The sequence below is a fragment of the Paraconexibacter sp. AEG42_29 genome (genome assembly GCF_040581415.1).
Classification (GTDB): Bacteria; Actinomycetota; Thermoleophilia; order Solirubrobacterales; family Solirubrobacteraceae; genus Paraconexibacter.
Window position 1 is genome coordinate 1617104 of the sequence record NZ_CP114014.1, and the last position, 56137, is coordinate 1673240.

Sequence of the window (56137 nt, forward strand, 5' to 3'; positions counted from 1 at the left end):
TGCGCGTCCGCCCGGACGCCGAGCAGCTCGAGGTCGGGCGGTCGTTGCGGTCGCTCGGCGTCGGGGCGACCCGGCGGGCGTTCCTGGACACGCTGCGCGCGGTCGTCGGCCCGGACGGCCAGCGGGTCTTCGCCGGGGACCGCCTGTACCTGGCGGCCGAGATGCCGACGCTGATCGTCTGGGGGGACAGCGACCCGGTCATCCCGCTCGGTCACGGGCGGCGCGGGCACGACGCGATGCCGGGCAGCGAGCTCGTCGTCCTCAAGGACGTGGGGCACTTCCCGCCGCTGCAGGCGGCGGCGCAGCTCGTCGGCGCGATCGTGGAGTTCCTCGATCGGGTGCCGCCGTCCGACCCCTCGCCCGAGCGCTGGCGCCGGCTGCTGCGCGCCGGGCCGGCGTCGGCGTCGACCTGATGCCCGCGCGGGCCGCGCCGGCGCCGACGCGGCGGGGCGGCTGATGGGTGGCGCCCTCGACGCGGTCCTGGGCCCGGTGCGTGCCGGCGGACTGCTGCCGGACGGCGGACCGGTCGTCGTCCTGCTCAGCGGCGGGCAGGACTCCGTGTGCCTGCTCGACGTCGCGGTCACGCTCGCCGGCCGGGACGTCGTCCGTGCGCTGCACGTCAACTACGCGCTGCGGGACGACGCCGACGCCGACCAGGCCCACTGCGCCGCGCTGTGCGACCGGCTCGAGGTGCCGCTGGACGTCGAGCGCACACGGCGGCCGGACGGCGCGCCGGGCAACCTGCAGGCGTGGGCGCGCGACGTCCGCTACGCCGCCGGCGCGAAGGCGGCGGCGACCAGCGGCGGCGTGCTGGCGGCCGGCCACACCGCGACCGACCAGGTCGAGACCGTGCTCTATCGCCTGGCGACCTCGCCGGGCCGCCGGGCGCTGCTGGGCATGCCGCCACGGAGCGGCCGGCTCGTCCGCCCGCTGCTGCCCGTCACCCGCGAGCAGACCGCCGCCTACTGCGCCGCCCGCGGGCTGGCCTGGCGGACGGACGCCACCAACGCGACGGACGCGTACGCGCGCGGCCGGGTCCGGCACGGGCTGGTCCCGGCGCTGACCGCCGTCGACGAGCGGGCGCAGGAGAACGTCCTGCGCACCGCCGAGCTGCTGCGCGACGAGGCCGAGGTGCTGCAGGCCGTCGTCGAGACCGCGCTCGCCGGACGCGACCACATCGCCGTCGACCAACTGCGTCAGCTGCCGGTCGCGCTCGCCCGGCTCGTCGTGCGCGAGCTCGCCGAGCAGGCGATCGGCGGCCGCCCCTGTCCGCGGGCCGCGGCACGGCTGGCCGAGATCCTCGAGCTCGGGGACGGCGCGCTCGACGTGGGGGACGGTGCGCGGGCGCTCGTCGCCGGGGGCGTCCTGCGGTTCGGGCGCACCCCGCCACGCTGACCGCGGCCGCTACGGTCCGGCCCGTGAGCGACACGCCCGACTTCGACGCGCAGCAGCGGACCGAGACCGCGATCCGCGAGGCGGTCGCTGCGACCGTCGGCGTCACGCTGCACCCGCGGCCGCTCGTGCTGCCCGGCGGTGCGACGGCCGACCTGGACGGGGTCGACGCCGGGCCGACCGTGCTCGTGGAGGTCTTCGCGCGTCGCGGGCGGCTGAAGGGACCGCAGCTGGACAAGGTCGCGCGCGACGCGCTCAAGCTCGCGACGCTCGGCCGCGCCCACCCGTCCGCCCGCCTCGTCATCGCGTTCGCCGACGCGGACGCCGCCCGCAGCGTCACGGGCGGCAGCTGGCTGGCGGAGGCCCTGCGGACCTGGAACATCGAGGTCCTCGTGGTCGACGTCCCGAGCTAGCGGCGCGGCAGCGTCAGATGTCGGAAAACGACACCTGACGCTGCCACACCCATGGGTCACAGCAGCGCGAGCGCTGCGTCCGCCAGGTCCTGCGGGGTCCGGCAGAGCGACGCCGCGCCCGCGTCGGTCAGCTCGTCCGCGTCCCCGATGCCCCACAGCACCCCGACGCACGCCAGGCCGTGGACCCGTGCCCCGTCCACGTCGTGGTGGCGATCGCCGACCATGACCGCGCGGGCCGGTCCCCCGACCGCCTCCAGCGCGTGCCCGACGGTCGTCGCCTTGTCGTCCCGCGCGGGCGGGACCGGTCCGCAGACCGCGGTCAGCCGCCTGCCCAGCCCCAGCCCCTCGACCAGGCGCTGCGCCAGCGGCCGCGCCTTGGAGGTCGCGACGACCAGGACGCAGCCGGCGTCCACGAGCTTGTCCAGCGCCTCGGGGACGCCGTCGAAGACCGGCGTGTGGTCGAGCATCAGGTCGCCGTAACGCCGGCGGTAGTCGGCGACGATCGCGTCGAGCTCGGTGTCGTCGGGGTGCCGGCCGAGCAGCGTGGCGAACGTGGTGTGCAGCGGCGGGCCGATGAACGGGTGCAGCGACTCCGCGGGCCGCTCGGCGGCCCCGAGGGCGGCCAGCGTCTGGTTCACCCCGGCCACGATCGCCGCGCGCGAGTCCACCAGCGTGCCGTCCAGGTCCAGCAGGACCGCCGGCGCGAGGGTGCGTCCCGGCATCACTCGGTCCCGAAGATGCGGTCGCCGGCGTCACCGAGGCCCGGCCGGATGTAGCCGCGCGCGTCGAGCCCGCGGTCCAGGGCGCCGATCGTGATCGGGACCTCGGGGAACGCCTCCTGCACGGCGGCGACGCCCTCCGGCGCGGCCACGAGGCACACGAAGCGCAGGTCGTTCGCGCCCGCCCGGCGCATGCGGTCCAGGGCGGCGACCGAGCTGCCGCCGGTGGCGAGCATCGGGTCGACGACGAAGACGGTCGACGCCCCGACCCCGGCAGGGAGCGACTCGTAGTAGTCCTCGGGCTGCAGCGTCTCCTCGTTGCGGCGCATGCCGAGGTGCCCCACCGATGCGTCGGGGACCAGGCGCAGGAACCCGTCCACCATCCCGAGACCGGCGCGCAGGACGGCGATCACCATGACCGGCCGGGTCAGGGCCGCGCCGGTCGTCTCCTCGAGGGGCGTCTGCACCGTGATCGTGGCGACAGGGATGTCGCGCAGCGCCTCGTACGCCAGGATCCCGGCCGCCTCGGCGAGCGCGGCGCGGAACTGCTCGCGGCCCGTCCCGGTGGACCGCAGCACCGCGATGTGCCGCGCGAGCAGCGGGTGGTCGACGACGTTCAAGGCGCTCATCCCCGCGGAAGCGTAGTCGCGCCGCGCTACGGTGCGAGCGATGCCGCCCGCACGCAACGTCGAGCTGAAGGCGCACGACCCCGACCCGGAGGCCACGCACCGGGCCGCCATCGCCTTCGGCGCCGCCGATGCGGGGACGCTGACCCAGCGCGACACGTACTTCCCGGTCCCCCGTGGCCGCCTCAAGCTGCGCGAGCAGGACGGCACCACCGCGCAGCTGATCGCCTACCACCGCGCGGACGCCGCCACCGCCCGCACCAGCAGCTACGACCGGATCGACGTCCCCGACCCGGACACCCTGATCGGCGCGCTGCGGGCCACCCACGGGCCGGGCCCCGTGGTCCGCAAGGAGCGCCGCCTGCTGCTGTGGGAGAACGTCCGGATCCACCTCGACGACGTCGCCGGCCTCGGTCGCTTCGTCGAGCTCGAGGCCGTCGCGGCGGATGACGCCGGCGACCTGGACGCCGAGCACCGCAAGGTCGCCGACCTGCGCGCCGCGCTGGGCATCGCCGACGACCGCATCGTCGCCGAGGGCTACGCGCAGCTGCTGACCCGCGTGGCGGCACCCGACGACCTGATCGACGGCGCCCGCGTCGCGATGGGCCGCGCGTACGTCCCGTACTCGCACTTCCGCGTCGGCGCCGCGCTGCGGTCGGTCGGGGACGCCGCCACCGTCCACCTCGGCGCCAACGTCGAGAACGCCGCCTACCCGCAGACGCAGTGCGCGGAGGCGTCCGCCATCGGCGCGCTGATCGCAGCCGGCGGGACGCGGATCGCCGAGGTCGCCGTGATGGCCGACACCCCGCTGATCACCCCGTGCGGCGGCTGTCGCCAGCGGCTGGCGGAGCTCGCGGGGCCTGACACGCCGGTCCACCTGTGCGGGCCTGAGGGCGTCCGGCAGACCGTGACGCTCGCCCAGTTGCTGCCCTACGCGTTCGACGCCGCCGCCATGGAGTCAGGCGCGTGACCGACGCCGCCCGCCTGCTGCTGGACCGCCACGGGGACGCCGTGCGTGCCGACGTCGCGCTGATCCTGGGCTCCGGGCTCGGTGCGCTGGCCGACGCCGTCGAGGACGCTGTCGCCACGCCGTTCGCCGACCTGCCCGGGTTCCCCGTCTCCACGGTCACCGGGCACGCCGGACGGCTCGTCGTCGGGACGCTCGCCGGCCGCCGGGTCGCTGTCCTCCAGGGTCGCGCGCACGTCTATGAAGGCATCACCGGCGCGCCGCTGACCGCCGGTGTCCGGACCGTCGCCGCCCTCGGCGTGCGGACGCTGCTCGCCACGAACGCCGCCGGGTCGCTGCGGCCCGAGGTCCCGCCCGGCCGCCTGATGCTGCTGACCGACCACATCAACATGATGGGGATCAACCCGCTGACCGGCCCGAACGACGACGCTCTGGGGCCGCGCTTCGTCGGCCTGGGGGACGCGTACGACGCGGAGCTGCGCACGCACCTGCAGGCCACCGCGACGGCCGCCGGGGTCCCGCTGGCCGAGGGCGTCTACCTCGCCGTGAGCGGCCCGTCGTTCGAGACGCCGGCCGAGATCCGCGCCTTCCGGACGCTGGGCGCCGACGCGGTCGGCATGTCCACCGTCCCGGAGGTCATCGTCGCCCGTCACGCCGGTCTGCGCGTCGGCGCGATCTCCGCCATCACGAACCTGGCCGAGGGCATGTCCGACACCGCCCTCTCCCACGAGCAGACGCTCGCCAGCGCCGTCGACGGTGCCCGCGCGCTGCAGACCCTGCTCACCGCCGCCCTGCCCGACCTTCCCTGAGGACGCACCCGTGCCCGATCCGATCTCCCTCGTCGACCTCACCAGCCTGAACGACGACGACACCGCCGCGGTCGTCGACGCGCTCTGCGTGAAGGCGATCACGCCGGCAGGCCCCGTCGCGGCCGTTTGCGTGATGCCGCAGTTCGTCGCCACGGCGGCCGAGGCGCTGGACAACACCGGCGTGCGCGTCGCCACCGTCGTGAACTTCCCGGCCGGGGACGACGACCCGGACGGTGCGGCCCGCGACACGGCCGCCCTGATGGACGAGGGCGCCGACGAGGTCGACGTCGTCGCGCCCTGGCGCGCACACCTCGCCGGCGACCACGAGGCCGTGGGCAGATTGGTCGCCGCCTGCGCCGCCGAGTGCCCCGGCCACCTGAAGGTGATCCTGGAGACCGGCTCGCACGAGGATGCGGTGGCGACCCGGGCCATGGCCGACGCGGCGCTGCGCAGCGGGGCCACGTTCCTGAAGACGTCCACCGGCAAGCACGGGCCCGGCGCCGACCTCGCGAGCGCGCGGATCCTGCTGGAGGCCGTCGCCGCCCACGACGGGCCCGCGGGCGTGAAGATCTCCGGCGGGGTCCGGACGCGCGCCGACGCCGAGGCCTATCTGCAGCTCGCCGAGGAGATCATGGGCATCGCCTGGGCGTCGCCCTTCACCTTCCGCTTCGGCGCCAGCTCGCTGCTCGACGACCTGCTGGCCACGCGCGGATGACGGCCACGCTGCCCGCCGAGCTGATCCGCCGCAAGCGCGACGGCGGGGAGCTCACGCGCACGGAGCTGCACGGGATCGGCGCCGCGATCGCCGACGGCGGGTTCTCGGACGCGCAGACCGGGGCCTTCGCGATGGCCGTCTTCCTGAAGGGCTTCAGCGACCCCGAGCGCGTCGCGTTCACCGAAGGGCTGCGGGACAGCGGCAGCGTCCTGACGTGGGAGCACCTCGACGTGCCGGTCGTCGACAAGCACTCGACCGGCGGGGTGGGGGACAAGGTCAGCCTGCTGCTCGCGCCGATGCTCGCCGCCTGCGGGACCGCGGTCCCGATGATCAGCGGGCGCGGCCTGGGCCACACCGGCGGGACGCTGGACAAGCTCGACGCGATCCCCGGCTACGCGAGCCAGCCCGGCCTGGACCTGCTGCGCGCCGCGATCGACGCCGCCGGCTGCGCGGTCGTGGGCCAGACCGACGACCTCGCCCCGGCCGACCGCCGCCTGTACGGCATCCGCGACGCCTCGGGCAGCGTGGAGACGCGCGACCTGATCGTCCCGTCGATCCTGTCCAAGAAGCTCGCCGCCGGCCTGCACGCGCTGGTGCTCGACGTCAAGCACGGCTCGGGCGCCTTCATGGCGTCGGTCGACGACGCCCGCGAGCTCGCGCAGACGCTCGTCGCGGTCGCGACCGGGGCCGGTCTGCCCACCGTCGCGCTGCTCACCGACATGGACCGCGTGCTCGGCACGACCGCCGGCAACGCGCTCGAGGTCGCGGAGTCGATCGCCGCGCTGACCGACCCGGCCGCCGCCGACCCGCGGCTGATCGACGTCACGGTCGCGCTGGCCGAGCGCGTCCTGTCCGTCGCCGGCGTCACCGGCGCGGACCCGCGCGCCGCCCTCACGAGCGGGGCGGCGGCCGATCGCTTCGCCCGGATGGTCGTCGCCCTCGGCGGGCCGGCCGACCTGCTCGAGCGGCCGGACGACCACCTCGCCGCCGCGCCCGTCGTGCGGCCCGTCCATCCGGACACCGCCGGCGTCGTGGCGCGCCACGCCACCCGCGACCTCGGCCTCGCCGTCATCGGCCTCGGCGGGGGGAGGCGGACGGACAAGGATGCGATCGACCACCGCGTCGGCCTGTCCGCCGTCGCCGGCCCGGGCACGCCGGTCGGCCCCGGAGCCGACGACCGCCCGCTGTGCGTGGTCCACGCCCGCACCGAGGCGGAGGCCGACGCGGCTGCGGCCGCCGTCCGTGCGGCGATCGTCGTGGCCGGCGAGGACCCCCCGGCCGCCCCCGCCCCGGTCCCCGTGATCACCGAGGAGGTCGCGTAGCCCCATGCCCGCCGACCTGACCGACTACGTCGTCCCGGACGTCCCGAAGGCCGAGCTGCACGTCCACCTCGAGGGCACCGCCCGCCCGGACCTCATCCGCCGGCTGGCCGCGCGCAACAAGGTCGCGATCCCCGACGGGACCTTCGAGGACGAGGACACCTTCCGCTGGCGCGACTTCCTGGACTTCCTCAACACCTACGACCTCGCGGCGAGCGTCATCCGGACCGCCGCCGACTACCGCGACGTCGTCTACGAGTACCTCGTGGCGTGCGCGGCCGAGGGCACGCGCTACGTCGAGCTGATCTCCAGCCCCGACCACGCCCGGGCCGTCGGCCTGACCGAGGCCGAGCACCGCGCCGGGATCTTCCAGGGCATCGACGACGCCCGGGCGCAGACCGGGATCGAGGGCCGGATCCTCGTCTCGATCGTGCGCAACTTCGGCGTCGAGGCGGCCGAGCGGACGGCGCAGGAGGCCGCCGACAACCCCCACGAGTACGTCGTCGGCTTCAACATGGCCGGCGACGAGGCCGGCTTCCCGCCGCCGGACTTCACGCGCGCGTTCGCCATCGCCCACGACGCCGGCCTCGGGTGCACCTGCCACGCCGGTGAGCACGCCGGCCCGGAGTCCGTCCGGGCGGCGCTGCAGCTGCCCGGGGTCGTCCGCCTCAGCCACGGGGTGCGCGCGATCGAGGACCCGGACCTCGTCCGCGAGCTCGCCGAGCGCCAGATCGTGCTCGAGGTCTGTCCGACCTCCAACGTCGCGCTCGGCGTCTACGCCACCTACGCGGACCATCCGCTGCCGGCGCTGATGGCCGCCGGTGTCCCGGTCACGCTCGCGTCCGATGATCCTCCGTACTTCGGTGCGACGATCGGCGGGGAGTACGGGGTCGCCCGCGCCCACTTCGGGCTCGACGACGAGCAGCTCGTCGCGATCACCGCCACCGCCCTGGGCGCGGCGTTCGTGGACGACCAGACCCGCGCGGCGCTCCTAAATGGTCTGCACAACAGACCGCTCGGGCTATAGGATCCGCCGGGCGGCGAGAAGGGTCACTCACCGTCCGCTGTCCCCACCCACAGCTGACGAAAGAGGAGCGAAGTTGCAACGTATGCGCATGCGGTCACTGGCCGCCGTAGGACTCGCCGGACTGTCGTTGATGGCCGCAGGCTGCGGCTCGGATGACGACGACAGCACGAGCACCCCGGCCGCCAGCACGCCGGCCGCCAGCACGAGCACCGCCGCCGAGCCCGCCGGCAAGGAGATCAAGGTCGGCCTCGTCACGGACATCGGCGGCCTGAACGACCGCTCGTTCAACTCGCTGGCGAACAAGGGCCTCGAGGACGCCAAGAGCAAGCTCGGCGCCACCGGGCGCGTGCTGACCTCCAAGTCGAACGCGGACTACGTCCCCAACCTGAGCACCCTCGCCCAGCAGAAGTACGACCTCGTCGTCGGCGTCGGCTTCCTGATGGCGGACGCGATGGGCGTCGTCGCCAAGAAGTTCCCGGACACGAACTTCGCGATCATCGACGTCGACCAGGCCTCGCTGAAGGGCAAGCCCGCGAACGTCGAGGGCCTGCTGTTCAAGGAGCAGGAAGGCGGTTATCTGTCGGGGTACCTCGCCGCGCTCTACGCCAAGGACAACAAGATCACGACGATCTCCTCGGTCGGCGGCCAGAAGATCCCGCCGGTGGACCACTACATCGCGGGCTACCAGGCCGGCGCCAAGGCGGCCTTCCCGACGATCAAGACGCTCAACGGCTACTCGCAGGACTTCGTCGACCAGTCGAAGTGCAAGGAGATCGCGCTCGACCAGATCGGCCAGGGCTCCGGCGTCGTCTTCCAGGTGGCGGGCCAGTGCGGCCTCGGCGCCCTGGATGCGGCCAAGGAGAAGAGCAAGCTCGGCGTCGGCGTCGACGCCGACCAGGGCTATCTCGGCGCGCACATCCTGACCTCGGCGACGAAGAAGGTCGACGTCGCGGTCTACAACACGATCGAGGCCGTCCAGAAGGGCACGTTCAAGCCGGGCGTCAACACCGTCTTCGACCTGAAGACGGACGGCGTCGGCATCGGCAAGCTCAGCGCGGCGGGGACCAAGTACCAGGCGCAGATCGACAAGGTCGCCGCGGACATCAAGGCCGGGACGGTCACCGTCCCCGACACGATCGGGAAGTAGCGACGGACGAAGACTGCGTCGACGACCCGGATGACCCCTCCCGCCCTCCAGCTGCAGGCGATCACCAAGCGCTTCGGCGCCGTGACCGCCAACGACGGCGTGGACTTCGAGCTGCGCCGCGGCGAGATCCACGCCCTGCTGGGGGAGAACGGAGCCGGGAAGTCGACGCTGATGAACATGGTGTACGGGATGCTGACCCCCGACAGCGGCGAGATCCGCGTCGGGGGCCAGGCCGTGAAGATCGGGTCGCCCAAGCAGGCGATGCAGCACGGCATCGGCATGGTCTTCCAGCACTTCATGCTGATCGACGTCATGACGGTGGCCGAGAACGTCGTCCTCGGCGACGAGCCCCGCCGCCGCGGGATGCTCGACGAGAAGGCGGCCGTGCAGCGCGTGCAGGAGCTCTCCGAGCGCCACGGGCTCGGCGTCGACCCGCACGCGCTCGTGCAGGACATCACTGTCGGCCAGCAGCAGCGCGTCGAGATCCTCCGCGCCCTCGACCGCGGCGCGGACATCCTCGTGCTCGACGAGCCCACCGCCGTCCTGACCGCGCAGGAGACCGCCGAGCTCATCACCGTGCTCCGGGGGCTGCGCGACCGCGGCACCTCGATCGTCTTCATCTCCCACAAGCTCGGCGAGGTCCGCGAGATCGCCGACCGCGTGACGGTCCTGCGCCGCGGCAAGACGGTCGGCACCGTCGACGTCGCCGGGCCGAACCCGCCGGACGAGGCCGCGCTGGCCCGCCTGATGGTCGGCCGCGACGTCCTGCTGCGCGTGCAGAAGGCCGACTGCGCCCCCGCCGCGCCGCTGCTGGACGTCAAGGACCTGCACGTCACCGACGACCGCGGGCTGCCGTCGGTCGACGGCGTCTCCCTCACCGTGCACGGCGGCGAGATCGTCGCCGTCGCGGGCGTCGACGGCAACGGCCAGCGCGAGCTCGTCGAGGCGATCTGCGGGCTGCGGACCCCGGACTCGGGCACGATCACGCTGGACGGGAAGGACGTGACGGGCAGCGACGCGCGTGCGGTCCGCGACGCCGGCCTGGGCCACATCGCCGAGGACCGGCAGCGGTCCGGCCTGGTGCTCGACTTCACGCTCAGCGAGAACATCGCGCTGCGCGACTACGACCGCCACACGCGCTTCGGGCTGCTGAACCTGCGCCGGATGCTCGAGCGGGCGACCGGGCTGCTGGGCGAGTACGACGTCCGCGGCGGCACGCCCCGGACGCCGGCGCGATCGCTCTCGGGCGGCAACCAGCAGAAGGTCGTCATCGCGCGCGAGATCTCCTCCGAGCCGCAGGTCCTGGTCGCCGCGCAGCCGACGCGCGGGCTGGACGTCGGCGCGATCGAGTTCGTCCACCGGCGCCTGGTGGCCGAGCGCGACGCTGGCCGCGCGGTCCTGCTGTTGTCGCTCGAGCTCGACGAGGTCCGCAACCTCGCCGACCGCATCCTCGTGATCTTCAAGGGCCGCATCGTCGGCGAGCTGCCGCCGACGGCGACCGAGGAGCAGCTCGGCCTGCTGATGCTCGGCGGCGGCAGCGCGGACGGGAAGAAGTCCCTTGCCTGAGACGGTGGAGACCCCGCAGGCCCCGGAGGCCCCGAAGGCCGGCGCCGCGTCGCGGCTGACCAGCCACCTGTCGATCGGCGGGATCGTCGCCCCGCTCATCACGCTGGTCTTCGCCTTCTTCGTGGCGGGGCTCGTCGTCCTGGCCAGCGGGGCGGACCCGTTCGAGATCTACAAGGCCATCTTCAACGGTGCCGGCCTGAACTGGCTGCTGCCGTGGCTCAGCGAGGACGACCGGCCGCTCGCCGCCGCCAACCTGCAGCAGACGCTGATCAACACCGGGCCGCTGATCCTGTGCGGGCTCGCGGTGGCCTACGCGTTCCGCGCGGGGCTGTTCAACATCGGCGCGCAGGGCCAATACACGGTCGGGTCGATCATCGCGGTCTACGTCGCGTCCTCCTGGGCCGGGCTGCCGGGCTGGCTCCACGTCGTCGTCGCGATGGCGCTGGCCGCGCTGGCCGGGGCCGCGTGGGGTGCGATCGCGGGCGGGCTGCGCGCCGCCACGGGCGCCAACGAGGTGATCACGACGATCATGCTCAACTACACGGCGCTGTGGATCGGCGTCTACCTGTTCGGGCTCGGCGGCCCGCTGCAGAGCGACACGCAGACGTCCGTCCCGATCTCCAACGACGTCCTCACCGACGCCCGGCTCCCAGTCTTCTGGGGGGACAAGGACCTGCAGGGACTGCACGTGGGCATCTTCGTCGCGGTGCTGGCCGCCGGGGTCTTCTGGGTGCTGCTGAACCGCTCGCGGCTCGGGTTCGAGGCCCGCGCCGTCGGCTTCAGCCCCCCGGCGGCGCGCTCGTCCGGGATCGGCGTCGGCCGGACCTACGTCATGACGATGGGCCTCTGCGGCCTGTTCGCCGGGCTCGCCGGCTCGCTCGACGTCCTCGGCTGGCAGTTCCACCTGGCCACGAACGACGTGCAGACCTCGCAGGTCGGCTTCCTGGGCATCGCGGTCGCGCTCCTGGGCCGCAACACCGCCATCGGGACCTGCCTGGCGGCGCTGCTGTTCGGCGCGCTGCTGCAGGGGACCAACGTGCGCAACTTCGAGGCCGGGACCTTCGACCCCAACCTGGCGCCGAACCTCACCACCGTGATCCAGGGGCTCGTCGTGCTGCTCGTCAGCGCCGACGTCCTGCTCGCGTCCGTCTGGCGCCGGCGGCGCGCACGCCGCGGGGCCCCGCCGGACGCCGTCCCCGCCCCGACCACCCTCGGCCAGGTCCCGACCGCATGACGCCGTCCGTCGCCACCGCCACCGCTCCGGCTCCGCCCTCGTCGTCGCCGGGCCCGGCCGACCGGATCCGGGCGGCCGTGGCCGCCCGCCCCGCCGCCACGATCGCCTGGCTCGGGATCGTCGCCGGTGCGCTCGCGCTGTTCGTCGCCGTCCCGCCGCTGACGGTTCGCGCCGCGGCGGTCCCGCTGCTGCTGGGCGCGGTGGGCCTGGTGCTCGGCGTGCTGGCGACCGCCCGCGGGGAGCGCAAGCTCGGGATCATCGCGATCCTCGTCGCGCTGCTCGGCGCGGGCCTCGGCTACGGCGCGTCCAAGACCGCGGTCGGGGGCCTGGAGGCCGCCGTCTCGTGGGGGACGCTCGGCGCCGCCACCCTGCGCTTCGCCTGTCCGCTGATCTTTCGCCGCGCTGGGCGGCCTCGTCTCCGAGCGCGCGGGGGTCGTCAACATCGCGCTCGAGGGCATGATGCTCATGGGTGCCTTCTTCGCGGCGCTGGGCGCCGACAAGACCGGCTCGTGGGTGCTGGGCCTGCTGATCGGCATCGCCGCGGGCGCCGCCCTCGCGGCGATCCACGCGGTCTTCGCGATCCACGTCGGTGCCGACCAGATCGTGTCGGGCACCGCGCTGAACTTCGTCGCGCTCGGCGTCACCGGGTACCTGTACGTCAGCACCTACGGCACCAACGGCACCCCGAACGACCTGCCCGAGGTGCCGGAGGTCACGCTCCCGACCGAGTCGCTCGGCTTCATCGGGGAGGCCGTCCACCAGCTCAACCTGATGGTCTGGCTGAGCCTGATCATGTGCGTCCTCGTGTGGCTGCTCGTGTTCCGGACGGCGGGCGGGCTGCGGCTGCGGTCGGTGGGGGAGAACCCCAAGGCCGCGGAGACGGTGGGGATCAGCGTCTACCGGACCCGCTACCTGGCGGTCATCACGTCGGGCGCGCTGGCAGCCATGGGCGGCGCGTTCCTCTCGATCGGCTTCGTCCACTCGTTCACGCAGAACATGACGGCAGGCAAGGGCTTCATCGCGCTCGCGGCGCTGATCTTCGGGCGCTGGCGGCCGTTCGGGCTGCTCATGGCGACGCTGCTGTTCGGCTTCTCGAGCGCGCTCGCGCAGCGCCTCCCGCAGCTCACGGACGGCGCCGAGAACGTTGCGACGCTGCTGCAGGCGCTGCCGTACGTCCTGACGCTGATCGCGGTGGCCGGCGTGATCGGCCGTTCGATCCCGCCGGCGGCGGACGGGGTCCCGTACAAGCGCGAGGGGTGACCCGTCCCCAGCCACCCCAGCCGCTACGGTTCGCGCCACATGCGCGAGCCGGTCATCGAAGAGATCATGGTGCAGGCCGACGACCTCAAGCGTCGGGTGCGGGAACTGGGAGAGCAGATCTCCGAGGACTACGCCGGGAAGGACCTGCTGCTCGTCTGCGTCCTGAAGGGCGCGGTCTTCTTCCTGGCGGACCTCATGCGGCAGATCAGCTGCAACTGCGAGGTCGACTTCATGGCCGTCTCCTCCTACGGGTCGGCGACCGACTCCAGCGGCGTCGTCCGGATCCTCAAGGACCTCGACCGCCCGATCGAGGGACTCGACGTGCTGATCGTCGAGGACATCGTCGACTCGGGCCTGACCCTGCAGTACCTGCTGCGCAACCTCGGCGCCCGCAACCCGGGCTCGCTCGAGGTCTGCGCGCTGCTCACCAAGCCCGAGCGCCGGAAGGTCCAGCTCGAGCCGCGCTACGTCGGCTTCGAGATCAAGGACAAGTTCGCGATCGGCTACGGGCTCGACCACGCCGAGCGCTACCGCAACCTGCCGTACGTGGCCGCGCTCGCCACCTGAGAATGCTCCGTTTGGGCCGCAGACACGTAGGAACAGACGTGTCTGGCACTGCACTGTCAGCCCATAACCCCCTGCTACGCTTGGTCGTCTACTCATGAGCCGCTTCTTCAAGAGCGCAGCCTTCCCGATTCTGATCGTGGTCGTGCTCGCTTTCTTCGCCCAGAAGTTGATCAGCCCGAGTTCGGGCACCCCGAAAAAGACGTACGGGGAGTTCATCGCCCAGCTGGGTGATCGCGGGGTCAAGAAGGTGACCCTGAAGACGAAGAACAACATCGTCGCGGTGAAGCCGAAGCAGGGTGCGTCGTACGAGGTCGGGTTCACCGACCAGGGCGCGGCCCAGCTCGAGAACCGCCTCGCTCAGGCGAAGGCGTCCGGCGCGCTGACCGACTACGACGTGCAGGGCCGCAAGACCAACGGCTGGCTCTCGCTGCTCACGTACGTCCTGCCGTTCCTGATCTTCATCGGGTTCTGGATCTTCCTCATGAACCAGATGCAGGGCGGCGGCTCGAAGGTCATGCAGTTCGGCAAGTCCAAGGCCAAGCGCATGAGCGCGGATTCGCCGAAGATCACCTTCCGCGACGTCGCCGGCGCGGACGAGGCGGTGGAGGAGCTCCACGAGATCAAGGAGTTCCTGGAGAACCCAAAGAAGTTCCAGGCGCTCGGCGCCCGGATCCCCAAGGGTGTCCTGCTCTACGGCCCGCCCGGCACCGGCAAGACGCTGCTCGCCCGCGCGGTCGCCGGCGAGGCGGGCGTCCCGTTCTTCTCGATCGCCGGCTCGGACTTCGTGGAGATGTTCGTCGGCGTGGGTGCCTCGCGCGTGCGTGACCTCTTCGAGCAGGCGAAGCAGAACTCGCCCTGCATCATCTTCATGGACGAGATCGACGCCGTCGGCCGCCACCGCGGCGCCGGCATGGGCGGCGGTCACGACGAGCGCGAGCAGACGCTCAACCAGCTCCTCGTCGAGATGGACGGCTTCGAGGGCAAGGACAACATCATCATGATCGCGGCCACGAACCGGCCCGACATCCTCGACCCCGCCCTGCTGCGTCCTGGCCGCTTCGACCGGCAGATCGCCGTCGACCGCCCGGATCGCAAGGGCCGTCAGCGCATCCTCGACGTCCACACGCGCGGCAAGCCGCTCGCGAAGGACATCGACACGGACACCCTCGCCGGCCAGACGCCTGGCTTCACGGGCGCGGACCTCGCGAACCTCGTCAACGAGGCGGCGCTGCTCGCGGCCCGCATCGGCAAGCGCGAGATCACGCAGATCGAGCTCGAGGAAGGGATCATGCGCGTGATCGCCGGTCCCGAGAAGAAGACCCGCGTAATGGGGGAGAAGGAGCGCCTCATCACGGCGTACCACGAGATGGGCCACGCGATCGTGGGCCACTACCTCGAGCACGCCGACCCGGTCCACAAGATCTCGGTCATCTCCCGCGGCCAGGCGCTGGGCTACACGATCTCGATGCCGCAGGAGGACAAGTTCCTCACGACGCGCGGCGAGCTCGTCGACTCCATCGCGATGACGCTCGGCGGCCGTGCCGCCGAGGAGATCGTCTTCGGCGAGATCACGACCGGCGCGTCCAACGACCTCGAGAAGGTCACTTCGACCGCCAAGCAGATGGTCATGCGCTTCGGCATGAGCGACAAGCTCGGCCTGCGCGTGTTCGGCCACGACCACGGGCAGCCGTTCCTCGGCCGCGAGTTCCAGACCGAGCCCGACTACTCGGACGAGATCGCCCGCGACATCGACGAGGAGATCCGCCGGATCGTCGAGTCCGCCCACCAGGTCGCGAAGGACATCCTGACCGAGTACCGCGAGAGCCTGAACTCGATCTCCGAGATCCTGCTCCGCCGCGAGACGATCGAGGCCGACGAGTTCATCGCCCTGCTCGAGGGCCGGCCCGAGGCCGAGGTCTTCGCCCGCGCCGACGCGGAGGCCGCCAGCGGCAGCCTGCCGCCCGCGCCGCCAACCGCGGCCGAGCGTGCCCGGAGTGAGTCGCCGCGTGCGCTTCCGCGCCCGGGCATCGCCGGTGCGGAACGCGGGCTCGACCTGCCCGAGAAGCCCTGACGGACCGCTGGACCGCGGCGCGCCCTCGCGCGCCGCGCACGTAGGCTCATGCCGGTGCGGGAGTTCACGCTCATGGGGGTCGTCAACGTCACGCCCGACTCGTTCTCGGACGGGGGGCGGTGGATCGATCCGGCGGCCGCCATCGCGCACGGCCGGCAGCTGCTGGCCGAAGGGGCGGGGATCCTCGACGTCGGCGGCGAGTCCACCCGTCCCGGCGCGCTGCCCGTCGCGGCGGACGCGGAGATCGCGCGCGTCGTGCCCGTGGTCAGCGGCCTGGCCGGCCTCGACGTGCAGGTCTCGGTCGACACCTCGAAGGCGAGCGTCGCCGCCGCCGCGCTGGCTGCGGGTGCGAGCTACGTCAACGACGTCACGGCCTTCCGCGGTGACCCGGAGCTCGCCGGGCTGGTCGCCGACCGCGGCTGCGACTGCTGCCTCATGCACATGCAGGGCGAGCCGCGGACGATGCAGCATGCGCCGCGGTACGGCGACGTCGTCGACGACGTCAAGGCGTTCCTCGAGGGCCGCGTCGCGGCGGCGGTCGCTGCCGGGGTGCGGGAGGACCGCATCCAGCTGGACCCTGGCATCGGCTTCGGGAAGACCGTCGATCACAACCTCGCGTTGCTCGCGCGCCTCGACGAGCTCGTGGCGCTGGGATTCCCCGTCGTCGTCGGGACGTCGCGCAAGTCGTTCCTCGGTGCGCTCACCGGGCGGACCGAGCCGGCGGAGCGCGTCGCAGCGACGGTCGCCGCCAACGTCCTGGCGTTCACGCGTGGCGGGCGGACGTTCCGCGTCCACGACGTCGCGGCGGCTCGCGATGCCCTGATCGTCGCGGCTGCTACGTTGCGCGCCCATGGCGCCTGAGGATCACGACCCCGATGACGACGACGACCTCGACCTCGACGACGACGCGTTCGACGAGGAGGAGGGACCCCAGACCGAGGTGACGATCGAGGTCACCGGCCTGTCGCTCTACACCCACCACGGCGTGAGCGCCGCCGAGCGCGAGATCGGCCAGCGCCTGGTCCTGGACCTGCGCCTGGAGGTCGGCGAGTGCGACGCGACCGTGACGGACATGGTGCAGGACACGGTCGACTACGGCGAGGTCTGCAACACCGTCGCGCTCGTGGCCCAGCAGCGCTCGTACAAGACGCTCGAGCGGCTGTGCTCGGCGATCGCCGACCGGCTGTTGTCCGACTTCGCCGCCGACGAGGTCTGGGTCAAGGCCTCCAAGCCCGAACCGCCCATCGCCCTGCCGGTCTCCGAGGTCTCGGTCGAGGTCTGGCGCCAGATCCGGTCCTGAGCAGTGTCGACGCCACCCACAGGCCAGCCCGACTTCGTCCGCGACACCGCCGTCACCCCCGAGGGCGACGGCGTCTACAGCGCGACATGCTCGCCCGCTTGGGGCATCCCCGCCGGGGGGCCGAACGGCGGCTATTTGGCGGCGCTGGTGCTGCGCGCCATGCTCGCCGAGGTGGCCGACCCCGCGCGCCACGCCCGCTCGCTGACGCTGCACTACCTGCGAGCGCCGAAGAACTCAGGCGTCCGGATCCACGTGTCCGTCGAGCGCTCCGGCCGCACGCTGTCGACGGTCAGCGCACGCCTCGAGCAGGATGGCGTCCCGTGCGTCATCGCCATCGGCGCGTTCGGCGGGACGTTCCCGTCGCCCGCCGAGTTCGCCTCCCCGCCGCCGGACGTGCGCCCCGTCTCCGAGCTGCGACAGACCGAGGACGACCCCAGCTACCCGCCGATCGCGCGGAGGTTCGAGTTCTGGGGCGCCATCGGCAAGCGGCCGTTCAGCGGCGCCGACAAGGCCGATACCGGTGGCTGGCTGCTGCTCCGCGAGCCGGCGCCGGTCGACGCGCCGCTGCTCGCGCTGATGGTCGACGCCTGGTTGCCGGCGGTCTTCCCCGTCCTGACGATGCCCGCCTTCGCGCCGACCATCGACCTCACGATCCACTTCCGGAGCCCGGACGCCGCGGCCGTTCAGGCGCCCGGCGATCCGCTGCTGGCCCGCTACTCCTCGACGACGTCCCGGGACGGCTACTTCGAGGAGGACGCATTCGTCTGGGCGGCCGACGGCACGCTGCTCGCGCAGAGCCGGCAGCTGGCGCTGCTCCGGCCCCTGGCGATCCCCGGCGCCTGATGGCCGACGTCGTCGGCTACCTCGGGCTCGGGTCCAACATCGGCGACCGCCGTGGCAACCTCCAGGCCGCCATCGACCTGCTGCCCGCGTACGGCGTCGCCGTGGTGGCGTCGTCCTCCACCTACGACACCGACCCGGTGGGCGAGGTCCTCGACCAGGACGACTTCCTCAACGCCTGCATCCGGGTGACGACGGCGCTCGAGCCCGACGCACTCCTCGATGCCTGCAAGGCCGTCGAGCGCGACCTGGGCCGTCAGCTGGAGGGCGCGATCCGGCACGGGCCGCGCCCGATCGACGTCGACGTCCTGCTGCTGGGGGACGTCGAGTACCGATCCGATCGCCTCACGCTGCCGCACGCGCAGGCGAGCAGTCGCCGTTTCGTCCTTGTCCCGCTGCTCGAGCTCGACCTGGACCTCACCCTGCCGGACGGCACCGTCCTGCGGGACGTCCTGGCGGCGCTGCCGACGGACGAGGGCGTCCGCGCGGCGGGCCCGCCGCTGTCGGTCCCGTCCGGCTGACGTTCCTTGCGCGGGGAGGGCGGTTGTGGTCGGGGGTCGGTGGCGCTGGCGCCGTGGGCCTGGTGGTCGCGTGCTGGTGGCGCTGACGCCGAGGACCGCCCCGGTCGCGGCGGCTGTGGGAACTGCGGGCTGCAGACGGTGGTATGCGCTGGGCGGTCGCGGCGGCCTGGGTGCGGGGCTGTGGGCGGGGTGGCCGGCTGTGCGACCGCGGAGATCGGGGACCTTGTCCCTCAGCGCATGCCATGCATGCTTCAGCGCGCAAGGTCGGCTCCGCACCCGCGACATCGGGGTCCTCGGAGGATGTGACGGGGCTTGGCCCCCCAAACCCTCCACGCGTCCTGGCGACGGCCGGGCGGCGGTGGTCCCTCGGAGGATTCGGCGGGGCATACCCCCCAAACCCTCCACGCGTCCGGGCACGGTCGGGCGGCAGCGCCCCGCGGTCCGCGCACGCTCCGCACCCGCTTGGCTGCCGCCGCGGCCCGCCCGCGGAACCACGGCACATGCCGCCGCCAAAGCCGGTCGCGCCGTCGTTGAGGCTGTTTCGCGTCCTACGAGAGAGCTCACTTCTTCGTCGCGAAAAGTGCCCAGAGTGACGTCGCGCTACGACCGCAGCAACCCGTCGACCAGCCGCTCCAGCACCGCGCCCACTTCGGCCCGCGCCGCCACCGGGTCGTCCGCCCGCGCCACGTAGAGCGCGGCCTCGTCGAGCGCGCCCGCCAGCACGTGCGCGAGTGGGCGCACCGGCTGCTCGTCCAGGTCGCCCGCGGCGATCGCCGCGGTCAGGACGGCTTCGATCAGCCCGAGCCCGTACCGCAGCCCGAGCTCGCGCCAGCGCTCCCAGCCCAGGACTGCGGGCGCCTCGAGCAGGACGATGCGCTGGACCTCGGGGTCCGCGCAGGCGTCGAGCCACGCCCCCGCACCCGCGCGCAGGGCACCGATCGGGTCGGTCGCGCCCGCCTCGGCCAGCAGCGTCCCGATCCGGCCCGTCACCTCCTGCTCGACGGCCTCGAACACCGCCTCGAACAGCGCGAGCTTCCCGTCGAACTGGTGGTAGAGGGCTCCGCGGGTGACCCCCGCCGCCGCGACGATCTCCGGAGTGCCGACGTCCGCGTAGCCGCGTGCGGCGAACAGCGGCCGGGCGGCGGCCAGCAGGGCCGAGCGGGTCGCCGACGAGCGTTCTTCCTGGGTGCGCTTGCTTTGCATACAGTGTGTATGTAAGTTACATGCAGCCTGCACGCAACCTTCGAGGGAGACACCACGATGCCAGAAGTCACGCTCCGCCAGGGCACGATCCACCACCGCGAGACGGCCGGCGACGGCCCGCCCGTGGTGTTCGTGCACGGGTTCCTCGTCGACCACCGCCTGTGGGGCAGGGTGCAGGACGAGCTCGAGCGCCGCGGCGTGCGCAGCTACGCCCCGGACCTGCCGCTCGGCGCCCACCCGCACGCGATGTCCGCGGCGCACGTCCCGACGCCGCGGGGGGTCGCCCGGCTGCTGCTCGACTGGCTCGCGGCCCACGACCTGACGGACGTCACGCTCGTGGGCAACGACACTGGCGGCGCGATCTGCCAGTTCGCCCTCGATACGGACCCGTCCCGGATCGGCCGCGTCGTCCTCACGAACTGCGATGCGTTCGACCGCTTCCCGCCACCGCCGTTCGACGCCGCGCTGAAGGTCGCGCGGCTGCCCGGCGTCCTACTGGCCGGCCTGCAGGCCATGCGTTCGGGCTGGATGCGCGACACCGCTCTCGGCTTCGGCGTCCTGACCGAGCGCCCGCTCCCACGCGAGCTGACGGGGACCTGGGTGCGGCCGTGCCTGACCGACCGCGGCGTGCGCCGGGACACGGTGGCGTTCCTGCGCGCCGTCGACGCTCGCGAGCTGCTCGACGTGTCGACCCGGCTGCACACGTTCGCGGGGCCCGTCCGGCTCTGCTGGGCCCCGGCCGACCGCTACTTCCGGGTCGAGGACGCGCGCCGGCTCCGCGACGCCTTCGCGGACGCGACGCTCGTCGAGATCCCGGACAGCCGGACCTTCGTCGCGCTCGACCAGCCGCAGCGGCTGGCGGACGAGATCGCCGCGTTCGGCGCGACCGCGACCGCGCTCACGGCCGCGGCCGCTGGCCCGCCCGCTCAGGCCGGCAGCAGCTCGGGGGCGATGGCGCCCGCCGGGATGTGACCGCCGACCTGGAACAGGCGGTCGGCCAGCTGCCCGCAGGGCCGCGGGGCGATCCGGTCCCGTAGGTCCTGCATGGTCATGAGCAGGGCGAGGCTCGCGCCGATCTGCAGGTCCGCGCGGTTCGGCGTCCCGTCCGCGCCGAGCGTCCCGTCGGCGATCCACGCGTCGATCCGGTCCAGGTGCCCCGGGAGGTCGCGGTAGTCGGCGGCGATGTCGGCCGCGGTCGCGCGGTTCAGCTTCAGCTCGAGCCACGCGATCGTCGGCATCGTCGCGCGCAGCATGGCCGCCGGGAGGGGGATCTGGCCGCCCTCGCCGAACGACGGCGCCGCGCTGCGCTGCTTCCCCAGGACCACCCACAGCAGGCGCCGTGCGGCGGGCTGCAGGACGTCGTCCCCCCACCGCTCGGCCTCGAGCACCCGGGCAGCGGCGGCGCCATCGGTCGGCAGCAGCGCCGGCTCGGGGACCATCCGGTCGAGCTCGGCCAGGATCGTCCGCGAGCCCTGAACCTTGCGGCCGTCCTCGAAGCGGATCGCCGGCACCGTGCGCGCCGGGAACAGCAGGCGCACGGCCAGCACCTGGCCCGGCGGCGGGATCTCGACCTTCTTGAACGCGATGCCCTTCAGCTCGAGGGCCTTGGCGACGGTGTTGCACGGGTGCGAGCCGTGGACGACATAGAGCTTTGCGGGCATCGGGGAACCCTATCCGCCGGTTCGGGAGACCCCCGCTATCCTGAAAGGAACCATGAAGACCGAGATCCATCCCAACTACATCACTTCCCACGTGAAGTGCACCTGCGGCAACGAGTTCGACACCCGTTCCACGACGCCGCAGATCAGCGTCGAGATCTGCTCGAACTGCCACCCGTTCTACACCGGCAAGCAGAAGCTCGTCGACACCGGTGGACGCGTGGACCGCTTCCGCCGCCGCGCCGCCAAGCGCGCCGCCGGCCAGTCGGCCTAGTCAGGCCCCACATGGCCGTCGACGAGGGGACGACCGCACCCGCGGTCGGAGCCGGCGCCGACGGCCAGTTGACCGCTCAGCGCGACGCGCCGCTCGGGGGCCAGGCGGTCCTCGAGGGTGTGATGATGCGCGGCGTCTCCGCGTGGGCGGTCGCCGTCCGGCTGCCCACCGACGAGCAGCTCGCCGCTCGCGCGCGCCGGGAGAAGCCCGACCCGACCGAGGCCGCGCTCGGCGACATCGAGGTGCACCTGCACCGCAAGACGTCGGTCCTCGCGCGCCGTCGCCTGCTCCGCATCCCGGTGCTCCGCGGCGTCGTCGCCCTCGGCGAGTCGCTCGGCATCGGCTTCAAGGCGCTGAACATCAGCGTCAACCGGACGCTGGGGGAGGAGGACGAGGAGATCACCGGCCCGATGTGGGTCCTCACGGTGACGCTCGCCCTCCTGATGTCGGTCGTCCTGTTCTTCGTGATCCCGGTCGCCTTGACCTCGCTCGTGAAGGACCAGCTCGGCTCCGCGCTGCTGTTCTGGCTCGTCGAGGGGGTCCTGCGCACCGCGATCTTCCTCGGCTACCTGGTCGCCGTCTCGCGCCTGCGCGACCTGCGGCGCCTGTTCGAGTACCACGGCGCCGAGCACAAGACGATCTCCTGCTACGAGGCGGGCCTCGAGCTGACGCCGGAGAACGCACAGCGCTTCAGCCGCCTGCACCCACGCTGCGGGACGAGCTTCCTGCTCATCGTGATGATCGTGGCGATCTTCGCGTTCGCGCCCGTCGGCCTGCCCGCGTGGTACCTCCTGGTCGCCACCCGCGTGCTCGGCGTCCCGCTGATCGCCGGCCTCAGCTTCGAGATCATCAAGCTGACCGGGCGCCACCGCCAGGCCGGATGGGCGAAGGTCGTGATGTGGCCCGGCATGCAGCTGCAGAAGCTGACGACGCGCGAGCCCGACCTGGATCAGCTGGCCGTCGCGATCGCCGCGCTCAACGCCGTCCTCGAGACGCAGGACGAGGGCGCGTCCGCCGACGACCTCGTCGGCGTCGAAGTCGTGGCCTGAGGGACCCCGCGCGGCCCCGGGCGTCCCCTCGTGGGAGCGCCCCCTAGACTCGACAGCCGCATGATCGAGCGTCTCGTCGAACAGATCGAAGCCCGTTTCAACGAGCTGCAACACCTCATCGTCGATCCCACGGTGGTGTCCGACCGCGTCCGCAACGCCGAGGTCGGCCGCGAGTACCGCCGCTTGGAGCCGGCCGCCGGGCTGGGCGTCGAATGGCGCCGGGCCGTCGACGACGCGGCCGGGGCGGAGGAGCTGCTGTCCGAGGGCGAGGACGCGGAGGTCCGCGAGATGCTCACCGCTGCGCGCGCCCGCATCGGCGAGCTCGAAGAGGGGATCCGGCTCGCGATGGTCGAGCGGGACCCGAACGACGACAAGAACGTGATCGTCGAGATCCAGGGCGGCGCGGGCGGCGACGAGGCCTCGCTCTGGGCCGGCGACCTCTACCGGATGCTCACCAAGTACGGCGAGCGCCTGAAGTTCAGCACCGAGGCGATGGACGCCTCCGACGGCAAGTTCACCTTCGCGATCAAGGGCGACGGCGCCTACTCGGTCTTCAAGTTCGAGGGCGGAACCCATCGCGTGCAGCGCGTCCCCGCCACCGAGTCCCAAGGCCGGACCCACACGTCGACGGCGACCGTCGCGGTCCTGCCCGAGGTCGAGGACGTCGAGGTCCACGTCGACCAGAACGACCTGCAGATCGACGTCTACCGCTCCGGCGGGCCCGGCGGGCAGTCCGTCAACACGACCGACTCGGCGGTGCGCATCACGCACAAGCCGACCGGGATCGTCGTCGCGATGCAGGACGAGAAGAGCCAGCTGCAGAACCGCGAGAAGGCGATGCGGATCCTGCGTGCCCGCATCTACGAGGCGGCCCTCGCCGAGCAGAACGCGGCCACCAGCGCCGAGCGCAAGGCCCAGGTCGGCACCGGCGACCGCGCCGAGAAGATCCGGACCTACAACTACGGCGAGCGGCGCGTCACCGACCACCGCATCAAGCTCACGACGCACAACCTCGACTCCGTCCTCGAAGGCGAGCTCGACGAGTTCACCGCCGCTCTCACCGCCGACGAGCGGCGCCGCGCCCTGGAGGATCAGGCCAGCAGCGGCGGGGTCGGCGGCGCTTGACCGCACCCGTCGGCGTCCCGATCGCGGAGGCGCTCGACAGCGCGCTCGTCGCGCTGCGAGCCGCCCGCGTCGACTCGCCGCGCCTGGACGCCGAGGTCCTGCTGGCCCACGCGCTCGGCGTCGACCGCACCCACCTCTTCCTGAACCCGGACACCCCGGTGACCGGCGCGGCGGTGCACGCCTTCAGGGACGCGGTCCGCCGCCGGACCGTGCTGCGCGAGCCGGTCGCCTACATCGTCGGCAGCAAGGGCTTCCGCCGCCTGGACCTCCACGTCGACGGCCGCGTCCTGATCCCCCGCCCGGAGACCGAGCACCTCGTCGAGGCCGCGCTCACGCTGCCGCAGGGTGCCCGCGTGGTCGACGTCGGCACCGGCAGCGGCGCCGTCGCGCTCGCGCTCAAGGACGAGCGGCCGGACCTCGACGTGCACGCCACCGACGTCAGCGAGGATGCGCTCCACGTGGCGTACGGCAACGCGCAGCGCCTCGGCCTGGCCATCACGTTCCATCACGGTGACCTCCTCGCCCGTATCCCCAGCGTGGACGCCGTCGTCAGCAACCCGCCCTACGTCGAGTCCGGCGCCCGCCTGGCGCCGGAGATCGCGCAGCACGAGCCGCCGGGCGCGCTCTTCGCCGGGCCGGACGGGCTGGACGTCATCCGGCGCCTGATCCCCGCCGCCGCGGAGGACGCGGGCGCGCGCTGGATCGGCCTGGAGGTCGGCGCCGGCCAGCCGCCGGCGGTGACGCCGCTTGCCCCTCCGGGCTGGGACGCCGCCGTCCACGCCGACCTCGCCGGGCACGATCGCGTGGTGGTCCTGTGGCGACCCTGACGGCGGACGACGCCGCGACCTTCGCCCGCTGCATGCAGGTGGGCGGCGTCGCGATCTTTCCCGCCGACACCGTCTACGGGCTGGCCTGCGAGCCGTCAGACAAGGAGGCCGTGCGCCGGCTCTACGCAATGAAGGGCCGGGTCCCGGACAAGCCGGCGGCCGTGATGTTCTTCCAGCCCTCGCTCGCGCTGGCCGCGCTGCCGGAGCTCGGGCCCCGCACCCGCGACGCCCTGCTCGCGCTGCTCCCCGGCGCGGTGACGCTGCTGCTGCCGAACCCGTCGGGCCGCTACCCGCTCGCCTGCGGCCCGGACCCGGCGACCATCGGGCTCCGCGTCCCCGCCCTGCCGCCGCACCTCGCGGCGCTCAGGGACGTCACCTGGCCGGTCCTTCAGTCCTCCGCCAACCGCGCCGGCGGCCCCGACGCACGGACCGTGGACGCCGTCCCGTCCGGCATCCGCGAGGCGGCCGACCTCGTGCTGGACGGCGGCGAGCTGCCCGGGACGTCGTCGACGGTCATCGACCTCGCCGGGTACGAGGATGGTGGGACCTGGACGATCGTGCGGGCCGGCGCTGTGCCGGACGAGGAAGTGGCCGCCCGCCTCGCTCCATAGAATCGGCGCCATGCGCATCGCGGTCGGGTCAGATCACGCCGGGTTCCACCTGAAGGAGCACGTAAAGGCCGGGCTGGTGGACGCAGGCCACGAGGTCCTCGACGTCGGGACGACGACGGCCGACTCGGTCGACTACCCCGCGTTCGCCCGCGAGGCGGCGGAGCTCGTCGCCGGCGGCGGCGCCCAGGCCGGCGTCATCGCGTGCGGGTCCGGCGTGGGCGTCTCGATCGTGGCCAACAAGGTCGCCGGGATCCGCGCGGTCAACGCGCACGACACGTCCGAGGCCGAGATGTCCCGCCGCCACAACGACGCGAACGTCGTGACGCTGTCCGGTGCGCGCCTGAAGCCCGACGAGGCGGACGCGATCGTCGCGACCTTCCTCGCCACGGACTTCGAGGGCGGCCGCCACGCCCGTCGCGTCGGACAAATTGACAGCTGATCGCGGGCGCGGGGCCTGAAAACGCCCGCGGGGCTTGATACCGTCGGTCGGGTCGCAACTGGCGCCGTGGGTGGAACCGACCACCGGGGAGCGACATGCAGCACCGCCGCGCGCCTGGGCACCGATTCCCGTGTCAACGCCGAAGGAGCGCCCATGTCCGACCTGAGCCCCGAGTACTTCAACCGGCCGATCGCCGAGGTCGACCCCGAGATCGCCGAGGTCCTGCGCCTCGAGCTCGATCGCCAGCAGCGCACGCTGGAGATGATCGCCAGCGAGAACTTCGTCCCGCAGGCGGTCCTGGACGCCCAGGGCAGCGTCCTGACGAACAAGTACGCCGAGGGCTACCCCGGCAAGCGCTACTACGGCGGCTGCGAGCACGTCGACGTCGCCGAGCAGCTGGCGATCGACCGCGCGAAGGACCTGTTCGGCGCCGAGCACGCCAACGTCCAGCCGCACTCCGGCGCCCAGGCGAACACCGCCGTCTTCCACGCGCTGCTGACGCCGGGCGACACGATCATGGGCCTCTCGCTGGCCCACGGCGGCCACCTGACGCACGGCATGAAGATCAACGTCTCGGGCCGCCTGTACGACATCGCGCCGTACGAGGTCGAGCGCGAGACGTCGCTCGTCGACATGGACAAGGTCGCGCAGATCGCCCGCGAGCGGAAGCCGAAGATGATCATCGCGGGCTGGTCCGCGTACCCGCGTCAGCTGGACTTCGCGGCGTTCCGCGCGATCGCCGACGAGGTCGGCGCGCTGCTGATGGTCGACATGGCCCACTTCGCGGGCCTCGTCGCCGCCGGCCTGCACCCGTCTCCGGTCCCGCACGCCGACGTCGTCACCACGACCGTCCACAAGACCCTCGGCGGCCCTCGCTCCGGCATCATCCTGTGCCGCGAGGAGCACGCGAAGAAGATCAACTCCGCCGTCTTCCCCGGCCAGCAGGGCGGCCCGCTGGAGCACGTCATCGCCGCGAAGGCGGTCGCGCTGAAGATCGCCGGGACGAGCCTCTTCAAGGAGCGCCAGGAGCGCACGATCGCCGGCGCGCAGGCCGTCGCCGCCGAGCTGATGAACGCGGGGGAGGGCGTGTCCGTCCTCACCGGCGGCACCGACGTGCACCTCGCGCTGGTCGACCTGCGCGAGTCCGAGCTCGACGGCCAGCAGGCCGAGGACCGGCTGCACGAGATCGGCATCACGGTCAACCGCAACGCGGTCCCGTTCGACCCGCGCCCGCCGATGGTGACCAGCGGGCTGCGTGTCGGCACCCCGGCGCTGGCCACACGCGGCCTGCAGGCGGACGACTTCACCGAGATCGGCCGCATCATCGCCACCGCGCTGACCCCCGCCTTCGACGGCGCGCGCGCCGAGCTGGCCGAGCGGGTGGTTGCGATCGCGGACCGCTACCCGCTCTACGAGCACCTCAGCGCGCCGGCTGCAGTCTAGGCCGGAGGGCACATCCCATCGCCGGGCCAAGCCCTAGGCTCTGGTCCGCGCGATGAGCCCCAGGGACGCCATATTGGGATTCGCCACCGCGTTCGTCGTGGCGCTGGTGGTGACCCCGCTGACCGCACGCGTGGCGCGGGCCGTCGGCGCGGTCGACAAGGGGTCCGACCGCGGCCTCGCGAAGGGCGGGACGCCGCTGCTCGGCGGCCTGGCGATGCTCGTCGCGATCCTGGTCGGGGCCGCCCTGTTCCTGGACAGCACGTCGCGGACGCACGACCGCGTGTCGGGAATCCTCTACGGCGCCGTGGTGATCGCGGTGGTGGGGGCGCTCGACGACCGCTTCGACCTGCCGGCCGCGGTCAAGTTCCTGGGGCAGTTCGCCGCCGCGTTCCTGCCGGTGCACGCGGGGGTCGAGGTCACGAACATCACGCTTCCGTTCGTCGGCGCCCAGGACTTCGGCTCGATGGGGGAGCCGCTGACGATCGTCGGCCTCGTGCTGGTCATGAACGTCGTGAACTTCTCCGACGGGATCGACGGGCTCGCCGCGGGCGTCTGCGCGATCGCCGCGGGCGTGTTCGCGATCATCGCCTTCGACCTCGAGCGCCGTCACGCCGGGATCCTCGCTGCGCTGACCGCCGGTGCCGCGCTCGGGTTCCTCGTCCACAACTTCCATCCGGCCAGCGTCTTCATGGGCGACTGCGGGTCGAACCTCCTCGGGCTGATGCTGGGCTGCATCGCCGTCGAGGGCGCGGTCAAGACCCAGGCGGTGCTCGCCCTCGTCTTCCCGCTGCTGGTGCTGGCGGTCCCGTTCCTGGACACGACGTTCGTCGTGCTGAAGCGGATGAAGTACGGCCGTCCCGTCTGGCAGGCCGACGCGAACCACCTGCACCACCGCCTGAGCCGGATCGGGTTCAGCCAGAGACGGGCCGTCCTCTACCTGTACGGCTGGACGCTGCTGCTCGGCGCCTTCGCGGTCGCCCTGCGGTTCGTCCCGTACTCCGACGACCACGGCAACCTGAACACGGGCTGGTCGGTCGTGATGGGGCTGATGGGCCTGATGGTCGCGGCGGCGAGCGTCTACCTCGTCGTCGTGCTGGAGATCCTCAAGGTCAAGCGGCTCGTGTGGATGCGCGGCGGATCGCAGGCCGACGAGTCGGCGGTCGACGCCGAGGTCCAGGAGGCGCTGGCCACGGGAGAGTTCCCCGCCGTGAAACGCGGCTGATCCCCGCGACCCTCAGTCGCGCGCGTAGATCCCGCGCATGAAGATCGCCTCGAGCGTCGAGGCGAGGTCGGCGCTGTCGAACGGCACCTCCTGCACCATCTGCTGGTAGAGCGTGCGCTCGCACATCCACACCAGCGCGAACGCCAGTGCGCCCGCGTCCCCGCCGGGAGCGTTGCCGGCGCGCTGCTCGGTGCGGATCCGCTCGGCGGCGGCCACCACGAAGCGATCCACGAGCCCGCGCCAGAACGCGGCGACTTCCTCCTCGTAGGTGGAGACCTCGACGATCACGCGCATCAGCGCGCCGTGGGCGGTGTACAGGTCGGTCACGGCGCGCAGGGCGTCCCGGACCTCGTCCCGCGGGTCGCCCTCCCCGGAGAACCACATGTCCGCCTGCTGGTAGAGCTCGACCGTGACGTCCTCGGTGAGCTTCACGAGCAGCTCGCGCTTGTCCTTGAAGTAGAAGTAGAACGCGGTGCGCGAGATGCCGGCCCGCGTCGCGATCCGTTCGATGTTCAGGTCGGCGAAGCGCGCGCCCTCGGTCAGCAGCTCCTCGGTCGCGGTCAGCACGGCGGACTGCACCGCCTCCCGCTTCGGAGTCGTGCTGGCAGGGCGGTCGGCGGCGTCTGACACGCCGTCAGGGTACCGGCGCGGGGTTGTCCGGTCCGCCGTGCGCTGATAGGTTCGGCGCTCCTCCGGTCCGGAGGAGGCAGAAACATGAAGCCGCGCACGACGAACATCACCACGGTTGGAACGGGCTCGCAGCCCGGTCATTCCGTGCGTTCGTGGTCCCGCTCCTTCGTGTCCTGCCTGTAGGCCTCTCGCGCGAAAGCCGGGACCGCGGGCACTCAGCCCGCCTCCCCGGATCCGCGCCGCAAGACGGTTCCGCCCCGGTGGCGGGTGCTCGCACGCACCTTCCAACCACGCACCAAGGAGCAGAACCACCATGCACAGCGTCATCCACGAGGACTACGCGAAGGCTGTACGAGCGACCCGCGAGAGCGCGCGCCGTGACTACCGGCCCGAGCGTCCCGAGCCCCCGCCCGGACGGCTCAGAACGGCTGTCGCGCGTGCGTTCGCACGCGCTGCCGGCCACCTCGATCGCGAGACCGCGCGCCGGGTCGTGGCGTAAGCGGATCCGCCTTCGGGTCCGCCATTCGTCCGCGTACATGCAGCAGCGGGGCGTTTCGGCCGTCATGGCCGGAGCGCCTCGTCGCGACCGGGTACCGTCGTGCGGCAATGCACGTCCGCAACCTGGCCGACAGCGAGTCCTTCGTCACCGCCGACGGCTCCTCGATCCGCGAGCTCGCCGGCCGGGTCGCCGCGCCGTCCGTCAACCAGAGCCTCGCCGAGGCCACGGTCCCGGTCGGCGGCGCCACCACCGCGCACTACCACCCGATCGCGGAGGAGCTGTACTTCATCACCGCGGGCACCGGGCGGATGCGCCTGGGGACGGACGAGCGCGACGTCGTCGTCGGCGACTGCGTCGTCATCCCGCCCGGGGTCGAGCACAAGCTCACGAACACGGGGGCCGAGCCCCTCGTGCTGCTGTGCTGCTGTGCGCCCGGCTACACCCACGAGGACACGGTCCTCACGGAACCTTCACACGGGGAAAGCGCAACGCCTGCGCCTGCGGAGCGTTCCGGGACCTGATGACGCAGTTCGCCGCCCCCTCGCGCCTGCTTGCCCTCGTCGCGACCGCCGTCCTCGGCCTGGTGCTCGCCGGCGGGCTGCCCGCCCCTGGGCCGGCCACGGCCACGGCCGCCGCTGCCACGAAGGCGAAGGTCAAGGCCCAACCCAAGCTCCGGCCCGGGCTGGCGATCGGCATCGCCGACCAGAAGCTCGCGATGTTCAGCGATCCGAAGTTTCTGCAGCTGGGCCTGCACAAGGTCCGCCGCGTGGTGCCGTGGGACGCGATGAGCGTCGACTTCGAGACGCCGGAGGTCGACGCGTGGATCGCCGCCGCGCGGCTCGCCAAGGTCCGGCCGCTGATCAGCTTCGGCCACTCCCGTGTCGAGGGCCAGCGCCGCGTCGCGCCGTCCCCCGCGCGGCTCGTGGAGGAGTTCCGCAAGTTCCGCGAGCGCTACCCGGAGGTGAAGGAGTTCGCGACCTGGAACGAGCCCAACCTCTGCGGCGAGCCGCTGTGCCACAAGCCCGAGCTCGCGGCGCGCTACTACGACGCGCTCACCGCCGAGTGCCCGAGCTGCACGATCCTCGCGGCCGAGGTCCTCGACGGGCCGACGATGAAGAAGTGGGTCACCGCGTTCATGCGCCACGTCAAGCGCACGCCCAAGGTCTGGGGCGTGCACAACTACGTCGACGCCAACCGGCTGCAGACCACCGGCACCTCCGACCTGCTCAAGCTCGTCAAGGGCGACCTCTGGTTCACCGAGACCGGCGGCATCGTCAAGCGCCGGACGACGAAGAACAAGCTGGTCGGGTTCCCGGAGACCGCGGCGCACGCCGGGCTGGCCGTGCGGTGGATCTTCGACCGGCTCGTGCCGCTGAGCCCGCGCATCAAGCGCGTGTACCTCTACAACTGGAACTCCGGGGGCCCGCTCGACAGCTGGGACTCCGCGTTGTTCGACCACACGGGCAAGGCGCGTCCGGCGTTCCGCGTGCTGCAGAACCGGGTCGACCGGCTGGCCGTAGCCCGGCGGGCCCTGGCCGCGCGCCGCCGATAAGGCCGTCCTCAGGAAAATCGGTACGGGCCAGCAAAGACCGGGCCCGGCCTTTGCTCGCAACGTCTGCCACGAAGTGTCACAAAGTCGTCACAAAGTCGACGGTTCGTGATACGTTCCACAGGCCGTCGCGGGGAGCGTCTCAACCACCTCCCCTCTGTCCTCCACCTGCGCCCGCCGCAGGACCCAACGCCTGTAGGGTGACGCCGCCATGCCCGACCACGATCCCTCTGAGTCCGACGCCGAAGACCGCGGCCCCGCTGCGCGTCCCGGCGCGGGCGACCCCATCGGGGATCGACGCGTTCCCGGCTGCCCCGGACCGCGCTCGCGCTGCACCGGAGCACGCGGGGCACGGCCGAGCACCCGACGCCGTCGCGCCACGTTCCGGCCGACGCCGCTCACGGGCCGGGATCGCTCCGGTGGCTGCACGCTGCCGCGGCCGCTCGGTGGGTAGGGTCACGCCCCCGCGATGCCGATGACCCAACCGAGCCCGCTCCCCGCTCCGTCCGGCACTCCCGCCGACGACGCGCCCGAGCCCACGACCGCATCGCCCGCGTCCGCCCCGGCCGCCGCGCCTTCCGGCGGTGCCCCGGCCTTCGTCCGCAACCTCGACCTGATCCTCACGCCGATGGCGGTCCCCGTCGTCCTGCTCCTCGGGGCACCCGTCCTGGGCGTGCTCGTCGGCGCCGGCGTCTGGATCCTGCAGCGCCTGCTCGAGCTCGGCGTCGCCCGCGTCGCCAAGACGAAGGACGACGTCCGCACCGCGATCGGGTACAACCTCGGCGCGATGGTCGGACGCGCATGGCTCGTGGGCCTTAGCATCCTCGCCGTCGGGACCCTCGGGGAGCGGGAGGACGGCCTTGCCGCCGCCGTGCTCGTCTTCGTCGCCTTCACGACCTACTTCGCCACCTCGCTGCTCGCACGCACGTTCGAGAGGAACGCCTCACCGTCATGACGACCAAACGCAAAGTCGGCCTAGGGCTGGGCATCTACGTCGGTGTCATCGCCATCTTCGTGGCGATCTTCGGCTTCTCGCGGAGCGACAACGACGTCTTCCAGCCCCAGGAGGAGTTCAAGCTCGACGCCTGGTTCTCGGTCGGCCCGTTCGAGTTCACGAAGGCGACGATGTACGTGCTGGTCGCCGCGATCTTCATGTGCGCGACGATGATCTACGTCGCCCGCCGGATGAAGCAGAAGCCGAACCGCGTGCAGACGCTGGTGGAGCTGACCTTCACGCTGATGCGCGACAACATCACGCGGTCGAACATGGAGGCGTCCGTCGCCGCACGCTGGTTCCCGTTCATCGCGTCGCTGTTCCTGTTCATCTGGTTCTCGAACATGCTCGGGTACATCCCGCTGCCGACGAACACGCACGAGAAGATCGACGTCCTCGGCCTCGAGGTCCCGTCGTTCGCGCTCTACGCGGCGACCGCCAACCTCTCGATCCCGCTCGCGCTGTCGATCCTCGTGTGGATCGTCTACAACGCCGTCGGCGTCAAGACCAAGGGGCCGGGCGGCTACCTGAAGAGCTTCATCCCGGCCGGCGTCCCCGGCTTCCTCAAGGGCCCGATCCTCGCCCTCGAGCTGATGTCGAACTTCATGCGGCTGATCTCGCTCTCGGTCAGGCTCTTCGCGAACATCCTCGCGGGCCACCTCATCATCCTGTTCATGGGCGGCGCGCTCGTGGTGCTCCTCGGTATCGAGGCGCTCGGCGTCGTGACCTTCCCGATGGCCGTCGGCCTCTTCATGTTCGAGGTCGGCCTCGTCGCCACCCTGCAGGCCTTCATCTTCGCCACCCTCACGGCGATCTACCTGGGCGGCGCCACCGCCGACCACCACTAAGTCGTACAGAACCAAGGAGAAAAGACCATGGACATCAGCACCATCACCGTGCTCGCCCAGGCCGCTGCAGCGGAGGACTACGGCGCGAACGCCGGCCGCGCGATCGCTCTCGGCGTGGGTGGCGGCCTCGGCGCCGTCGGCGCCGGCATCGGCATCGGCACCATCTTCGGCAAGGTCATCGAGTCGGTCACTCGTCAGCCGGAGATGAAGGACGAGATCACCTCGATCCAGTGGCTCGGCTTCGCGCTCTGCGAGGCGTGCTTCTTCTACGGCCTCGTCGCGGGCCTCATCGCCTTCTTCCTGTAGGCCGCGATGCTCTCCGCCATCTCCGCAACCATCCTCGCCGCCACTGAAGGTGGCGCCGAGGCCGCCGAAGAGGGCGGCAGCTTCCTGGTCGAGCCCGGCATCGGGCTCATGGTCTGGACCCTGGTCATCTTCGGCACCGCGATGGCGCTGCTGTACAAGATGGCCTTCCCGGCGATCGCCGAGGCGCTGGACAAGCGCCAGAAGATGATCGAGGACGCCATCACGTCCGCCGACCGCACGAAGGCCGAGTCCGAGGCGCTCCTCGAGGAGTACCGCGAGCGGCTGAAGGAGGCCCGTTCGCAGGCCGACGAGATCGTGGCCAGCGCCCGCAAGGCGGGCGACGAGGTCCAGCGCAGCTCCGCCGAAGCCGGCGCGGCCAAGCGGGACGAGCTCGTCGAGCAGGCCAAGAAGGACATCGAGGGGGAGACCCGCCGCGCGATCCAGGAGATCCGCTCGGAGGTCGCCGACCTCACCGTCGCCGCCACCGAGAAGGTCACCCGCAAGACGCTCAACGCCGAGGACCAGAAGCGCCTCGTCGAGGACGCGCTCGGCGAGCTGGACTTCTCCTCCCTCGGGGAGCGCAACAACTAGCCATGGAAGAGATCGCCCGCGTCTACGCGAAGTCGCTGTTCGAGGTCTCGAAGGAGAAGGGGACCCTCGACGTCGTCCGTGAGCAGCTCGGGCAGTTCTCCGAGGCGCTCGCCGGCAGCTCCGAGCTGTCCACTTTCTTCTTCTCGCCGTACTTCTCCACGGTGGAGAAGAAGGAAGGCCTGCACAAGGCCGTCTCGGACGCCGACCCGACCGTGGTCAACATCCTCGAGCTGCTGCTCGAGAACCACCGCATGCCGGCCATCCACCGGCTGCGGAAGGAGTTCGATCGTCTGTGGGACGACGAGAACAAGCTCCTGCCCGTGGACATCACGAGCGCCGTCGCCCTGGACGACGACGTCGTCCAGCGCCTTGGTGACCAGATCGGTCAGCAGACGGGGCGCAAGGTCCAGCTCACCGCCCATGTGGACCCGGAAGTCCTCGGCGGGATCATCCTCCGCGTCGGCAACCAGATCCTCGACGCCTCAATCCGAAACCGACTCGATCAGCTTCGCCGCTCCGTGGCGAAGGCCTGATCAGGAGAACCACCTTCATGCAGATCAAGCCCGACGAGATCACCTCAATCCTCAAGAGCCGCATCGAAGGCCTCGACGGCGGCTCCGCCGAGCTGACCGAGGTCGGCACGGTGCTGTCCGTCTCGGACGGCATCGCGCGCATCCACGGCCTCGAGAACTGCATGTCGTTCGAGATGCTGGACTTCCCGCACGGCGTCACGGGCCTCGCGCTGAACCTCGAGTCCGACAACGTCGGCGCGGTGCTCTTCGGCGACTGGGACAAGATCGTCGAGGGCGACACGGTCAAGCGGACCGGCCGCCTGCTCGAGATCCCGGTCGGCGACGCGCTGCTGGGCCGCATTGTCTCCCCGCTGGGCGTCCCGCTCGACGGCAAGGGCGAGATCAACACGACCGAGTTCCGCCCCGCCGAGTTCAAGGCGCCGGGCGTCGTCGAGCGCCAGTCGGTCAACGAGCCGATGCAGACGGGCCTGAAGGCCGTCGACTCGATGATCCCGATCGGCCGTGGCCAGCGCGAGCTGATCATCGGCGACCGTCAGTCGGGCAAGACGACGATCGCGGTCGACACGATCATCAACAACCGCAACTCGGGGATCATCTCGGTCTACGTCGCGATCGGCCAGCGCATGGCGACGGTCGTCGGCCTGGCCCGCACGCTCGCCGATGCGGGCGCGCTCGAGAACACGATCATCGTCGCCGCCCCGGCCGACGAGGCCGCGCCGATCAAGTTCATGGCGCCGTACGCCGGCGCCGCGATGGCCGAGTACTTCCTCTACAAGGGCGGGCACACGCTGGCGGTCTACGACGACCTCACCAAGCACGCCTACGCCTACCGCCAGATGTCGCTGCTGCTCCGCCGTCCGCCCGGACGCGAGGCCTACCCGGGCGACGTCTTCTACCTGCACAGCCGTCTCCTCGAGCGCGCCGTGAAGCTGAACGACGAGCTCGGCGGCGGGTCGATGACGGCACTGCCGATCATCGAGACGCAGGCGGGCGACGTGTCGGCGTACATCCCGACGAACGTCATCTCGATCACGGACGGCCAGATCTTCCTGGAGCCGAAGCTCTTCAACTCCGGCGTGCGCCCGGCCATCAACGTCGGCATCTCGGTGTCCCGCGTCGGCGGCAACGCGCAGATCAGCCCGATGAAGAAGGTCGCCGGCCGCCTGAAGCTCGAGCTCTCCCAGTTCCGCGACCTGGAGGCGTTCGCGCAGTTCGGGTCCGACCTGGACGCCGACACGCAGCGCACCCTGGCCCGCGGTGAGCGCCTGGTGAAGATGCTCAACCAGAACGAGCGCGCACCGCTGCCCGTGGAGGACCAGGTCGTCGCGGTGTACGCGGCCACCAACGGCTTCCTCGACCGGATCAACACGGACCGCGTGCCCCAGTTCCTCGAGGACCTCGTCCTGCGCCTGCGCTCGGCGAACGCCGCGCTGCTCGACAAGATCGCCGGCGGGGACTGGAAGGACGACACCCAGGAGGAGCTCAAGACCGCGATCGGGAGCTTCGGCGACGACTTCGGCTACGACCTCGACGAGGACGGCCAGCCGCTGGAAGGTGCCGCTGCCTGATGGCTCAGAGCGACGTCAAAGTCCGCATCGCGTCGGTCAAGAACATCCAGAAGATCACGCGCGCCATGGAGATGGTCGCGGCGGCGCGCCTGCGCCGGGCCGAGCAGCGGATCTCGTCGCTCCGTCCGTACGCGGGCGCCATCCGCCGCATGACCCGCCAGGCCGCCGAGGCGGCCGGTGGTGAGCTCGGCGCGCTGCCGATCCTGGCCGAGCACGAGTCCGAGAACACGATCGCGATCGTGCTCGTCACGGCCGACCGCGGTCTCGCGGGCGCGTTCAACTCGCAGATCCTGCGCGCCGGAATCCGTGCCGGAGCCGAGTACGAGGAAGCCGGGAAGAAGGTCACGTACTACGCGACCGGGCGCCGCGGCGTGTCGTCGCTGAACTTCCGCGGGAAGCACACCGCGGGGACCTATACCGGGTTCACCGACCGGCCGGCCTACGCGAACGCCCGTGAGATCGCGGAGGACCTCGTGTCGGCGTACGTCGACGCCGAGGTCGACCGCGTGGAGATCTTCTACAACGGATACGTCTCGGCGCTGGTGCAGGAGGTGCGCCGCGAGACGCTGCTGCCGCTGCAGCAGGCGACGATCCTCGAGGGCAACGAGCGCGACCAGGACGGGACCGAAGAAGAGGTCTCGGGCCATCACGCGCTCGTGGAGTACGAGCCGGACCCCGTCGACATCCTCAAGCGCCTGGTCCCGGACTACGTGGAGATCTCGATCTTCCGTGCGCTGCTGGAGTCGACCGCCTCGGAACACGGGGCACGCATGACGGCCATGCGCAACGCGTCGGAGAACGCCGGCGAGGTCATCACCGACCTCACGCTGGAGATGAACCGCGTGCGCCAGGCCGAGATCACGCAGGAGATCATGGAAGTCGTCGCCGGCGCTGAGGCGCTGGTGTAACCGGAGAACTGAGCCTTATGGAATCCACCACCGCCACCAACGTCGGCCGCGTCGACGCCGTCCAGGGCGTCGTCATCGAGGTCACGTTCCCGGGCGATCTGCCCGAGATCAACAACGCGCTCGAGATCGAGCGCGGCGACGACCAGGGCAAGCTCGTCCTCGAGGTGCAGCAGCACCTCGGCGACAACCGCGTGCGCTGCGTCGCCATGGACACGACCGACGGCCTCGCCCGCGGCGTCGAGGTCTTCGACACGGGTGGCCCGATCACGGTCCCCGTCGGCGAGGCCACCCTCGGCCGCATCTTCAACCTGCTCGGCGAGACGATCGACAACGGTCCCGCCATCGAGGTCACGGAGCGTCGTCCGATCCACGCGTCGGCTCCGTCCGTCGAGGACCTGACCCCGACCACCGAGATGTTCGAGACCGGCATCAAGGTCATCGACCTGCTGGCCCCGTACGCCAAGGGCGGCAAGGTCGGCCTGTTCGGCGGCGCCGGCGTCGGCAAGACCGTCCTCATCCAGGAGCTGATCCACAACCTGGCGAAGGAGCACGGCGGCCTGTCCGCGTTCTGCGGCGTCGGCGAGCGCTCCCGTGAGGGCAACGACCTCTGGCACGAGATGAAGGAGTCGGGGGTCATCGACAAGACGATGCTCGTCTTCGGCCAGATGAACGAGCCCCCCGGAGCGCGCATGCGCGTCGCGCTGTCCGGCCTGACGATGGCGGAGTACTTCCGTGACGTTGCCGGCCAGGACGTGCTCCTGTTCGTCGACAACATCTTCCGCTTCGTCCAGGCCGGCTCCGAGGTCTCGGCGCTCCTGGGCCGCATGCCCTCGCAGGTCGGCTACCAGCCGACGCTCGAGACGGAGATGGGCCAGCTGCAGGAGCGGATCACGTCCACGCGGAACGGCTCGGTCACCTCGGTGCAGGCCATCTACGTCCCCGCCGACGACCTCACCGACCCGGCGCCCGCCTCGGTGTTCGCCCACCTGAACGCGACGACGAACCTGTCGCGCGCCATCTCGGAGAAGGGGATCTACCCGGCGGTCGACCCGCTGGACTCGACCTCCACGATCCTCAAGCCCGACATCGTCGGGGAGGAGCACTTCGAGGTCGCCAACCGCGTCAAGGAGATCCTGCAGCGCTACAAGGAGCTCCAGGACATCATCGCCATCCTCGGCATCGACGAGCTCTCGGACGAGGACAAGATCACCGTCCAGCGTGCGCGCAAGGTCGAGCGCTTCCTGTCGCAGCCGTTCTCGGTCGCCGAGATCTTCACCGGCACCCCCGGTGAGTACGTGCCGATCGCGGACACCGTGCGCTCGTTCCGCGAGCTGATCGACGGCGAGCACGACGATCTGCCCGAGTCGGCGTTCTTCCTCAAGGGCTCCATCGAGCAGGTGGCCGAGGCCGCCAAGAAGGGCTGAGGACGGCCATGGCCCGCACCACGTTCACCGCCGAGGTCCTCACCCCCGAGGGTGAGGTCTTCAACGACGAGGTCGAGATGGTGTCGACCCGGACCGAGGTCGGGTCGCTCGGCATCCTGGCGAACCACCAGCCGCTGCTCGGCATGCTCACGCCGACCGCGCTGCGGCTGTACAAGTCGGAGACCGAGATCGTGACGCTGGCCCAGAGCGAGGGCTACGTGCAGGTCTCGGACAACCACGTGCTGGTCCTCGTCCAGGACGCGGTCGCGAAGGGCGACCTCGACGTCGCCGACCTGCGCGAGAAGCTCTCGCGCGCCGAGTCGGCCATCGAGTCCGCCGAGGACGGGTCGGAGGCGCTCGCCTCGGCGCGTCGCGACAAGCGCCGCTGGCAGGCGTTCCTCGAGGTCGCGGAGGACTCCGCGGCCTCCTGACCGGGTCCGCACCCCTGCTTGGCCGACGGCCCGGTGTCCTGTGAGGGACGCCGGGCCGTCGTCGTTCCGGGACGCCCTGCCCGGGCGGGTCAGCAGCTGCTGCTCGAGCCGCTGTCCGACGAGGACGATCCGCCGCTGTCGAACGAGCTGCTGCTGAAGTCGGACGGGCCGCAGCCGCCGAACGCGTCAGCGAGGGGGTCGGCACGAACCGGGCCTGCGCCTCCACATTCACCGGCCTAGAGGCGCGTGAATGACGATCCACCGGGCTCGGAGCCGTGTGATCCGCCAGTGGCCCCTCCCGCGTGTGGTGAATGACGATCCACCGGGCCCCGAGCCGTGTGATCCGCCAGTCGCCCCGCCCGCCACGCCGAATCCACTGGACCGCAAAGGCCGGACCGTGCCGTACCCTGTCCGGCGTGAACGAACGCGCGCTCGCGCAGCGGCTGATGACGTACGACACGTCCAAGCCCGATCAACTGCAGGCCGCGACCGCCTTCGTCAAGGGCTGGCTCGAGTCGCACGACGTCGCCGTGACGGAGCGCGACCACAACGGGCTGCCGGTGCTCGTCGCGGCTGCGGGCGCCGACGCCGGCCCAGGCGTCCCGACCGTCGTCCTGCACGGCCACATCGACGTCGTCCCCGCCTTCGAGGAGCAGTTCGTCCCGCGCATCGAGGGCGACCGCCTGATCGGCCGCGGCGCCTACGACATGAAGGGCGCGCTGGCCGCGATGCTGTGCGTCGTCCACGACGTGAGCGCGCAGGACAAGGTGCGGATCCTGTTCTACTGCGTCCCCGACGAGGAGTCCGAGGACGTCGAGGACCGGTCCACGGACGCGCTCGTGGCGGAGGGGATCCCGGCCGACTTCGCGATCACCGGCGAGCCGACGGACCTCCACATCGGCGTGCAGGCGAAAGGGGTCCTGGCGATCCGCGTCGAAGTCCGCGGCACCGCCTGCCACGGCTCGACCCCCTGGCAGGGGGACAACGCGATCCTCAAGGCGCACGACGTCTTTCGCCGCATCGAGACCCTGCCGTTCAGCCGGATGTCCTCCGACCTCTTCGACCGCCCCTCGATCAACCTGGCCCGCATCGAGGGCGGCGACGCCTTCAACAAGGTGCCGGACCGCTGCTGGATGGACGTCGACATCCGCTACCTGCCCGGCCAGGACAGCGGCGAGATCCTCGCGCAGATCCGCCAGATCCGCGACCTCGAGATCATCAAGTGCTTCACGCGCTCGCCGGCGATCGTGTCCCGCACCAACCCGTACGTGCTCGCGCTGCGGGACGGCATCTCGCGCTCGATCGACGGCGAGCCGCTCAGCGTCGGCCGCGACGGCGCCTCGGACGCCATCTCGTTCCTGGAGGCCGGGATCCCCGCGGTCGAGTTCGGCCCGATCGGCGCCGGCCACCACGGGCCCGAGGAGTGGGTGTCGCTGTCCAGCCTGACCCGCTACCGGCAGGCCCTCGGCGACTTCGTGCGCGCGCTGCCCACCTGGCTCGAGCAGATCGAGCCGCCTGCGAACCCCGACCTGCGGGCGGTCGACGGGGGCCTCGCTTGAGCTTCGAGGGGGGACTGGAGTACGACTTCCAGTTCGACCCCTCAGGCGACGAGGAGGACGAGGGACGGCCGCCGCGGGCCGGGACGGGGCTCTACGTGCGGTTCGTCCTGGCGGGCGTCCTGATCTGCTGCCTGACGTCGGGCGCGGTGGCGACCGCCGGCCTGCTGAAGGCCAAGGACATCGCGCAGAAGCTCGTCCCGCCGGGCCACGCGGTCCAGATCGACGAGAAGGTCATCACCCAGGCCAAGCCCGGCAAGCCGCAGACGATCCTGCTGGTCGGGTCCGACAAGCGCTTCCGCGCGGGCAAGGACGACGCCCGCTCGGACACGATGATGCTCGTCCGGCTCGATCCCCGCCAGAAGGCGACCGCGGTCATGTCGATCCCGCGCGACCTGATCACCGAGATCCCGGGGGAGGGCTTCCAGAAGATCAACGGGGCCTACTCGCTCGGGGGTCTGGAGCTGACGCTGAAGACCGTGCGGCAGCTGCTGAGCGGCGGGACGGGCGGCGTGCCGCGCAAGACGTTCGAGATCAACCACGCGGTCGGCGTGAACTTCAGCGGCTTCCGCAAGGTCGTCAACTTCGTCGGCTGCGTCTACACCGACGTCGACCGCCGCTACTACCACTCGAACGTCGGCCTGCCGCCGTCGGCGCACTACGCCGAGATCGACATCCAGCCCGGGTACCAGAAGCTGTGCGGCCAGCGGGCCCTCGACTACGTCCGCTTCCGCCACCTCGACAACGACATCGTCCGCGCCGCGCGCCAGCAGGACTTCCTGCGCAGCGCCAAGAGCCAGATCGGCTCGAGCCACCTGCTGAAGAACTACGACCCGCTCGTCGAGATCATCGGCCAGTCGACCGAGGCGGACGCCGGCCTCGGCTCGACCAAGGGCTTCCTGAGCATCGCGAAGCTCGCCGTCGCCTCCGCCGGGCACCCGGTCCGCGAGATCAAGTTCCCCGCCACGTTCGTCGACGGCGCCGACGGCTCGTACGTGTCGGCGACCCCGCAGGAGATCGCCGACGCGGTCCACGACTTCCTGCACGCCAAGCCGCCGCCGAAGGAGCCGGTCCGCAAGGCCCGCGCGAAGGGCAAGGAGGGTCGCAAGCGCGCCGCGAAGCCGCCGAAGCTCGACCCGGCCGCCGATTACCGGCGCTACGGCCTGCGGCTGGACTCGAGCCTCGGCCAGGACGTCGTCGCACCGATCGAGGCCCGCGGCCTGCTGAGCTTCCGCATGTACTACCCGAAGGCGCTGACCCCGCGCGGCCGCTACGCGACGGCGGCGGACAAGGCACCGATGCCCCGCGTCTACACGATCCGCGACCGCGCCGACAAGCCCCACCTGGCCTACCGCATCGTCGTCGTCGAGAACCCGATCGAGGGCCAGTACTACGGCATCCAGGGAACCAGCTGGAAGAACCCCCCGATCCTGGACAGCGCCTTCACCAAACTGCGCATGCGGGGCCGGACCTTCGAACTCCACTACGATGGAAGGCGCATCCGGACGATCGCGTGGCGCTCGTCCAAAGCGGTGTACTGGGTCTCCAACACCTTGTCCCTGAAGCTGTCCAACATCCAGATGCGCGGTCTCGCGCGCTCGCTCACGCGGATCGGCGAGCGGTGATCAGCGCCGAGAACAGCCCGCCGCGGCCCGGTTTCTCGATGGTCAAGCGCATGGCGCTGGCGGCGACCATCATCTTCCTGTGCACGGCCGGCGCGGTCTCCAGCGCGGTCCTGCTGGAGATCAAGGACGACGCCGACATCTTCGCCAGCGGACAGGCGCCGCTCGTCGGCTTCGAGGGCGAGGACAAGGAGAGCGTCCTCGACGACGTCGATCCCGGTGGCCCGCAGACGATCCTGGTGCTCGGCTCCGACCGCCGCTTCGCCGACAAGAAGGCGAAGGTCCCTGCGCGCTCGGACACCATGATCCTGATCCGCCTGGACCCGTCGAAGGGCGCGACGGCGGTCATGTCGATCCCGCGCGACCTGCGCGTGGACATCCCCGGCCACGGGCGCAACAAGATCAACGTCGCGTACGAGCTCGGCGGCCCCGTCCTGTCCGTGAAGACGATCCGCAAGTTGCTCGGCGTCCCGATCAGCCACGTCGTGAACATCAACTTCGGCGGCTTCCAGCGCGCCGTCGACCGCCTGAAGTGCGTCTACATGGACGTCGACCGGCGCTACTTCAACGACAACATGCCGCCCGCGGGCGGCGGCGAGCCCTACTCGGTGATCGACGTGCCGGCCGGGTACCAGCGGGTCTGCGGCGAGGACGCGCTCTCGTTCGTCCGCTTCCGCCACCTCGACAACGACCTCGTGCGCGCCGCCCGGCAGCAGGAGTTCCTGCGTCAGGCGAAGGACCAGATCGGCCTGTCGGCGATCTTCAACGACCGCAAGACCCTGCTGCGGATCTTCGGCCGCTACACGCAGACCGACATCCGGGGGACGAAGGCGATCCTGCGGCTGCTGAAGCTCGCGGTCGAGTCCGCCAAGAACCCGGTCCAGGAGATCCAGTTCGGTCCGGTGTCCGACATCCTCGGCACCTCGGACCTCGAGATCTCGCAGGAGTCGCTCGACCGCCTGAGCAACCAGTTCATGGACGCGAAGGGCAGCACGGGCGGCCGCGGCGCCGTCAAGAAGACCAAGAGCGACCGCGAGCGCGAGTCCAGCCAGAAGAAGAAGAAGCGGCGCCAGAACTCGGCGGTCCCGGAGGGCCTGTTCGACGCCAAGCAGGCCGGCGAGGACCAGGCGATCCGCGTCGCCACCGACGCCAAGCGGCCACTGAGCTTCCCGGTCTACTACCCGAAGCTCGCCGTCCTCGGGTCCGCCTACCAGCCGAGCAGCAACCGCGCCTACCGGATCCGGGACCGCGGCAAGAACAGCTACCAGGCGTACCGCATCGTCGTCTCGGCCCCCGGCGTCGGCCAGTACTACGGCGTGCAGGGGACGACGTGGAAGGCCCCGCCGATCCTCGACAACCCGTCCGAGACCGTCCAGCGCAACGGCCGCAAGCTGATGCTCTTCCGCGACGGCGACCGCCTGCGGCTCGTCGCCTGGCGGACCGACAAGGCCGTGTACTGGGTGTCCAACACGCTGCTGCAGTCGCTGACGAACAAGCGCATGCTCGCGCTCGCCGACTCGCTGACGCGCGTCGGCAGCTGACCGCGCTCCCTGGCGGCCGCGCCATCAGCCGGGCGCGTCGCCGCCCGAGTGGCTACCCTTCCGCGGCCTATGAGTGCTTCACGTGAACCGATCGGGGTCATCGGGACCGGGTACGTCGGGCTGGTGACGGCGGCGGGCTTCGCCGAGCTGGGCAGCGACGTGTACTGCATCGACATCGACGCGGACAAGATCGCGCGGCTCGAGCAGGGGGAGATCCCGATCTACGAGCCGGGGCTGGCGGAGATGGTCGCCCGCAACCGCGAGCGGCTGCACTTCTCGACGGACATCGCCACGGCGCTGGAGCACGCGCGCCTGCTGTTCGTGGCCGTCGGCACCCCGCCGACCTACAGCGGCGACGCGGACCTGTCGGCCGTCAACGCCGTCGTCGCCGCGATGCCGGCGTCCGACTCGCACGCGCTCGTGATGAAGTCGACCGTCCCCGTCGGGACGGGCAAGAACATCAAGCGCGTCTTCGTCGAGCAGGGCAAGCCGGGGTTCCGGTACGTGTCCTGCCCGGAGTTCCTGAAGGAGGGCTCGGCGGTCGTCGACTTCCTGCACCCCGACCGGGTGGTCGTCGGGGACGACGGGGACTGGGCCGGCGACGCGGTCGTCGACCTGTACCGGCCGCTGCTGAACGCCTCGCACGGCGGCGGCGAGAACGGCGAGCTGGTCCGCACCGACATCGCGTCGGCGGAGATGGTCAAGCTCGCGTCCAACGCGTTCCTGGCCACGAAGATCTCGTTCATCAACGAGATCGCGAACGTCTGCGAGGAGACCGGGGCGGACGTGGTGGAGGTGGCGCTGGGCATGGGCCTGGACGACCGCATCGGGCCGAAGTTCCTGCAGGCCGGCGTCGGGTTCGGCGGCTCGTGCTTCCCGAAGGACGTCAACGCGCTGAAGCAGCTCGCCGGCAACTCGGGCTACCACTTCCAGCTGCTGAACGCCGTCATCGAGGTCAACGAGCTGCAGAAGCGCCGCGTGATGGGCAAGCTCGAGAAGCACGTCGGCTCGCTCGTGGGCAAGAAGATCGCGCTGCTGGGGCTGGCCTTCAAGCCGAACACCGACGACATGCGTGAGGCCACCTCGCTCGTGCTCTCCGCCCGGCTGCAGGCCGCGGGTGCGTTCGTGTCCGCCTTCGACCCGATCGCCGAGGAGGAGGCCCGCAAGCTCATCCAGGGCGTCGACTTCGCCTCCTCCGCGCTCGACGCGGTGACCGGCGCTGACGCCGTCGTGCTCGTCACCGAGTGGCAGGAGTTCCAGGAGCTCGACTGGTCCGCGGTCAAGGCGGCGATGGGCGGGAACGTCCTCGTCGACGGGCGCAACGCGCTCGATCCCGTGGCCGTCCGCGCGGCCGGCCTGGTGTACGAGGGGATCGGACGGGGCCCGGCCTGAGATATGGCATCCTCCCGGCGGAAGCCCGCACCCCGCGGGGTGTGAGTGATCAGGGAGGACACGACATGCAGGCAGTGATCTTGGTCGGCGGTGAGGGCACGCGGCTCCGCCCGCTGACCAGCGGCACCCCCAAGCCGATCGTGACGTTCGTGGACAGGCCGTTCATGGGCTTCATGCTCGGGTGGCTCTCGCGCCACGGCGTGACCGACGTCGTCATGTGCTGCGGGTTCCTCGCCACGAAGGTCAAGGACATCCTCGGCGACGGCTCGGAGTTCGGCGTGAACCTGCAGTTCGTCGAGGAGCCCGAGCCCCGCGGGACGGCCGGCGCGCTGAAGTTCGCCGAGCACCTGCTCGAGGACCGCTTCCTGATGCTCAACGGTGACACGCTCACCGACATCGACCTCAGCGCCCAGATCGCCCAGCACGAGCAGACCGGCGCGAAGGGCACGCTCGGGCTCGTCCCGGTCGAGGACCCGTCCGCGTTCGGCCTCGTGCTGCGGAACGAGGGCGGCTCGGTGTCCGGCTTCCTGGAGAAGCCCGGCCCGGACCAGCTGGTCGGCCTCGACGAGTACCTGGTCTCCGGCGGCATCTACGTCCTCGAGAAGTCGATCCTCGACCTCATCGAGCCCGACAAGAACGTGTCGATCGAGACCGAGGTCTGGCCGGCGCTCGTCGGCGACGGCCTTTACGGGTTCGCGGCCGACGCGTCGTCCTACTGGCTCGACATCGGGACGCCCGACCGCTACATGCAGGGCACTTCCGACATCCTCACCGGGGCCGTCGAGACCGCGGTCTCGACCCGCCTCGACGGCAGCCGCCAGGCGATCGCCGGCGACGTCGATCCGGGCGCCACCGTGACCGGCCCGGTGATCATCGAGGCCGGCGCCAGCGTCGCCGCCGGGGCGACCGTGACCGGCCCGTCCGTCATCGGCGCCGGCACGATCGTCGGTGCGGGCGCGACCGTCGACGCCTCGGTCGTCCTGGCCGACTGCGTCATCGGGGAGGGCGCCGTGATCCGCGGCGCGATCCTGTCACCGAACGTGACCGTCGGCGACCGGACCGTCGTCAGCGACCTCGCGATGCTCGGCGACGGCGTCAACGTCGGGGCGGACAACGTCCTCGGCGCGGCAGTGAAGCTGTTCCCCGGCACCGCGCTGGGCGACAAGGCAATCAAGGTCTGACCACCGGCCGGACGACCCGGCCGGACGAGGAGAGCAGAGTCCCATGAGCAGCACCGACACGACCACCGGACCGGACCTCGACCGCCCGTCGATCGCGGCCACCGACCCGACCGATCAGATCACCGACGTCCTGGCGCTCCCGGAGCTGCTGCGCGACGCCCTCTGGAAGGTGGAGTCGGCCGGCCTACGGGAGATCGCGTCGCCCGGCGGCATGGTCTTCGCCGGCATGGGGGCCACGGCGACCGCCGGCCTCCTCGCCCGCGCGGCGCTGGCGGACCACGCGTCGCTGCCGATCCTGCCCGCGCGCGCGTACGGGCTCCCGGCCTGGACGACGCCGGAGACGACCGTCCTTTGCGCCTCCTATTCGGGCGACACCGAGGAGACCCTCGCGTGCTACGAGGCGGCCGGAGCCCTGGGCGCTCCGCGGGTCGTGGTCACCACCGGCGGCCAGCTCGCGCAGCAGGCCCGCCAGGACGGCGTCCCGGTCATCCCCGTGGCGGGCGGGCTGACGCCGGCGAACGCGGTCGCGTACTTCATCGTCGCCGCGCTCGAGGTCGCCGCCCAGTGCGGTGCCGGCACCCGCATGACGAGCGAGCTCGACGTCGCTGCCGAGCACCTCGAGGAGCTCGTCGTGGCGTGGGGTCCCGAGTCGCCGGAGGACTCGGCGGCGAAGGAGCTCGCCCGCGCACTCCACGGCAGCGTGTCCGTGATCTCGGGGGCCGGCCTCACCGTCCCGCTCGCGATCCGCTTCAAGCAGCAGCTGAACCACGTCGCGCAGACGCCGGCGTTCGCCGCCGAGCTGCCCGACGCCGACCACGCCGAGCTCGCCGGCTGGGCCGGGGCGGACACCCTGGGCCGCTTCAGCGCGGTGTTCCTGGACGACTGCGACACCCATCCGCGGGCCCAGGCGCGCCTGACGCTCACGAAGGAGCTCATCGCGCCGCACGTCGTCGGGACGCACCTCGTCGCCACGCGCGGGCAGACGACGGTCGAGCGCGTGCTGTCCGGTGTCCTCTTCGCGGACCTCGTGGCGCATTACTGCGCGGCGCTGCGCGGCGTGGACCCGGCCGCCGACACGGCGGTCGAGTCGCTGAAGGCGGACCTGACGAGCTGAGCGCGCCCGGGCTGGGGGGCCCGGCTAAAGGTTGACACAAGTGTGGTAAGGTTTGCCCTGTCCAATGGCTGGCCTGACCATCAACGAGGCCGCGGAGACCACCGGATGGTCCCCGCGGATGCTCCGGTACGTGGAGAGCGCGGGGCTCATCGAGCCGCAGCGCTCGCCGAAGGGATACCGCCTCTACGGTCCTGAGGAGCTCCAGCGCCTGCGCACCCTGCGCGTGTTGCTGGAAGACCACGGGATCGGCCTCGGCGACGTCGGCTTCGCGCTACGCCTGCGCCGCGACACGGAGCTCCGTGACGCGGTGGAGGCGTGGTTCGAGGCAGAGGTCACCCGGCCTGCGGACATCCCGGACAGCGCCTGGCTGCGCTGGGAGCAGGAAAAGCATCAGCGGCTGCTGGCCGCCCTTACGTAAAACGATCCAAAGGATCCCTGCATGACCGACACCGCCATCAGCACCGAGCAGGACTTCAAGGTCGCCGACCTCTCCCTCGCGCCGTTCGGCCGCAAGGAGATGGACATCGCCGAGCACGAGATGCCCGGCCTCATGTCCATCCGCGCCGAGTTCGCCGCCGCGCAGCCGCTCAAGGGCGCGCGCATCATCGGCTCGCTCCACATGACCATCCAGACCGCCGTGCTGATCGAGACGCTCACTGCTCTCGGCGCCGAGGTCCGCTGGTGCTCGTGCAACATCTTCTCGACGCAGGACCACGCGGCCGCCGCGGTCGCCGTCGGCCCCGAGGGCACGCCGGAGAACCCGCAGGGCGTCCCCGTCTTCGCCTGGAAGGGCGAGACGCTGGAGGAGTACTGGTGGTGCACGGAGCAGGTCGTCAACTGGCCGGGCGAGCCCGCCAACATGATCCTCGACGACGGCGGCGACGCCACGATGCTCATCCACAAGGGCACCGAGTTCGAGAAGGCCGGCGCCGTCCCGGACCCGTCGACCGGTGAGTCGGAGGAGTTCCAGGTCTTCCTGACGCTCCTGAACCGCTCGATCACCGAGGATCCGCAGCGCTACACGAAGGTCGGCGCGGCGATCAAGGGCGTCACCGAGGAGACCACGACGGGCGTGCACCGCCTGTACGAGCTCGCGCAGAGCGGCGAGCTGCTGTTCCCGGCGATCAACGTCAACGACTCCGTCACGAAGTCGAAGTTCGACAACCTCTACGGCTGCCGCCACTCGCTCGTCGACGGCATCTTCCGCGCGACCGACGTCATGCTCGCGGGCAAGCACGCTGTCGTCTGCGGCTACGGCGACGTCGGCAAGGGCTCGGCGGCGTCGCTGCGCGCCCAGGGCGCCCGCGTCACCGTCACCGAGATCGACCCGATCTGCGCGCTGCAGGCCTGCATGGAGGGCTACGCCGTCTCCACGCTGGAGTCCGTCCTCGAGGTCGGCGACGTGTTCATCACGACGACCGGCAACAAGGACATCATCAGCGCCGACGACATGGCGCGGATGAAGCACAACGCGATCGTCGGCAACATCGGCCACTTCGACAACGAGATCGACGTCGCCGGCCTCGAGAAGCAGGCCACGAAGATCAACATCAAGCCGCAGGTCGACGAGTGGAAGTTCGACGACGGCCACTCGATCATCCTGCTGTCCGAGGGCCGTCTGCTGAACCTCGGCAACGCGACGGGCCACCCGTCGTTCGTGATGTCCAACTCGTTCGCCAACCAGACGATCGCCCAGATCGAGCTGTGGACGAAGAACGACGACTACGAGAAGCAGGTCTACGTGCTGCCGAAGCACCTCGACGAGAAGGTCGCCCGCCTGCACCTCGACGCCCTCGACGCCCAGCTCACCGAGCTGCGTCCCGACCAGGCCGCCTACATCGGCGTCAAGGTCGAGGGCCCGTACAAGCCCGACCATTACCGCTACTAGGGACTCGGACCCACCCACCCCGGCGACAGCACCAACGTCCCCGTGACGTCGTCCGTCGCCGACCCGTCCCTCGCGGACGCGGGCCGGGACCGCATCGACTGGGCGGACGCCCAGATGCCGGTCCTGCGCTCGATCCGCGAGCGGTTCGCGGCCACCCGCCCCCTCGACGGGGTCACGGTGGCCGCGTGCCTGCACGTCACGGCCGAGACCGCGAACCTCGTGCGCACCCTGCTGGCCGGGGGTGCCCGGGTCGCGATCTGCGCGGCCAACCCGCTGTCCACGCAGGACGACGTCGCGGCGGCCCTCGCCGCCGAGGACGGCGCGTCCGTCCACGCGCGGCGCGGCGAGGACATGGACGCCTACATCGCGAACGTCCGCGCGCTGGTGGAGACGGAGCCGCAGGTCACGCTCGACGACGGCGCCGACCTGCTGACGGTCCTGCACGCGCGGGTGGCCGGGCTGCCCACCGGATTCCTCGGCGGGACGGAGGAGACGACGACCGGCCTCGTGCGCCTGCGCTCGCTCCAGCAGTCCGGGGACCTGGCCTGCCCGGTCCTCGCCGTCAACGAGGCAAAGACCGAACGCCTCTTCAACGACCACTACGGCACCGGCCAGTCGACGCTCGACGGCATCCTGCGGGCGACCAACCTGCTGATGGCGGGACGCACCGTCGTCATCCTCGGTTACGGCATCACGGGCAAGGGCGTGGCGCTGCGAGCCCGCGGCGCCGGCGCGCAGGTCATCGTCTGCGAGGTGGACCCGATGCGCGCCCTGGAGGCCCGCATGGAGGGCTTCCAGGTGATGCCCGCGCTCGAGGCGGCCGCCCGCGGCGAGGTCTTCATCACCGTGACGGGCGCGCCGGGGGTGCTCACCACCGAGCACTTCCAGGCGATGGCGGACGGCGCGGTCCTCGCGAACGCCGGCCACTTCGACGTGGAGATCGACCTGCCCGCGCTCGACGCCGTCGCGACCGGCGGGATGCGCAGCGTCCTGCCGCTCGTCACCCAGTACGAGATCGCCGCGAGCGCCGGGGCGCCGCCGCGGCGCCTGAACCTGCTGGCGGACGGGCGCGTCGTGAACCTGGCCGCCGGGCAGGGGCACCCGGCCGCCGTGATGGACATGTCGTTCGCCACCCAGGCCCTGGTCACCGAGCACCTCGTGCGGTCAGCCGTCGGACAACCGGGCCTGCCCGCCGGGGTGCAGCCCGTCCCGGACGCGATCGACCGCGAGGTCGCAGCGCTGAAGCTCCACTCGCTCGGGGTCCGGATCGACCGCCTCAGCACCGCGCAGGAGCAGTACCTGAACCACTGGGCGTGACCCGCGGGCCGGAAGGTCACATAACAGAGCGGATCAATACCATTCCGGGCGTGACGGAACCCGAGGCGCTCCTGGCGGCCGAGAAGAAGCTGCGCGCCGACGGCGCGGGCGAAGTCGCGGTGCAGACGTTCCTCAAGCAGCTCGCGCGCGTCCACCGCGGGGAGCGCGGCGAGCTCACCGAGGCGCAGATCGAGCCGGTCACCTCGCTACCCGACGCCGAGGACATCGACGAGCCGTCGCCCGAGCGCGCGACCGCCCTGCTGGACGAGACCGTCGTCATCAAGCTCAACGGGGGGCTCGGGACCTCGATGGGCCTGGACGGTCCCAAGTCGCTGCTGCCCGTCAAGGACGGCCTCACGTTCCTCGACGTCATCGCCCGGCAGGTGCTCCACCTGCGCGAGAAGACCGGGGCGCGGCTGCCGCTCGTCCTGATGAACTCGTTCGCGACCCGCGAGGACTCCCTCGCCGCACTCGACGCCTATCCGGAGCTGGCGCAGGACGTCCCGCGCGACTTCCTGCAGAACAAGGTGCCGAAGCTGCGCGCCGACGACCTGCTGCCGATCGACTGGCCGGCCGACCCGGCGCTCGAGTGGGCGCCGCCCGGCCACGGCGACGTCTACGCCGCGCTGACGACCTCGGGCATGCTCGCGAAGCTCATCGACGCCGGCTATCACTACGCGTTCGTCTCCAACGCCGACAACCTCGGCGCGGCCGTCTCCAAGCGCCTGCTGTCCTGGTTCGCGGGCACCGGCGCGCCGTTCGCCATGGAGGTCGCCGACCGCACCGCCGCCGACCGCAAGGGCGGCCACCTGGCGCGCCGCGTTGGCCCGCTCCGCGCGGGCGGGCTGGTCCTGCGGGAGCTCGCGCAGACCCCGGACGCCGACGTGGACGCCTTCCAGGACGTCGACCGCTACCGGTACTTCAACACGAACAACCTGTGGATCGACCTGCGGGCGCTGGCGACGACGCTCGACGGCACCGGCGGCGTGCTCGAGCTGCCGCTGATCGTCAACGCCAAGACGGTCGACCCGAAGGACGACGACTCGACGCCCGTCCTGCAGCTCGAGACCGCGATGGGCTCCGCGATCGACGCGCTGCCCGGCGCGGTCGCGATCCGCGTCCCGCGCATCCGCTTCGGGCCCGTGAAGGCGACCAGCGACCTGCTGGCCGTGCGGTCCGACGCCTACGTCCTCGGGCAGAACTCGCGCCTGGTGCTCGACAAGCGGCGCCTCGGGCTGCCGCCCGTCCTGGAGCTCGACAGCGAGTACTACAAGCTCGTCGAGTCGCTCGACGCGCACTTCCCGGAGGGCTCGCCCTCGCTGGTCGACTGCGCGCGCCTGCGGATCGACGGGTCGGTGACGTTCGGGGCGGATGTCGTGGTCCGCGGGGACGTGGTCGTCCACGGCCCGCAGGACCTCCCGGCGGGCACCGTGCTCGACGGCACCGCCTGACCCGGGCCCGGCCCAGGCCCCGCGCGCTCAGGCCGAGCGGTCGCCGTAGAGGTCGTCCCGCTCGCTCTCCCGGTCGCTGTCGGCCAGCGCCTTCACGAACAGGAAGGCCAGCGCGATGCCCATCACGATCGACTGCTCGATCGCCATGATCGCGCCCGCCGCCGCCTGGTCGTCGGTCGCGGACAGGCCCCACACCTCCGGCCGCTGGACGTAGAAGTCGTAGAGCGCGTCCGGGGCGAAGGTGATCGCGATGCCGAGGAAGCCGACGAACAGCTTGGTCACCAGCATGTAGACGACGGGCCCGAACGGCCCGATCGAGATGCGGCCGCGGATGGGGGACAGCAGGTGCCACCAGTAGAGCGTCCCGACGCTCAGCATGCACACGTGCTCGATGACGTGGACGACCGGGTGCTCGAGCGCGGCGTCGTACAGCGCCGGGATGTGCCAGAACCACATCGCCGCGACGTAGAGGACGACAGCGAGCGCCGGGTGGGCCAGCGGGCCTGCCGCCTCCTCGACCCGCTGCAGCCGGCGCGTGACCGGGCGCATCAGCACCTTCGTCAGCGACAGCATGAGCAGGATCGGGACGACGTCCAGCAGCAGCACGTGCTGCACCATGTGCATCGCGAAGACCTGCTCGCCGAGCACGTCGATCGGGGAGAACAGCGCCGCGACGGACACCAGGATCGCCCCGGCGAACGCGATCGCCCGCCCGACCGGCGCCCCGCGGGCGCCTTCCGACGTGCCGCGCACGCGCCGCCAGCGCAGCCCGTAGGCGACCGACAGCCCGCTCAGCAGGACAGCGGCGCCGGGCTCGAACGTCCACGAGTAGTCCACGGCCGCCATCGGGCGATCATGCCACGCGCCGGACGCGACACACCCCTGCGGCACCTGCGGCGCACCCTCGCCGCAGGAAGGCGGTAGCGCCCGCACCGCCGGCCGGCCGACGATCCGCGGGATGCTCACGCCGCTGCTCGACCTGCTGGCGCCGCCCGGCTGCCTCGCGTGCGGGGAGCCAGGCCGCTCACCGCTCTGCGGGGCGTGCCGGCGGGACCTGCGCTTCCTGAACGACTCGGGCCCCTGCCCGCGCTGCGCCCTGCCCCGCCGGCCCGGGGGCACGCACCACCACTGCCCGGCCGCCGATGCGCCCTGGCGCCTGGCGTGGGCGCCGGTGGCCTACACCGGCCCGGCCACGCGGCTGGTGGCGGCGCTGAAGTACCGCGGGGCGCTGCCGTGCGCCCGGCTGATGGCCGCGCAGGTGGTCGCGGGGGCGCCGCCGGGGCTGCTGGGGCCGGCGGCGACGCTCGTGCCCGTCCCCACCCACCCGGGCCGGACGCGCCGCCGGGGCTACGACCAGGCGGACGTCCTGGCGCGGGCGATCGCGGCCCGCTCCGGCATCCCGGTCGTACGGTGTCTGAAGCGGACCGGGGCGGGCGCGGTCAGGCAGCAGGGCGCCGGGCGCGCCGAGCGCCTGGAGGCGGGCCGGATCGACCTGCGCCTCACGCGGCCACCGCCGTCGCACGTCGTCCTGGTCGACGACGTCCACACGACTGGCGCCACCCTCCGCGCGGCCGCGGCCCGCCTGCGCGAAGCCGGCGCCGCCGACGTGGTGGCGGTCACCTGGGCCCGGACGCTGTGATGCACCCGGTACCGGCGCTGACAGGCCGCCGGCGCGACTTCGCCCGTGGGGTGCAGAGGTCCCCTTTAAGGAGCTAGCACAAATGTTGCCGAGATGTTGACAGGGGGGTCGCGACGGGCGTACGGTCGCTGGTGACAATCGCCTCCCCGAACAGGAAGGGCCTTATGCAGATCGAGCTCAAGGGTCGCAACGTTCCGGTCACCGACGACTTGCGTGAGCATGTCGAGAAGCGGTTTCGAAAAATCTCGAACCAGGTCCCTGACGTCGTGCGGATGGAGGTGGAGTTCGCGCACGAGAACAACCCTGCGATCGCAGAGCGCGAGATCGCCGAGGTCACGCTCTACCTCAAGGGCAAGACCCTCAGGGCGCACGATCACGCCCGCGACCTGCACCACGCGATCAACCTCTGCGAGGAAGAGCTCTGCCGGCAGGTGAAGCGCCACCGCGAGAAGCGCACGCACCGCCGCGAGGCGCGCATCAACTCCGGGCGCATGCGCCCGGCGATGTAGGCGCCGCATCACCCAAGCCAAAGCCGGCCTGCCCGGCCGGCCGGGACGCGATCACGCCTCCCGCACGCCGCTCCCGCCGCGCGCGACGACCGCGCGGCGGGTGCGGGCACGTCTACACTGGACCCATGGGCTTTCTCGACCGCGCGCTCAACATGGGCGAGGCCAAGCAGTTCCGCCAGTACGAGAAGCGCGTCGCTGCGATCGGCGCCTTCGAGCCTGAGCTGGAGCTCGAATCAGACGACGAGCTGCGTGAGCGCTTCCTCGCGCTGCGGACCCGCGTCCAGGACGAGGGCGAGGCGCTCGACGTCGTGTTGCCGGAGTGCTTCGCGATCACCCGCGAGGCCAGCCGTCGCAGCATGGGCATGCGCCACTTCGACGTCCAGCTGATCGGCGCGATGGTGCTGCACGGCGGCAACATCGCCGAGATGAAGACCGGTGAGGGCAAGACGCTGACCGGGACGCTCGCGGTCATCCTCAACACGCTCGCCGGCAAGGGCGTCCACGTCGTCACCGTCAACGACTACCTCGCGCGGCGCGACGCCGAGTGGATGACGCCGCTCTACCACTTCCTCGGCCTCACCGTCGGCGTCCTGCAGAACATGCAGGATCCCGAGGAGAAGCGCCTCTGCTACGTCGCCGACATCACGTACGGCACCAACTCGGAGTTCGGCTTCGACTACCTGCGCGACAACATGGCGACGTCGCTGGACGAGAAGGTGCAGCACGGCGGCCGGTACACCGAGGACGGGCGCCCGCTCGCGACGCACAACTTCGCGATCGTCGACGAGGTCGACAACATCCTGATCGACGAGGCGCGGACCCCGCTGATCATCTCCGGCGCCCCCGAGGCCGCCGCCGACCACTACATCCAGTTCGCGAAGCTCGCGAAGGTCATGGAGTCCGGCAAGGCGCCGGACGGCATGGACCCGCGGACGAAGAAGGAGTTCATCGCGGACTTCGACTTCGAGTTCGACGAGAAGCACAAGACCGTGGCCGTCACGGAGCGCGGCGTCTCCAAGACCGAGAAGTTCCTCGGCATCGACCACCTGTACCGCGCGGAGAACGGCCCGCTCGTCAACCACCTGATCCAGGCGCTGAAGGCCGAGTCGCTCTACAAGCGTGACGTCGACTACGCGGTCGTCGACGACGACGTGAAGATCATCGACGAGTTCACCGGCCGCATCCTGGACGGACGCCGCTGGTCGGAGGGCCTGCACCAGGCGGTGGAGGCGAAGGAGGGCGTCCGGGTCCAGGAGGAGAACCAGACCCTGGCGACGATCACCCTGCAGAACTACTTCCGCATGTACGACAAGCTCGCGGGCATGACCGGCACGGCCCTCACCGAGGCCACCGAGTTCATGAAGATCTACAAGCTCGGCGTCGTCCAGATCCCCACCAACCGCGACATGGTGCGGATGGACAAGAACGATCAGGTCTACAAGACCAAGGACGGCAAGTGGAGCGCCGTGGTCCGCGAGATCGCGGTCCGCCACGCCAACGGCCAGCCCGTCCTCGTCGGCACGATCTCGGTCGAGGTCTCGGAGATGCTGGGCGCCCAGCTGAAGGCCAAGGGCATTCCCCACGCGGTCCTGAACGCGAAGCCCGAGTACGCCGAGATGGAGGCGGAGGTCGTCGCCGAGGCGGGGCAGCCGGGCGCCGTCACGATCGCCACCAACATGGCCGGCCGCGGCGTCGACATCAAGCTCGGCGGCAACGCGGAGCACCTCGCCGAGCTCGAGGTCAAGACCAAGCTGGGGATCCTGCCGGACGACCCGGACTTCGCCGAGCACATCAAGACCGTGCTCCCCGCGATCGAGGCCCGCGTGACGGAGAACCGCGAGAAGGTCATGGGCGCCGGCGGCCTCTTCATCGTCGGCACCGAGCGCCACGAGTCGCGGCGTATCGACAACCAGCTGCGCGGCCGCGCCGGCCGCCAGGGTGACCCCGGCGAGTCGCGGTTCTTCCTGTCCGCCGAGGACGACCTCGTCCGCCTGTTCGCGGGCGATCGGATCTACAAGATCCTCGACCGCATGGGCACGCTCGACGAGGACGGCAACGAGGAGCCGATCGAGGCGGGCATGCTGTCCAAGCAGATCGAGAAGGCGCAGCGGAAGGTCGAGGAGCAGAACTTCCTCATCCGCAAGCGGGTCCTCGAGTACGACGACGTGATGAACGAGCAGCGCCGCGTGGTCTACGAGTACCGCGACAGCGTCCTCCAGGGCGAGGACATGCGGGACTCTGCCCGCGAGCAGATCGCCGAGGCGGTCTCGCGCACGATCGCCGAGTACACCCCCGGCGACTA

At 71.4% G+C, this 56137-nt stretch carries 57 protein-coding genes and 1 riboswitch (2 of these 58 cut by a window edge); of the genes, 51 read left to right on the forward strand and 6 right to left on the reverse strand.

Features of this window, described 5'->3' with window-relative positions; all coding sequences use genetic code 11:
* The 3 genes in view from DSM112329_RS07805 to DSM112329_RS07815 are tightly spaced (at most 43 nt apart) and all read left to right on the forward strand, a layout consistent with a single transcriptional unit that may run on beyond the window.
* Positions 1 to 413, forward strand: the end of a protein-coding gene (locus tag DSM112329_RS07805; protein WP_354701249.1) for an alpha/beta fold hydrolase. 505 nt of this gene lie to the left of the window's left edge; only the last 413 of its 918 coding nucleotides appear in the window; the start codon falls outside the window, past its left edge; its stop codon occupies positions 411 to 413.
* Between the two features lie 43 nt (positions 414 to 456).
* Positions 457 to 1395: a tRNA lysidine(34) synthetase TilS gene (gene tilS / locus DSM112329_RS07810; protein WP_354701250.1), complete on the forward strand. Its 939-nt coding sequence runs from the start codon at positions 457 to 459 to the stop codon at positions 1393 to 1395.
* Between the two features lie 23 nt (positions 1396 to 1418).
* A complete protein-coding gene (locus tag DSM112329_RS07815; RefSeq protein WP_354701251.1) occupies positions 1419 to 1805 on the forward strand; it encodes a hypothetical protein in 387 nt (128 codons plus the stop codon).
* Between the two features lie 56 nt (positions 1806 to 1861).
* Here DSM112329_RS07815 and DSM112329_RS07820 read toward each other — a convergent pair whose 3' ends face one another.
* On the reverse strand, positions 1862 to 2527 hold the full coding sequence (locus tag DSM112329_RS07820; protein WP_354701252.1) for an HAD hydrolase-like protein: 666 nt from the start codon (positions 2525 to 2527) through the stop codon (positions 1862 to 1864).
* The gene (gene upp / locus DSM112329_RS07825) at positions 2527 to 3153 is read right to left on the reverse strand and encodes a uracil phosphoribosyltransferase (RefSeq protein WP_354701253.1); all 627 of its coding nucleotides are present in this window, start codon (positions 3151 to 3153) and stop codon (positions 2527 to 2529) included. The genes DSM112329_RS07820 and upp overlap by 1 nt, the downstream gene beginning before the upstream one ends.
* Before the next feature lie 40 nt (positions 3154 to 3193).
* Between upp and cdd the strand changes: the two genes are divergently transcribed.
* The 15 genes from cdd to folK all read left to right on the forward strand — a co-directional run bounded on the left by cdd (position 3194) and on the right by folK (position 18493).
* Positions 3194 to 4120, forward strand: coding sequence for a cytidine deaminase (gene cdd / locus DSM112329_RS07830; RefSeq protein ID WP_354701254.1), 927 nt, complete (start codon positions 3194 to 3196; stop codon positions 4118 to 4120).
* Positions 4117 to 4926, forward strand: coding sequence for a purine-nucleoside phosphorylase (locus DSM112329_RS07835; RefSeq protein ID WP_354701255.1), 810 nt, complete (start codon positions 4117 to 4119; stop codon positions 4924 to 4926). The genes cdd and DSM112329_RS07835 overlap by 4 nt, the downstream gene beginning before the upstream one ends.
* A 10-nt stretch (positions 4927 to 4936) precedes the next feature.
* A complete protein-coding gene (gene deoC, locus DSM112329_RS07840) occupies positions 4937 to 5641 on the forward strand; it encodes a deoxyribose-phosphate aldolase (protein ID WP_354701256.1) in 705 nt (234 codons plus the stop codon).
* Positions 5638 to 6963, forward strand: coding sequence for a thymidine phosphorylase (locus DSM112329_RS07845; protein ID WP_354701257.1), 1326 nt, complete (start codon positions 5638 to 5640; stop codon positions 6961 to 6963). Before deoC ends, DSM112329_RS07845 begins: the two co-directional genes overlap by 4 nt.
* 4 nt (positions 6964 to 6967) lie before the next feature.
* Positions 6968 to 7987: an adenosine deaminase gene (gene add / locus DSM112329_RS07850; protein WP_354701258.1), complete on the forward strand. Its 1020-nt coding sequence runs from the start codon at positions 6968 to 6970 to the stop codon at positions 7985 to 7987.
* A gap of 82 nt (positions 7988 to 8069) precedes the next feature.
* Positions 8070 to 9134 carry a BMP family ABC transporter substrate-binding protein gene (locus DSM112329_RS07855; RefSeq protein ID WP_354701259.1) on the forward strand — a complete coding sequence of 355 codons (1065 nt, stop codon included), beginning with the start codon at positions 8070 to 8072 and terminating at the stop codon, positions 9132 to 9134.
* A gap of 30 nt (positions 9135 to 9164) precedes the next feature.
* Entirely contained in the window at positions 9165 to 10700 is a 1536-nt protein-coding gene (locus DSM112329_RS07860) for an ABC transporter ATP-binding protein (protein WP_354701260.1), read from the forward strand.
* Positions 10693 to 11934 carry an ABC transporter permease gene (locus tag DSM112329_RS07865; RefSeq protein ID WP_354701261.1) on the forward strand — a complete coding sequence of 414 codons (1242 nt, stop codon included), beginning with the start codon at positions 10693 to 10695 and terminating at the stop codon, positions 11932 to 11934. Before DSM112329_RS07860 ends, DSM112329_RS07865 begins: the two co-directional genes overlap by 8 nt.
* Before the next feature lie 441 nt (positions 11935 to 12375).
* Entirely contained in the window at positions 12376 to 13194 is an 819-nt protein-coding gene (locus tag DSM112329_RS07870; protein ID WP_354702455.1) for an ABC transporter permease, read from the forward strand.
* A 39-nt stretch (positions 13195 to 13233) separates the two neighbouring features.
* A complete protein-coding gene (gene hpt / locus DSM112329_RS07875) occupies positions 13234 to 13761 on the forward strand; it encodes a hypoxanthine phosphoribosyltransferase (RefSeq protein ID WP_354701262.1) in 528 nt (175 codons plus the stop codon).
* Positions 13762 to 13855: 94 nt separating this feature from the next.
* Positions 13856 to 15832 (forward strand): ATP-dependent zinc metalloprotease FtsH, encoded by a 1977-nt coding sequence (gene ftsH / locus DSM112329_RS07880; RefSeq protein ID WP_354701263.1) that lies wholly within the window; start codon positions 13856 to 13858, stop codon positions 15830 to 15832.
* Between the two features lie 48 nt (positions 15833 to 15880).
* The gene (gene folP, locus DSM112329_RS07885; RefSeq protein WP_354701264.1) at positions 15881 to 16693 is read left to right on the forward strand and encodes a dihydropteroate synthase; all 813 of its coding nucleotides are present in this window, start codon (positions 15881 to 15883) and stop codon (positions 16691 to 16693) included.
* On the forward strand, positions 16683 to 17132 hold the full coding sequence (gene folB / locus DSM112329_RS07890) for a dihydroneopterin aldolase (RefSeq protein WP_354701265.1): 450 nt from the start codon (positions 16683 to 16685) through the stop codon (positions 17130 to 17132). The genes folP and folB overlap by 11 nt, the downstream gene beginning before the upstream one ends.
* A gap of 3 nt (positions 17133 to 17135) precedes the next feature.
* Complete coding sequence (locus DSM112329_RS07895; RefSeq protein ID WP_354701266.1) at positions 17136 to 17975, forward strand: thioesterase family protein; 840 nt, start codon at positions 17136 to 17138, stop codon at positions 17973 to 17975.
* On the forward strand, positions 17975 to 18493 hold the full coding sequence (gene folK, locus DSM112329_RS07900; protein WP_354701267.1) for a 2-amino-4-hydroxy-6-hydroxymethyldihydropteridine diphosphokinase: 519 nt from the start codon (positions 17975 to 17977) through the stop codon (positions 18491 to 18493). Before DSM112329_RS07895 ends, folK begins: the two co-directional genes overlap by 1 nt.
* 600 nt (positions 18494 to 19093) lie before the next feature.
* On the opposite strand, the gene DSM112329_RS07905 is transcribed toward folK, so the two are convergent.
* Positions 19094 to 19696, reverse strand: a complete 603-nt coding sequence (locus DSM112329_RS07905; protein ID WP_354701268.1) for a TetR/AcrR family transcriptional regulator — start codon at positions 19694 to 19696, stop codon at positions 19094 to 19096.
* Between the two features lie 57 nt (positions 19697 to 19753).
* On the opposite strand from DSM112329_RS07905, the gene DSM112329_RS07910 reads away from it, so the two are divergent.
* Positions 19754 to 20668: an alpha/beta hydrolase gene (locus DSM112329_RS07910; RefSeq protein ID WP_354701269.1), complete on the forward strand. Its 915-nt coding sequence runs from the start codon at positions 19754 to 19756 to the stop codon at positions 20666 to 20668.
* Here DSM112329_RS07910 and DSM112329_RS07915 read toward each other — a convergent pair.
* Complete coding sequence (locus DSM112329_RS07915) at positions 20623 to 21357, reverse strand: glutathione S-transferase family protein (protein WP_354701270.1); 735 nt, start codon at positions 21355 to 21357, stop codon at positions 20623 to 20625. The genes DSM112329_RS07910 and DSM112329_RS07915 overlap by 46 nt on opposite strands.
* A gap of 52 nt (positions 21358 to 21409) precedes the next feature.
* Here DSM112329_RS07915 and rpmE point away from each other — a divergent pair, with 52 nt between their 5' ends.
* The 8 genes from rpmE to DSM112329_RS07955 all read left to right on the forward strand — a co-directional run bounded on the left by rpmE (position 21410) and on the right by DSM112329_RS07955 (position 28344).
* On the forward strand, positions 21410 to 21628 hold the full coding sequence (gene rpmE, locus DSM112329_RS07920) for a 50S ribosomal protein L31 (RefSeq protein ID WP_354701271.1): 219 nt from the start codon (positions 21410 to 21412) through the stop codon (positions 21626 to 21628).
* Between the two features lie 11 nt (positions 21629 to 21639).
* Positions 21640 to 22677: a DUF1385 domain-containing protein gene (locus DSM112329_RS07925; RefSeq protein ID WP_354701272.1), complete on the forward strand. Its 1038-nt coding sequence runs from the start codon at positions 21640 to 21642 to the stop codon at positions 22675 to 22677.
* 60 nt (positions 22678 to 22737) lie between these two features.
* Positions 22738 to 23802: a peptide chain release factor 1 gene (gene prfA / locus DSM112329_RS07930; protein WP_354701273.1), complete on the forward strand. Its 1065-nt coding sequence runs from the start codon at positions 22738 to 22740 to the stop codon at positions 23800 to 23802.
* Positions 23799 to 24629 (forward strand): peptide chain release factor N(5)-glutamine methyltransferase, encoded by an 831-nt coding sequence (prmC, locus tag DSM112329_RS07935; protein ID WP_354701274.1) that lies wholly within the window; start codon positions 23799 to 23801, stop codon positions 24627 to 24629. Before prfA ends, prmC begins: the two co-directional genes overlap by 4 nt.
* The gene (locus tag DSM112329_RS07940) at positions 24617 to 25240 is read left to right on the forward strand and encodes an L-threonylcarbamoyladenylate synthase (protein WP_354701275.1); all 624 of its coding nucleotides are present in this window, start codon (positions 24617 to 24619) and stop codon (positions 25238 to 25240) included. The genes prmC and DSM112329_RS07940 overlap by 13 nt, the downstream gene beginning before the upstream one ends.
* Positions 25241 to 25250: 10 nt before the next feature.
* On the forward strand, positions 25251 to 25679 hold the full coding sequence (rpiB, locus tag DSM112329_RS07945; protein WP_354701276.1) for a ribose 5-phosphate isomerase B: 429 nt from the start codon (positions 25251 to 25253) through the stop codon (positions 25677 to 25679).
* Between the two features lie 44 nt (positions 25680 to 25723).
* Positions 25724 to 25806: riboswitch (ZMP/ZTP riboswitch) on the forward strand.
* 26 nt (positions 25807 to 25832) lie between these two features.
* Positions 25833 to 27122, forward strand: coding sequence for a serine hydroxymethyltransferase (gene glyA, locus DSM112329_RS07950; RefSeq protein WP_354701277.1), 1290 nt, complete (start codon positions 25833 to 25835; stop codon positions 27120 to 27122).
* A 52-nt stretch (positions 27123 to 27174) separates the two neighbouring features.
* Positions 27175 to 28344 (forward strand): MraY family glycosyltransferase, encoded by a 1170-nt coding sequence (locus DSM112329_RS07955; RefSeq protein WP_354701278.1) that lies wholly within the window; start codon positions 27175 to 27177, stop codon positions 28342 to 28344.
* A gap of 12 nt (positions 28345 to 28356) precedes the next feature.
* Here the strand turns inward: DSM112329_RS07955 and DSM112329_RS07960 are convergent, their stop codons facing one another.
* On the reverse strand, positions 28357 to 28974 hold the full coding sequence (locus DSM112329_RS07960) for a TetR/AcrR family transcriptional regulator (RefSeq protein WP_354701279.1): 618 nt from the start codon (positions 28972 to 28974) through the stop codon (positions 28357 to 28359).
* A gap of 606 nt (positions 28975 to 29580) precedes the next feature.
* Between DSM112329_RS07960 and DSM112329_RS07965 the strand changes: the two genes are divergently transcribed.
* From DSM112329_RS07965 to DSM112329_RS08065, 21 genes are all read left to right on the forward strand, one after another.
* Positions 29581 to 29994, forward strand: a complete 414-nt coding sequence (locus tag DSM112329_RS07965; RefSeq protein ID WP_354701280.1) for a cupin domain-containing protein — start codon at positions 29581 to 29583, stop codon at positions 29992 to 29994.
* Positions 29994 to 31025 (forward strand): hypothetical protein, encoded by a 1032-nt coding sequence (locus DSM112329_RS07970; protein WP_354701281.1) that lies wholly within the window; start codon positions 29994 to 29996, stop codon positions 31023 to 31025. The genes DSM112329_RS07965 and DSM112329_RS07970 overlap by 1 nt, the downstream gene beginning before the upstream one ends.
* A gap of 466 nt (positions 31026 to 31491) precedes the next feature.
* Positions 31492 to 31977, forward strand: coding sequence for a hypothetical protein (locus DSM112329_RS07975; protein WP_354701282.1), 486 nt, complete (start codon positions 31492 to 31494; stop codon positions 31975 to 31977).
* Entirely contained in the window at positions 31974 to 32864 is an 891-nt protein-coding gene (atpB, locus tag DSM112329_RS07980) for a F0F1 ATP synthase subunit A (RefSeq protein WP_354701283.1), read from the forward strand. The genes DSM112329_RS07975 and atpB overlap by 4 nt, the downstream gene beginning before the upstream one ends.
* 27 nt (positions 32865 to 32891) lie before the next feature.
* The gene (gene atpE, locus DSM112329_RS07985; protein WP_354701284.1) at positions 32892 to 33170 is read left to right on the forward strand and encodes an ATP synthase F0 subunit C; all 279 of its coding nucleotides are present in this window, start codon (positions 32892 to 32894) and stop codon (positions 33168 to 33170) included.
* Between the two features lie 6 nt (positions 33171 to 33176).
* Positions 33177 to 33761 (forward strand): F0F1 ATP synthase subunit B, encoded by a 585-nt coding sequence (gene atpF, locus DSM112329_RS07990; RefSeq protein ID WP_354701285.1) that lies wholly within the window; start codon positions 33177 to 33179, stop codon positions 33759 to 33761.
* Positions 33762 to 33763: 2 nt separating this feature from the next.
* Positions 33764 to 34294: an ATP synthase F1 subunit delta gene (atpH, locus tag DSM112329_RS07995; RefSeq protein ID WP_354701286.1), complete on the forward strand. Its 531-nt coding sequence runs from the start codon at positions 33764 to 33766 to the stop codon at positions 34292 to 34294.
* Positions 34295 to 34311: 17 nt separating this feature from the next.
* A complete protein-coding gene (atpA, locus tag DSM112329_RS08000) occupies positions 34312 to 35862 on the forward strand; it encodes a F0F1 ATP synthase subunit alpha (RefSeq protein WP_354701287.1) in 1551 nt (516 codons plus the stop codon).
* Positions 35862 to 36770 carry an ATP synthase F1 subunit gamma gene (gene atpG / locus DSM112329_RS08005; protein ID WP_354701288.1) on the forward strand — a complete coding sequence of 303 codons (909 nt, stop codon included), beginning with the start codon at positions 35862 to 35864 and terminating at the stop codon, positions 36768 to 36770. Before atpA ends, atpG begins: the two co-directional genes overlap by 1 nt.
* Positions 36771 to 36787: 17 nt before the next feature.
* Positions 36788 to 38194, forward strand: coding sequence for a F0F1 ATP synthase subunit beta (gene atpD, locus DSM112329_RS08010; RefSeq protein WP_354701289.1), 1407 nt, complete (start codon positions 36788 to 36790; stop codon positions 38192 to 38194).
* An 8-nt stretch (positions 38195 to 38202) separates the two neighbouring features.
* Entirely contained in the window at positions 38203 to 38625 is a 423-nt protein-coding gene (gene atpC / locus DSM112329_RS08015) for an ATP synthase F1 subunit epsilon (protein ID WP_354701290.1), read from the forward strand.
* Positions 38626 to 39041: 416 nt separating this feature from the next.
* Positions 39042 to 40184 carry a M20/M25/M40 family metallo-hydrolase gene (locus DSM112329_RS08020; protein WP_354701291.1) on the forward strand — a complete coding sequence of 381 codons (1143 nt, stop codon included), beginning with the start codon at positions 39042 to 39044 and terminating at the stop codon, positions 40182 to 40184.
* Positions 40181 to 41806: an LCP family protein gene (locus DSM112329_RS08025; protein ID WP_354701292.1), complete on the forward strand. Its 1626-nt coding sequence runs from the start codon at positions 40181 to 40183 to the stop codon at positions 41804 to 41806. The genes DSM112329_RS08020 and DSM112329_RS08025 overlap by 4 nt, the downstream gene beginning before the upstream one ends.
* Complete coding sequence (locus DSM112329_RS08030; protein ID WP_354701293.1) at positions 41803 to 43344, forward strand: LCP family protein; 1542 nt, start codon at positions 41803 to 41805, stop codon at positions 43342 to 43344. The genes DSM112329_RS08025 and DSM112329_RS08030 overlap by 4 nt, the downstream gene beginning before the upstream one ends.
* A gap of 69 nt (positions 43345 to 43413) precedes the next feature.
* On the forward strand, positions 43414 to 44736 hold the full coding sequence (locus DSM112329_RS08035; protein ID WP_354701294.1) for a UDP-glucose/GDP-mannose dehydrogenase family protein: 1323 nt from the start codon (positions 43414 to 43416) through the stop codon (positions 44734 to 44736).
* 65 nt (positions 44737 to 44801) lie between these two features.
* The gene (locus tag DSM112329_RS08040) at positions 44802 to 45917 is read left to right on the forward strand and encodes an NDP-sugar synthase (protein ID WP_354701295.1); all 1116 of its coding nucleotides are present in this window, start codon (positions 44802 to 44804) and stop codon (positions 45915 to 45917) included.
* 43 nt (positions 45918 to 45960) lie between these two features.
* Entirely contained in the window at positions 45961 to 47031 is a 1071-nt protein-coding gene (locus DSM112329_RS08045) for an SIS domain-containing protein (protein WP_354701296.1), read from the forward strand.
* Positions 47032 to 47095: 64 nt separating this feature from the next.
* The gene (locus tag DSM112329_RS08050; RefSeq protein WP_354701297.1) at positions 47096 to 47449 is read left to right on the forward strand and encodes a MerR family transcriptional regulator; all 354 of its coding nucleotides are present in this window, start codon (positions 47096 to 47098) and stop codon (positions 47447 to 47449) included.
* 21 nt (positions 47450 to 47470) lie between these two features.
* Positions 47471 to 48919: an adenosylhomocysteinase gene (ahcY, locus tag DSM112329_RS08055; protein WP_354701298.1), complete on the forward strand. Its 1449-nt coding sequence runs from the start codon at positions 47471 to 47473 to the stop codon at positions 48917 to 48919.
* Positions 48920 to 48961: 42 nt separating this feature from the next.
* Positions 48962 to 50236: an adenosylhomocysteinase gene (locus DSM112329_RS08060; protein ID WP_354701299.1), complete on the forward strand. Its 1275-nt coding sequence runs from the start codon at positions 48962 to 48964 to the stop codon at positions 50234 to 50236.
* Between the two features lie 50 nt (positions 50237 to 50286).
* The gene (locus tag DSM112329_RS08065) at positions 50287 to 51687 is read left to right on the forward strand and encodes a UTP--glucose-1-phosphate uridylyltransferase (RefSeq protein WP_354701300.1); all 1401 of its coding nucleotides are present in this window, start codon (positions 50287 to 50289) and stop codon (positions 51685 to 51687) included.
* 27 nt (positions 51688 to 51714) lie between these two features.
* Here DSM112329_RS08065 and DSM112329_RS08070 read toward each other — a convergent pair whose 3' ends face one another.
* Positions 51715 to 52533: a cytochrome c oxidase assembly protein gene (locus tag DSM112329_RS08070; protein ID WP_354701301.1), complete on the reverse strand. Its 819-nt coding sequence runs from the start codon at positions 52531 to 52533 to the stop codon at positions 51715 to 51717.
* Between the two features lie 112 nt (positions 52534 to 52645).
* Here DSM112329_RS08070 and DSM112329_RS08075 point away from each other — a divergent pair, with 112 nt between their 5' ends.
* The 3 genes from DSM112329_RS08075 to secA all read left to right on the forward strand — a co-directional run.
* The gene (locus DSM112329_RS08075) at positions 52646 to 53326 is read left to right on the forward strand and encodes a double zinc ribbon domain-containing protein (protein WP_354701302.1); all 681 of its coding nucleotides are present in this window, start codon (positions 52646 to 52648) and stop codon (positions 53324 to 53326) included.
* 164 nt (positions 53327 to 53490) lie between these two features.
* Positions 53491 to 53835, forward strand: coding sequence for a ribosome-associated translation inhibitor RaiA (raiA, locus tag DSM112329_RS08080; protein WP_354701303.1), 345 nt, complete (start codon positions 53491 to 53493; stop codon positions 53833 to 53835).
* A 125-nt stretch (positions 53836 to 53960) separates the two neighbouring features.
* On the forward strand, positions 53961 to 56137 hold the 5' portion of the coding sequence (secA, locus tag DSM112329_RS08085) for a preprotein translocase subunit SecA (RefSeq protein ID WP_354701304.1). The gene runs 694 nt beyond the window's last position; the window shows 2177 of its 2871 coding nt (coding positions 1–2177); its start codon is at positions 53961 to 53963; the stop codon falls past the right edge of the window.

Bases quoted from the DNA above. Each gene is read 5' to 3' on its own strand.
- tilS (WP_354701250.1), top strand. From the start codon at position 457: ATGGGTGGCGCCCTCGACGCGGTCCTGGGCCCGGTGCGTGCCGGCGGA.
- DSM112329_RS07820 (WP_354701252.1), bottom strand. From the start codon at position 2,527: ATGCCGGGACGCACCCTCGCGCCGGCGGTCCTGCTGGACCTGGACGGC.
- upp (WP_354701253.1), bottom strand. From the start codon at position 3,153: ATGAGCGCCTTGAACGTCGTCGACCACCCGCTGCTCGCGCGGCACATC.
- cdd (WP_354701254.1), top strand. From the start codon at position 3,194: ATGCCGCCCGCACGCAACGTCGAGCTGAAGGCGCACGACCCCGACCCG.
- DSM112329_RS07845 (WP_354701257.1), top strand. From the start codon at position 5,638: ATGACGGCCACGCTGCCCGCCGAGCTGATCCGCCGCAAGCGCGACGGC.
- add (WP_354701258.1), top strand. From the start codon at position 6,968: ATGCCCGCCGACCTGACCGACTACGTCGTCCCGGACGTCCCGAAGGCC.
- DSM112329_RS07855 (WP_354701259.1), top strand. From the start codon at position 8,070: ATGCGCATGCGGTCACTGGCCGCCGTAGGACTCGCCGGACTGTCGTTG.
- DSM112329_RS07860 (WP_354701260.1), top strand. From the start codon at position 9,165: ATGACCCCTCCCGCCCTCCAGCTGCAGGCGATCACCAAGCGCTTCGGC.
- hpt (WP_354701262.1), top strand. From the start codon at position 13,234: ATGCGCGAGCCGGTCATCGAAGAGATCATGGTGCAGGCCGACGACCTC.
- ftsH (WP_354701263.1), top strand. From the start codon at position 13,856: ATGAGCCGCTTCTTCAAGAGCGCAGCCTTCCCGATTCTGATCGTGGTC.
- folP (WP_354701264.1), top strand. From the start codon at position 15,881: ATGCCGGTGCGGGAGTTCACGCTCATGGGGGTCGTCAACGTCACGCCC.
- folB (WP_354701265.1), top strand. From the start codon at position 16,683: ATGGCGCCTGAGGATCACGACCCCGATGACGACGACGACCTCGACCTC.
- folK (WP_354701267.1), top strand. From the start codon at position 17,975: ATGGCCGACGTCGTCGGCTACCTCGGGCTCGGGTCCAACATCGGCGAC.
- DSM112329_RS07905 (WP_354701268.1), bottom strand. From the start codon at position 19,696: ATGCAAAGCAAGCGCACCCAGGAAGAACGCTCGTCGGCGACCCGCTCG.
- DSM112329_RS07910 (WP_354701269.1), top strand. From the start codon at position 19,754: ATGCCAGAAGTCACGCTCCGCCAGGGCACGATCCACCACCGCGAGACG.
- DSM112329_RS07915 (WP_354701270.1), bottom strand. From the start codon at position 21,357: ATGCCCGCAAAGCTCTATGTCGTCCACGGCTCGCACCCGTGCAACACC.
- rpmE (WP_354701271.1), top strand. From the start codon at position 21,410: ATGAAGACCGAGATCCATCCCAACTACATCACTTCCCACGTGAAGTGC.
- DSM112329_RS07925 (WP_354701272.1), top strand. From the start codon at position 21,640: ATGGCCGTCGACGAGGGGACGACCGCACCCGCGGTCGGAGCCGGCGCC.
- prfA (WP_354701273.1), top strand. From the start codon at position 22,738: ATGATCGAGCGTCTCGTCGAACAGATCGAAGCCCGTTTCAACGAGCTG.
- rpiB (WP_354701276.1), top strand. From the start codon at position 25,251: ATGCGCATCGCGGTCGGGTCAGATCACGCCGGGTTCCACCTGAAGGAG.
- glyA (WP_354701277.1), top strand. From the start codon at position 25,833: ATGTCCGACCTGAGCCCCGAGTACTTCAACCGGCCGATCGCCGAGGTC.
- DSM112329_RS07955 (WP_354701278.1), top strand. From the start codon at position 27,175: ATGAGCCCCAGGGACGCCATATTGGGATTCGCCACCGCGTTCGTCGTG.
- DSM112329_RS07965 (WP_354701280.1), top strand. From the start codon at position 29,581: ATGCACGTCCGCAACCTGGCCGACAGCGAGTCCTTCGTCACCGCCGAC.
- DSM112329_RS07970 (WP_354701281.1), top strand. From the start codon at position 29,994: ATGACGCAGTTCGCCGCCCCCTCGCGCCTGCTTGCCCTCGTCGCGACC.
- DSM112329_RS07975 (WP_354701282.1), top strand. From the start codon at position 31,492: ATGCCGATGACCCAACCGAGCCCGCTCCCCGCTCCGTCCGGCACTCCC.
- atpB (WP_354701283.1), top strand. From the start codon at position 31,974: ATGACGACCAAACGCAAAGTCGGCCTAGGGCTGGGCATCTACGTCGGT.
- atpE (WP_354701284.1), top strand. From the start codon at position 32,892: ATGGACATCAGCACCATCACCGTGCTCGCCCAGGCCGCTGCAGCGGAG.
- atpF (WP_354701285.1), top strand. From the start codon at position 33,177: ATGCTCTCCGCCATCTCCGCAACCATCCTCGCCGCCACTGAAGGTGGC.
- atpH (WP_354701286.1), top strand. From the start codon at position 33,764: ATGGAAGAGATCGCCCGCGTCTACGCGAAGTCGCTGTTCGAGGTCTCG.
- atpA (WP_354701287.1), top strand. From the start codon at position 34,312: ATGCAGATCAAGCCCGACGAGATCACCTCAATCCTCAAGAGCCGCATC.
- atpG (WP_354701288.1), top strand. From the start codon at position 35,862: ATGGCTCAGAGCGACGTCAAAGTCCGCATCGCGTCGGTCAAGAACATC.
- atpD (WP_354701289.1), top strand. From the start codon at position 36,788: ATGGAATCCACCACCGCCACCAACGTCGGCCGCGTCGACGCCGTCCAG.
- atpC (WP_354701290.1), top strand. From the start codon at position 38,203: ATGGCCCGCACCACGTTCACCGCCGAGGTCCTCACCCCCGAGGGTGAG.
- DSM112329_RS08035 (WP_354701294.1), top strand. From the start codon at position 43,414: ATGAGTGCTTCACGTGAACCGATCGGGGTCATCGGGACCGGGTACGTC.
- DSM112329_RS08040 (WP_354701295.1), top strand. From the start codon at position 44,802: ATGCAGGCAGTGATCTTGGTCGGCGGTGAGGGCACGCGGCTCCGCCCG.
- DSM112329_RS08045 (WP_354701296.1), top strand. From the start codon at position 45,961: ATGAGCAGCACCGACACGACCACCGGACCGGACCTCGACCGCCCGTCG.
- DSM112329_RS08050 (WP_354701297.1), top strand. From the start codon at position 47,096: ATGGCTGGCCTGACCATCAACGAGGCCGCGGAGACCACCGGATGGTCC.
- ahcY (WP_354701298.1), top strand. From the start codon at position 47,471: ATGACCGACACCGCCATCAGCACCGAGCAGGACTTCAAGGTCGCCGAC.
- DSM112329_RS08070 (WP_354701301.1), bottom strand. From the start codon at position 52,533: ATGGCGGCCGTGGACTACTCGTGGACGTTCGAGCCCGGCGCCGCTGTC.
- DSM112329_RS08075 (WP_354701302.1), top strand. From the start codon at position 52,646: ATGCTCACGCCGCTGCTCGACCTGCTGGCGCCGCCCGGCTGCCTCGCG.
- raiA (WP_354701303.1), top strand. From the start codon at position 53,491: ATGCAGATCGAGCTCAAGGGTCGCAACGTTCCGGTCACCGACGACTTG.